The 45,238-nt window shown below is 45.3% G+C and carries 38 protein-coding genes (1 of these 38 running past the window's edge); 15 read left to right on the top strand and 23 right to left on the bottom strand.

Translation table 11 applies throughout. From position 1 onward, the window contains the following. The 7 genes from AC1DP6_RS24635 to trhA form a co-directional block, all read left to right on the top strand. Positions 1 to 203: the 3' portion of an RNA polymerase sigma factor gene (locus AC1DP6_RS24635; RefSeq protein ID WP_477057219.1), read on the top strand. 541 nt of this gene lie to the left of the window's left edge; 203 of the gene's 744 nt are visible here — the last part of the coding sequence; its start codon lies off the left edge, out of view; it ends in the stop codon at positions 201 to 203. Continuing rightward, a complete protein-coding gene (locus tag AC1DP6_RS24640; RefSeq protein ID WP_477057220.1) occupies positions 113 to 1,315 on the top strand; it encodes a FecR family protein in 1,203 nt (400 codons plus the stop codon). The genes AC1DP6_RS24635 and AC1DP6_RS24640 overlap by 91 nt, the downstream gene beginning before the upstream one ends. A 131-nt stretch (positions 1,316 to 1,446) precedes the next feature. Then, entirely contained in the window at positions 1,447 to 4,800 is a 3,354-nt protein-coding gene (locus AC1DP6_RS24645) for a TonB-dependent receptor (protein WP_477057221.1), read from the top strand. Positions 4,801 to 4,820: 20 nt separating this feature from the next. Beyond that, complete coding sequence (locus tag AC1DP6_RS24650; RefSeq protein WP_477057222.1) at positions 4,821 to 6,350, top strand: RagB/SusD family nutrient uptake outer membrane protein; 1,530 nt, start codon at positions 4,821 to 4,823, stop codon at positions 6,348 to 6,350. 37 nt (positions 6,351 to 6,387) lie between these two features. Further along, positions 6,388 to 7,821, top strand: a complete 1,434-nt coding sequence (locus AC1DP6_RS24655) for an aryl-sulfate sulfotransferase (protein ID WP_477057223.1) — start codon at positions 6,388 to 6,390, stop codon at positions 7,819 to 7,821. 21 nt (positions 7,822 to 7,842) lie between these two features. Further along, positions 7,843 to 8,838 (top strand): c-type cytochrome, encoded by a 996-nt coding sequence (locus AC1DP6_RS24660; RefSeq protein ID WP_477057224.1) that lies wholly within the window; start codon positions 7,843 to 7,845, stop codon positions 8,836 to 8,838. 253 nt (positions 8,839 to 9,091) lie between these two features. Continuing rightward, positions 9,092 to 9,736, top strand: coding sequence for a PAQR family membrane homeostasis protein TrhA (gene trhA, locus AC1DP6_RS24665; protein ID WP_441574548.1), 645 nt, complete (start codon positions 9,092 to 9,094; stop codon positions 9,734 to 9,736). Positions 9,737 to 9,751: 15 nt separating this feature from the next. Here the strand turns inward: trhA and AC1DP6_RS24670 are convergent, their stop codons facing one another. Beyond that, positions 9,752 to 10,636 carry an AraC family transcriptional regulator gene (locus AC1DP6_RS24670; protein WP_477057225.1) on the bottom strand — a complete coding sequence of 295 codons (885 nt, stop codon included), beginning with the start codon at positions 10,634 to 10,636 and terminating at the stop codon, positions 9,752 to 9,754. A gap of 101 nt (positions 10,637 to 10,737) precedes the next feature. Here AC1DP6_RS24670 and AC1DP6_RS24675 point away from each other — a divergent pair, with 101 nt between their 5' ends. Further along, on the top strand, positions 10,738 to 11,691 hold the full coding sequence (locus AC1DP6_RS24675) for an NADP-dependent oxidoreductase (RefSeq protein WP_477057226.1): 954 nt from the start codon (positions 10,738 to 10,740) through the stop codon (positions 11,689 to 11,691). 148 nt (positions 11,692 to 11,839) lie between these two features. Here AC1DP6_RS24675 and AC1DP6_RS24680 read toward each other — a convergent pair whose 3' ends face one another. Together AC1DP6_RS24680 and AC1DP6_RS24685 are read right to left on the bottom strand one after the other, a co-directional pair. Further along, positions 11,840 to 13,531, bottom strand: coding sequence for a sodium:solute symporter family transporter (locus AC1DP6_RS24680; RefSeq protein ID WP_477057227.1), 1,692 nt, complete (start codon positions 13,529 to 13,531; stop codon positions 11,840 to 11,842). 175 nt (positions 13,532 to 13,706) lie between these two features. Continuing rightward, positions 13,707 to 14,588: an inositol oxygenase family protein gene (locus tag AC1DP6_RS24685; RefSeq protein ID WP_441574552.1), complete on the bottom strand. Its 882-nt coding sequence runs from the start codon at positions 14,586 to 14,588 to the stop codon at positions 13,707 to 13,709. A 131-nt stretch (positions 14,589 to 14,719) separates the two neighbouring features. Here AC1DP6_RS24685 and AC1DP6_RS24690 point away from each other — a divergent pair, with 131 nt between their 5' ends. Beyond that, entirely contained in the window at positions 14,720 to 15,739 is a 1,020-nt protein-coding gene (locus AC1DP6_RS24690) for a LacI family DNA-binding transcriptional regulator (protein WP_477057228.1), read from the top strand. On the opposite strand, the gene AC1DP6_RS24695 is transcribed toward AC1DP6_RS24690, so the two are convergent. From AC1DP6_RS24695 to AC1DP6_RS24775, 17 genes are all read right to left on the bottom strand, one after another. Then, the gene (locus AC1DP6_RS24695) at positions 15,736 to 16,290 is read right to left on the bottom strand and encodes a DUF1415 domain-containing protein (RefSeq protein ID WP_477057229.1); all 555 of its coding nucleotides are present in this window, start codon (positions 16,288 to 16,290) and stop codon (positions 15,736 to 15,738) included. The two genes, AC1DP6_RS24690 and AC1DP6_RS24695, sit on opposite strands and share 4 nt — an antisense overlap. A gap of 20 nt (positions 16,291 to 16,310) precedes the next feature. Beyond that, positions 16,311 to 17,228 (bottom strand): class I SAM-dependent methyltransferase, encoded by a 918-nt coding sequence (locus tag AC1DP6_RS24700; RefSeq protein WP_477057230.1) that lies wholly within the window; start codon positions 17,226 to 17,228, stop codon positions 16,311 to 16,313. A 41-nt stretch (positions 17,229 to 17,269) separates the two neighbouring features. Then, complete coding sequence (locus AC1DP6_RS24705) at positions 17,270 to 18,868, bottom strand: IPT/TIG domain-containing protein (RefSeq protein WP_477057231.1); 1,599 nt, start codon at positions 18,866 to 18,868, stop codon at positions 17,270 to 17,272. An 18-nt stretch (positions 18,869 to 18,886) separates the two neighbouring features. Continuing rightward, positions 18,887 to 19,582 (bottom strand): fasciclin domain-containing protein, encoded by a 696-nt coding sequence (locus tag AC1DP6_RS24710; RefSeq protein ID WP_477057232.1) that lies wholly within the window; start codon positions 19,580 to 19,582, stop codon positions 18,887 to 18,889. A 17-nt stretch (positions 19,583 to 19,599) separates the two neighbouring features. Then, positions 19,600 to 21,063 carry a RagB/SusD family nutrient uptake outer membrane protein gene (locus AC1DP6_RS24715; RefSeq protein WP_477057233.1) on the bottom strand — a complete coding sequence of 488 codons (1,464 nt, stop codon included), beginning with the start codon at positions 21,061 to 21,063 and terminating at the stop codon, positions 19,600 to 19,602. Positions 21,064 to 21,084: 21 nt separating this feature from the next. Next, positions 21,085 to 24,324 carry a SusC/RagA family TonB-linked outer membrane protein gene (locus tag AC1DP6_RS24720; RefSeq protein ID WP_477057234.1) on the bottom strand — a complete coding sequence of 1,080 codons (3,240 nt, stop codon included), beginning with the start codon at positions 24,322 to 24,324 and terminating at the stop codon, positions 21,085 to 21,087. A gap of 40 nt (positions 24,325 to 24,364) precedes the next feature. After that, a complete protein-coding gene (locus AC1DP6_RS24725) occupies positions 24,365 to 25,399 on the bottom strand; it encodes a DUF5007 domain-containing protein (RefSeq protein ID WP_477057235.1) in 1,035 nt (344 codons plus the stop codon). 6 nt (positions 25,400 to 25,405) lie between these two features. After that, complete coding sequence (locus AC1DP6_RS24730; RefSeq protein WP_477057236.1) at positions 25,406 to 26,545, bottom strand: carbohydrate-binding protein; 1,140 nt, start codon at positions 26,543 to 26,545, stop codon at positions 25,406 to 25,408. Between the two features lie 12 nt (positions 26,546 to 26,557). Beyond that, the gene (locus tag AC1DP6_RS24735; protein ID WP_477057237.1) at positions 26,558 to 28,042 is read right to left on the bottom strand and encodes a RagB/SusD family nutrient uptake outer membrane protein; all 1,485 of its coding nucleotides are present in this window, start codon (positions 28,040 to 28,042) and stop codon (positions 26,558 to 26,560) included. Positions 28,043 to 28,059: 17 nt separating this feature from the next. Further along, positions 28,060 to 31,059 carry a SusC/RagA family TonB-linked outer membrane protein gene (locus AC1DP6_RS24740; RefSeq protein ID WP_477057238.1) on the bottom strand — a complete coding sequence of 1,000 codons (3,000 nt, stop codon included), beginning with the start codon at positions 31,057 to 31,059 and terminating at the stop codon, positions 28,060 to 28,062. A 743-nt stretch (positions 31,060 to 31,802) separates the two neighbouring features. After that, positions 31,803 to 32,765 (bottom strand): polyprenyl synthetase family protein, encoded by a 963-nt coding sequence (locus AC1DP6_RS24745; RefSeq protein WP_477057239.1) that lies wholly within the window; start codon positions 32,763 to 32,765, stop codon positions 31,803 to 31,805. Positions 32,766 to 32,893: 128 nt separating this feature from the next. Then, positions 32,894 to 33,325, bottom strand: a complete 432-nt coding sequence (locus AC1DP6_RS24750) for an HvfX family Cu-binding RiPP maturation protein (protein ID WP_477057240.1) — start codon at positions 33,323 to 33,325, stop codon at positions 32,894 to 32,896. A 3-nt stretch (positions 33,326 to 33,328) separates the two neighbouring features. After that, positions 33,329 to 34,078 carry an HvfC/BufC N-terminal domain-containing protein gene (locus AC1DP6_RS24755; RefSeq protein ID WP_477057241.1) on the bottom strand — a complete coding sequence of 250 codons (750 nt, stop codon included), beginning with the start codon at positions 34,076 to 34,078 and terminating at the stop codon, positions 33,329 to 33,331. Then, positions 34,062 to 34,889, bottom strand: coding sequence for an HvfB family MNIO-type RiPP peptide maturase (locus AC1DP6_RS24760; protein ID WP_477057242.1), 828 nt, complete (start codon positions 34,887 to 34,889; stop codon positions 34,062 to 34,064). The genes AC1DP6_RS24755 and AC1DP6_RS24760 overlap by 17 nt, the downstream gene beginning before the upstream one ends. Positions 34,890 to 34,974: 85 nt before the next feature. Continuing rightward, a complete protein-coding gene (locus tag AC1DP6_RS24765) occupies positions 34,975 to 35,301 on the bottom strand; it encodes a hypothetical protein (RefSeq protein WP_477025864.1) in 327 nt (108 codons plus the stop codon). An 88-nt stretch (positions 35,302 to 35,389) separates the two neighbouring features. Further along, positions 35,390 to 35,659 (bottom strand): hypothetical protein, encoded by a 270-nt coding sequence (locus AC1DP6_RS24770; RefSeq protein WP_477057243.1) that lies wholly within the window; start codon positions 35,657 to 35,659, stop codon positions 35,390 to 35,392. Between the two features lie 2 nt (positions 35,660 to 35,661). Further along, positions 35,662 to 36,276, bottom strand: coding sequence for a sigma-70 family RNA polymerase sigma factor (locus tag AC1DP6_RS24775; protein ID WP_477057244.1), 615 nt, complete (start codon positions 36,274 to 36,276; stop codon positions 35,662 to 35,664). Positions 36,277 to 36,473: 197 nt separating this feature from the next. Between AC1DP6_RS24775 and AC1DP6_RS24780 the strand changes: the two genes are divergently transcribed. Then, positions 36,474 to 37,193 (top strand): hypothetical protein, encoded by a 720-nt coding sequence (locus AC1DP6_RS24780; RefSeq protein ID WP_477025867.1) that lies wholly within the window; start codon positions 36,474 to 36,476, stop codon positions 37,191 to 37,193. A 6-nt stretch (positions 37,194 to 37,199) separates the two neighbouring features. Here AC1DP6_RS24780 and AC1DP6_RS24785 read toward each other — a convergent pair whose 3' ends face one another. Together AC1DP6_RS24785 and AC1DP6_RS24790 are read right to left on the bottom strand one after the other, a co-directional pair. After that, positions 37,200 to 38,063: a hypothetical protein gene (locus AC1DP6_RS24785; RefSeq protein WP_477057245.1), complete on the bottom strand. Its 864-nt coding sequence runs from the start codon at positions 38,061 to 38,063 to the stop codon at positions 37,200 to 37,202. A 132-nt stretch (positions 38,064 to 38,195) separates the two neighbouring features. Then, positions 38,196 to 39,179 carry a LuxE/PaaK family acyltransferase gene (locus tag AC1DP6_RS24790; protein ID WP_477057246.1) on the bottom strand — a complete coding sequence of 328 codons (984 nt, stop codon included), beginning with the start codon at positions 39,177 to 39,179 and terminating at the stop codon, positions 38,196 to 38,198. 149 nt (positions 39,180 to 39,328) lie between these two features. Here AC1DP6_RS24790 and AC1DP6_RS24795 point away from each other — a divergent pair, with 149 nt between their 5' ends. From AC1DP6_RS24795 to AC1DP6_RS24810, 4 genes are all read left to right on the top strand, one after another. After that, entirely contained in the window at positions 39,329 to 39,772 is a 444-nt protein-coding gene (locus tag AC1DP6_RS24795; RefSeq protein ID WP_477057247.1) for a hypothetical protein, read from the top strand. Positions 39,773 to 39,862: 90 nt separating this feature from the next. Further along, the gene (locus tag AC1DP6_RS24800) at positions 39,863 to 41,401 is read left to right on the top strand and encodes an acyl-CoA carboxylase subunit beta (RefSeq protein WP_477025871.1); all 1,539 of its coding nucleotides are present in this window, start codon (positions 39,863 to 39,865) and stop codon (positions 41,399 to 41,401) included. A gap of 128 nt (positions 41,402 to 41,529) precedes the next feature. Then, entirely contained in the window at positions 41,530 to 42,372 is an 843-nt protein-coding gene (locus AC1DP6_RS24805; protein ID WP_477057248.1) for a UbiA family prenyltransferase, read from the top strand. Between the two features lie 47 nt (positions 42,373 to 42,419). Continuing rightward, the gene (locus AC1DP6_RS24810; RefSeq protein ID WP_477057249.1) at positions 42,420 to 43,520 is read left to right on the top strand and encodes a M42 family metallopeptidase; all 1,101 of its coding nucleotides are present in this window, start codon (positions 42,420 to 42,422) and stop codon (positions 43,518 to 43,520) included. A gap of 72 nt (positions 43,521 to 43,592) precedes the next feature. On the opposite strand, the gene AC1DP6_RS24815 is transcribed toward AC1DP6_RS24810, so the two are convergent. Further along, positions 43,593 to 44,366: a hypothetical protein gene (locus AC1DP6_RS24815; RefSeq protein ID WP_477057250.1), complete on the bottom strand. Its 774-nt coding sequence runs from the start codon at positions 44,364 to 44,366 to the stop codon at positions 43,593 to 43,595. A 153-nt stretch (positions 44,367 to 44,519) separates the two neighbouring features. Here AC1DP6_RS24815 and AC1DP6_RS24820 point away from each other — a divergent pair. Next, a partial coding sequence (locus AC1DP6_RS24820; RefSeq protein ID WP_477057251.1) for a hypothetical protein occupies positions 44,520 to 45,238 on the top strand: 719 nt, incomplete at its 3' end.

The raw sequence follows: 45,238 nt of genomic DNA on the forward strand, positions 1-45,238 counted from the left end.
ACGGCCTGCTCCCGGTCTTCTTTTTATCCAGTATGATGCTGGACCCCAGCCCCGCTGAAAAAAAATTTTCACCTCCACCCACCCTACCTGTCGTTTCCGGGATAGTATATACATGTCCACAGAAAGAAACGAAGCTTATTACCAACAATTGCTCCTCCGATGGCAACAACGGATATGTACTCCAACGGAAGCCATTGAGCTGATGGACTATCTGCGGCAGGACATTTCCAACCGCACCCTGTTAAATGAATTACAGACCGCATTCCGGCAGGTTAAGCCAGAAAAAGCATTATCACCTGCCGATCCGGGCGAAAGGGTCAGGAAAGAGCTGCTAAAACACATACAGGCATCTCCCGTTATTCCTATCCACCAGCCCCGGAAAAATACCGGTAGATTCAAACTCGCGGCAGCAGCAGCGATCCTGGTTGGTATGGCTATTCCGGCAGGATATCTCCTGCTGCAGCAGCGACACATATCCCAACCAGCCATCCCTACGGTGGTACAAACGAAAACTACCACAAACAGCCACAAAGCGGTACTCACCCTGGCCAATGGAGAAAAAATTGTACTCGACCAGAAAGGCATGCAACAACTGGCACAACAGGGCAGCACTACCATCCGGACAAAAAACGGACAACTGGTATACGAAAAAACAAACGGCGAAGCCAGCGCCCCACTCTATAATACCCTCACCACCGCTGCTGGCGAAACCTATCCGCTGGTACTTGCCGATGGAAGCAAAATATGGCTCAATGCCTCATCATCCATCCGTTTCCCCGCCACATTTGCAGGCAACGAGCGCAAAATTGCACTCACCGGAGAAGCCTACTTTGAAATTGCCCACGATGCACATAAACCTTTCCGCATCCAGGTAAAACAAATCACAGTAGACGTACTGGGCACACACTTTAATATCAACTCCTACGCAGACGAAGCCACTATCAACACCACACTGCTGGAAGGAGCCGTAAAAATAAACAGTGACAAAGGCAGTATGCAACTGGCTCCGGGAGAACAGTCGCAGGTAAGCGCCAATGGAACTTTAAAACGGGTGGCCGGCATCAACACAGACGAAATTGTAGCCTGGAAAGAAGGCTACTTCCGGTTCGAGAGCGCAGACCTGACCACCGTATTGCGACAATTCTCCCATTGGTACGATCTGGAAATCGTATACGAAGGCAAAGTAAAACCAAGAAAATTCTTTGGTATGATCAGCCGCAGCAGCAGCCTGGTCAATGTATTGAAAATGTTGGATGCAAATAATATTTCATATAAAATAGAAGGAAAAAAACTGATTGTCAGAGGTGATGAATAAAATAGTGAACAACACCTCCGTTTCCGGGTGAATAGTCAAATCAACCAATAGCAGGCGGATAAGCCAACGTAGCACTGAATAAAGTCGATAGAACAACCAAATCATTTATCTAATCAAAACTCAGCACAAGTATGCAATCAAGCACTGTTGCCTGTACCCGGTATGATAGGAGCCGGCGTTCAACCAAACACCTAAAGGTCGGTAAACTACTGACCCTGCTTTGTCTCGCCACCGGTATGCAGGTGAACGCGGCAAAATCACAGAACCAGGTGGTAAACCTGTCGCTCAAAAATGCCACCGCCAAAGATGTATTCCGGGAAATCAACAAGCAAACAGGGCTCAACATCCTGGCGGATGAAGCCTTGCTGGAGAAAGGTGGCAAAGCTAACATCGAGGTAAAGAATATGCCTGTTGGCGATGCACTGAATATTTTTATGCGCAACCAGCCACTCTCCTACACCATTGAAGGCGGGGCGATTATCGTAAAAAACAAGCCAGCCACTCAGCCGGCCAGTACACCACCACCACCCATAGAAATTCATGGTACCGTAACCACCGCCAAAGGACAACCTTTACCTGGTGCTACTGTTACTGTAAAAGGCACCAGACATGGCGCTGTTACCAAAGCAGATGGTAGCTTCAGCATCTCCGCCAATCCGGGAGAAACACTGGAGTTCTCCATGGTAGGCTTTAAACCATGGTCCGTGAAAATAGATGGTAGCACCACCACTTTTAAGGTAGTACTGGAAGATGACGTATCCAACCTCACCGATGTAGTGGTGGTAGGGTATGGTACCACGAAGAAAAAAGACCTCACCGGTTCCGTCAGCTCCATTTCCAGCGATCAGATGAACAATGGTGGCGTTACCTCCAATGCCGCCCAGGCCATACAGGGTAGGGCTGCAGGTGTGCAGGTAAGYCAGTCGAACGCCGCTCCCGGCGGGCAAACCATCGTGCGCATCCGTGGTGGTAACTCCATCAAATCCACCAACGAACCGTTGTATGTAGTCGATGGTTTCCCTTCTGAAACAGGGAAGGATATCAACCCGAATGATATTGATGATATACAGATCCTGAAAGATGCTTCTTCTACTGCCATCTATGGCGCCCGTGGCGCCAACGGTGTAGTGATGATTACCACCAAAAGAGGCAAATCCGGCAGAGCAGCCATCCAGTATGATGGTTATTACGGTACCCAAAGGATCGTCAAAGAATATGATAAAATGACCGGCCTGGAAAACATGAAGGTCACCAATGCCAAAGCGATTGAAAAAGGACTCCCGGCCTACTATACAACTGAAGACCTGGCCAGCGGCCGTAATAACGATTGGTTTAAATTAGCCACCCGTCCGGGCATGGTACAAAGCCACAACCTGAGCGTAAGCGGTGGTACGGCAGAAGATCGTGTTTCCTTATCCGGCAGTTACTTTAAGCAGGAAGGCGCGCTGAAAAATACCAACTACGAAAGATATTCTGTTCGCCTCAATTATGACAGACAGTTTAGCAAACGTTTCAAAACCGGCGCCAGTGTATACGGCTCGCATGCATACACCAATTTCAAAACCTATGATGGTAACATTGTTCCCTCTAACGTGATGTATGGTGTATTAACTGCATCTCCTGCCATTCCGGTATACAATAACAACGGGACTTTTGCCCGGTTCAAGGGTAGAGACAATCCGCTGGCCTGGCTACTGGCGCCAACCAACGACCGGTACGAAAACAAAATGAATATCAACGCGTATGCCGACTATCAGATACTGGACGGACTTAACTTTCGCGTAAATGGAGGAACAGAATATACTACTACCAAAGAAGGCACTTACCTGCCCCGCGACCTGGTAGACGGTGAAAAAGTAGGTGGTAAAGCCAGCGTAAATGATCTGGCCTATACCCGTAATCTCGTGGAAGCTTATTTTACTTATAAAAAAGTATTCAACGGCATTCATTCCATCAACCTGGTAGCCGGTGCCTCTTATCAGTCAGATACCTATTCAAAACATTATTCACTGGTGCAGAAGTTCAGCACAGATGTGTTCCTCTATCATAACCTGGATGGAGGTACTGAGCGGTTATCCAGCAGTAGTCTGGACGTACCTTCCAAGATGGCTTCTGCTTACGGACGTTTAAACTATTCCCTGAAAGATAAATACCTCGCTACCTTTACCTTTCGTAGAGATGGATCCTCTAAATTTGGTGGTAACTACCGGTTCGGAAACTTTCCTTCCGGCTCCATTGCCTGGAGAGCCGGTGAAGAAGATTTCATTAAAAACCTGAATGTGTTTTCCAACCTGAAAATCAGGGGAGGTTATGGTCTTACCGGTAACGACAGAATCGGTGATTATATTTATATGCCCCTGTTTGGCCCCACTAATGTATCACTCGGACAAGGTAGTGACAGCTATGGAGGTACCGTTATCATCCGTTTGCCTAACGAAGATCTGCAATKGGAAAACACTGCCCAGCTTGACGTTGGAATAGATATGGGCTTTTTCAACAATCGCATATCTGCAACCGTAGACTATTACCGTAAAAAAACGAATAAGCTGATCTTTGACATGCCAATCGGCGACTGGAATGGCTTCGCCTCCCATACCGTTAATGCCGGTAGCATAGAAAACAAGGGTATAGAATTATCCATCACCACAGAGAATATCGTACACAGCGCATTTACCTGGAATACCACGCTGAATATTGCTTATAACAAACAAAACTGTCTGGACCTGGGTGGCCAGCCTTATGTCATTACACAAACAGCTAACCTTTATGGTGGACGTGGATTAGACTTCACTAAACTGGCACCAGGTCAGGAATTAAGTACTATCTACGGTTATGTATATGACGGCGTGATTAAAACCGGAGACGCACATACTGCACAGCCATCTTCCAAACCAGGCGACCCTAAATTCAAGGATATCAGTGGACCTGACGGTAAGCCAGATGGCGTGATCAACGCTTTTGACCGCACTTATCTCGGACATGCCAACCCGCACTACATCTATGGTATCAGCAACAATTTTGCCTACAAAGGTTTTGAATTAAATATATTCCTGCAGGGCGCGTTGGATTACAGCTTATACAATGCTACCAACCTCGTATTGGAATCTGGCCCGGGTAAAGCTGCACTGAACAGATGGACCACCACCAACGAAAACACGGATATACCAAGAGATGGTTATGCAATCGCTTATGGTGGCCTGATAAACTCCCGCTTTGTGGAAAACGCTTCTTACCTGCGTTGTAAGATGATTACACTCGGCTATAATGTCCCGGTAGCCAAAACCTTTTTGAAAAAATTGGCCGGTATTAAGGTATATGGCTCCGTACAAAACTTATTCACTATCACTAAATATACAGGATCTGACCCTGAGGTAAATACGAATCTGAACAGCAGCGGCAGCAATGCCAACCTTTCTTCCGGATTGGATTATACTGCTTTCCCGGCTTACCGCACTTTTACCATGGGGCTTAAATTAAATTTCTAAACCTGTAAATTCCGGAACAAATGAAATACGCATATATCGCATTAACCACCCTGCTGCTTGGCGCTACTTCGTGTAAGAAGATGGTGGAACCTAAAGTATACAGTAACCTCACAGCCGATAACGCATTTCTCACCCTGAGTGATGCCAAAGCTGCCGTTAATGGTGTTTACTCAAGACTCAAACAACCCAGTGGCAGATCAGATGCATGGATGTACTATGCAGGCTTCCAGGTAACCATCTCAGACCTCACCACCGATATCGGACATGCCAGCTCCGGCGGTGATGTGGGCCTGATGGCCGACTGTCAGTGGGCACCAGCGAATACCTATCTTGCCTTTGCCTGGCAACACCAGTACAAACTGGTAACAGATGCCAACATCTCTTTATACTATATCCCTAAAATGGCCAGCATCACAGCTGCACAAAAGGATCAGTTTACCGCAGAACTTCGCTTCCTGCGTGCGCTGGGCTATGTAGATCTTACGGATGCTTTTGGTCCGGTTATTATGGTAACAGAAGAAACTGTCGCTAAAAACACCACGCAACCAGACTACGAAGCACCCTTGCCAACCACACCTGTTGCCGACGTTAATAAACTCATCATCAGCGATCTCGAATTCGCTGCACAACACCTTCCGGTTAATTATGAAAGTAGCGACATTTACAGCACCAAAGATATTGGCCGTGCTACCAAAGGCGCAGCAATGTCTTTACTGTGCAAACTGTATATGCGTGAACATGAATGGCAAAAAGCGCTGGATCTTACTACAGAAATCATGAAGCTCGGATATGGATTATATCCTTCCTATGCCGGTTTATTTGCAGAGAAAAATAAATGGTGCCAGGAAAGCATCTTCAGCGCATTAGCAGATCCGCTGAACGATGCCGTGGAAATCATGAACCACTTTGGCCCTATCAACAATCCTGTTGTAACAGACAGATGGCAGTACTTTGCTATGACCTGGTATTTCTGGAACACCTTTGCTGCCAATGATGACCGCAAACAAATGTTCTATTACGACTATATGGGTACAGATGATCTGCACTACATGCAGGCCCCGGCCGGACAAACTACTCCACCCAAAGGCTTCTATTATATGCCGGATGTAGCTACCACTAAATTTGCAGATCCTAAAGGTTCTACTACCTATTACGATGGACACGTGTTCCCGATTCTTCGTTATGCAGATATCCTGCTGTGCAGAGCGGAAGCTTTGAATGAACTCAATGGCCCTACCGACGAATCCATTACGCTGATCAACCAGGTAAAAGCCCGCTCTCATGCCAACGCTTTAGGTGCCGCCAGCACTTTTAACAAAGCAAGCTTACGTGACGCTATCCTGCAGGAACGCGGCTGGGAATTCTTCTTTGAGTGCAAACGCAGACAGGACCTGATCCGCATGGATAAGTATCAAAGCACCGTAAATACGTATCTTACAGCAGTAGGAAAAGTACCTTCCATCAATATTGCTAAAGATAAATACTTCCCTTATCCACAGGCACAGGTAGATCTCAATAAGAGCCTCAGCAACAGTGACCGTCGTCAGTAACAGGGAAATGGTCTTTTTTAATTATTCAATATTGCAAATGAAAAGATTGAATAAAATACAACGTATGCTGCCATTGGTTTCAATGGCAGCTGCGTTTTTTTTGATGCAGGCCTGCAATAGCGGAGGGAACGACATCACTGAAATCACCCTTAATCCGCAGGGACAAAATGCCCTCAAAGTAAAAGTGGCCGTGCAATGCACCGACACCGTAGATGCTGCCGTGGAATACTGGCCCAAAGGAAAAGAACAGCAACGCACTACTACTCCACTGTCGAAACATCAGCTGCGGCATGCGATTGTACTCACTAACCTGCAGCCACTGCAAAGCTATGAGTACCGCGTATTAACCGGCCATGATAAAGATCTGTACGGCAGTAAGGTATACACCTTTAACACCACCGATGTTCCTGTGTGGATGAAAGATGTGTTCAACGTAGTATGTCCGGACAGCTCCGTTTTACCAGCGCCTTTCAGACAGGGCTATGTGATGGTGTCCCGTCGCGATGATCCCGGCGTATTGTTTTTATTAAATGCCAAAGGACATATCGCATGGTATCACCAGGTAAGTGGCACCGGTTTTAAAGTTGCCGGTTTTACCCAACAAAACACCCTGTTGTCTCTCTTAGGCGGCCCGGCTTACGAAACCAGCTATGGCGATGAAATACTCGAACTTTCTCTAACCGGCGACACCCTGGCCGACCTCAAAAAAGGAAGGGATTTTAAACCCACCATCCACCACGAAATTTTACTGAATAACAACAATGAATTTGTTACGCTTTTTGTGGAAGAAAGAATAACAGACCTCAGCAGCAAAGGAGGTAGTAAAACAGATACTGTCAAAGGAGATGGCATCCTGGTATTAGACAGACAAGGCAAAGAAGTATGGAAATGGACAGTATTTGATGCACTGAATCCGCTGGATGATAAAAATATCTTACAAGAGAAAAAAGACTGGATGCACGCCAACTGCGTCACATTCGATAAAGATGGTAACTACCTCATTTCTTTTTATAACAATGGACAAATCTGGAAGATAGATGCCCGCACCGGCAAACGCCTGTGGGCGTTCGGCAAAGGCGGCGATTTTGATATGCCGGCAGATGCCCTGTTTGATCAGGCGCATGCCGTTCATATTAATAAACATAATGAGCTGATGTTTTTCGACAATGGCGTCAGCAAAAAAATATCCCGGACACTGGCATTTAAAATAGATGAAAATGAAAAACAGGCACACCTTGTCATCGATACCAAATTGCCACCCGAAAATTATAATGAAAGAATGGGCAGCAGCTACCTGGTAGGTGACAGCGCCTTACTGCAATGCGCCACCAAACGCAATACCGTTATCCTGACCAATTTACAGGGCAGGTTCCTGTGGCTGATGAGAACAGGCATGTCTTCCTACCGGGCCTCATTTATTCCCGCAGAGAGACTGGCGCCTTATATCGCGCAACCTGGATACGCACATTAATGTCAACCAAAAAAACAACACATGCGCAACTTAATAGTGATTAGTCTGATAGGCATCGGTGGATTTGCGATGATTTCTTCCTGTGGCTCTCATGTGGAAGGCAAAACCACCACCGCCGCAGCCGTTACCTCCGCCGATAAATATATTACCATAGATACCACCCTTATTCCTCATGACGCCTTTGGCGAAGCAGTACGCTATGGCAGGGAACTGATGATGAACACGGCCCTGTATATAGGCCCGGATGGCAGCGCAGGAAAATACCTGGGCAACAAAATGAATTGTACCAATTGCCATCAGGACGCAGGTACCAAAGCATTTTCCTTCAACCTCATGTCCTCCCACGACAACTATCCCCAATACCGGGGCCGGGAAGGTAAAGTGCTCACACTGGCGGAAAGGGTCAACAACTGCGTGATGCGTCCACACAACGGTAAACCGCTGCCACTGGACAGCAAGGAAATGGTGGCTTTTTTGTCGTACTTCAAATGGATCAGCAGTTTTGTGCCAAAAGACAAACCATTTAAAGGAGCGAAAAATCTACATGTTACCTTTCCTGACATGGCGGCTAATCCGCAACATGGCCAACTGTTATACCAAGACAACTGCTCCCGCTGTCACGGTCCCAGTGGAGAAGGACAATGGAATGCAGATAAAAGCACGTATGTATATCCGCCACTCTGGGGCAGTACAGCCTATCAACCCGGTTCCAGTATGCACCGCGTGATCAAACAGGCAGAATGGCTGAAAAATAATATGCCTTATGATAAAGCAGTCCCCGGCAAACCTTTTCTTACTGATCAGGAAGCATTGGATATTGCCGCTTTCGTAAACAACGACCAGATTCACCCAAGACCCAATCCAAAAAGTTTTGACTATCCCCATGTAGCAGAAAAGGCAATCGACTATGACCATGGCCCGTTCGCAGATACCTTTTCTGTAGCGCAACATAAATACGGTCCTTTTCCACCCATTATCAGCTACTGGAAAGAGAAAGGTTGGAAAGCGATTTATTGAAACAGCTATTAGCCATTAGCTTTTAGCTTTTAGCTTTTAGCTTTTAGCTTTTAGAAAAATGCAGCGGAGTTAAACATATATTATGTTCTCCGCTGCATTTTGCTAAAAGCTAAAAGCTAAAAGCTAATGGCTAATAGCTGTATCGATAAACTCGATCTTCGGGTTGCGGAATATTGTCCTACTTTTGTAATGACAGTGGATGTGTAGAATTGAGCGCATCACAGCAAGACTTAACAGAAGAAAATTTGGACGAATGCCAGTCAGTAAGAATGAAAATGGATATACCCGCAAACAGGAAGTCGTAAATGGTCTGATACATGGGCTGGGCATTATATTTGGAGTGAGTGCGCTACCGATGCTGGCAGGTATTGCCGCTACGCATAATAATACGCCCGGTATAGTAGGCGCCTGTATATACACCTTCTGCTTTATATTACTTTTTACCAATTCCACCATCTATCATCTATCACAGGAAGTGGCTATTAAAAAGCTGTTCCTTGTATTTGACCATATCAGCATTTACTTTTTAATTGCCGGCACCTACACCCCTTTTTTGCTGGTATACATGAATAATGCCCTGGGAATTACCCTCTTATCGGTGTTATGGGGACTTACACTCTTTGGCGTACTCTTCAAAATATGGTTTACGGGGAAATATGATATTGTGTCTACCATCATCTATCTGGCCATGGGCTGGATTATGGTGGCCGGGGGCCGCCGTTTTTTTGAGAGTATCCCCCTCCCGGTGATGATCATGCTGGCTATTGGTGGAGGCTTATATACAATAGGCGTTATTTTCTATATCTGGGATAAATACACCTATACGCATGCTATCTGGCATTTCCTGGTACTGGCAGCAGCCATTTGTCACTATGTGGCGGTATTGCTGACTATGTAAAAAAACACAGAATTATCAGCCGCTCATACCCGGCTGATAATTCTGTTCCGCCCACATCTTTTTCCGGAAATCAGTAGGATTATACCCTGTATATTTTTTAAACGTTCTGTTTAAATGACTTTCGTCTGTAAAGCCCAGCTCCTCCACTATTTCACTCATCCGCATATCACTGTACTGTAAACGTGTTTCCACCAGCTTCAGCTTATAATTAGTCACGTAGCGCTGTATGCTTTCACCGGTTACCTTCTTCACATATTCACTGATATAATTTTGTGAGATGTTAAACTTCGCGGCCAGTTTCTCTGAGCGTAACTTTTCCGGATAGTATATATTCTGGTGTATGTAACTGAGGATTTCGTTCGAGACTTCACTGTTCACCACCGGTTTTTCCGGTTGCACCAGCGATACATTACGGGCTACGATGGTAATAATGGTATTGACCAGCTGCTGCACCACCTCATTACGCAGGGATTGCTCCTTAGGATACTCCAGGATCAACGCATTCACCAACGCCCTCACTATCGGCTTATCATCTGTATTACGCAAAATACAGCCCGGAAAATGATGATTATTCAGAAAGATATACTCCAGCTTCTTGGCCCAGTCACCCAGGTTGCTATGGCTGTTATCTGTGCGCTGTGCTTCCAGGTAAATGCCGTTAAAACGGATGAACAGAAAGGCGGTTCTGCTTTTTATCCTGGTATATTGAGTATCCTGGGGCATAAACAGGAAAAGGTTTTCCGGCTCATACTCAAAGCTGTGCTGGTTATTATGCAACATACCTGTACCTTTCAGGATATACACCAGTTCAAAAAAATTGTTCCGGTGCTGCCCCATAGGACAGGTTTCCTCCTCCACATACATGATGTCAAACGGCTTAAAAAGGTTTACTACTTCCATAACCTGATAATGTACAAAATGAACCCCTGTTTGTACAAGGGGATACCTGCAAATTTATTGGAATTTTGACTCATCAAATCACAAAAACAAATTTTTCAGATATGAAAGCAATCGTATTACAACAGAATGGCGGCGTGGAAAACCTGGTGATTAAAGACATTCCCGCTCCGGCTATAAAAGATAATGAGGTATTGGTACGCAATAAAGCGATCGGCATCAACCCGGTAGATAACTTCGTAAGAGGTAATGAAGCAGCGCTGCAGTCCATCCTGAAACCCACCGCAGGGGAAGACATCATCCTGGGCTGGGATATCTCCGGCGAAGTGGTGGCCACCGGTAAAGACGTAACCGACTTCAGCACGGGCGATGAAGTATTCGGTATGGTCAATTTTGGTGGTCATGGTAAAGCATATGCGGAATACGTAGCCGCACCTGCCAGCCATCTGGCGGCGAAGCCGGCCAATACCTCTCATGATCAGGCGGCTGCCGCCTCACTGGCGGCACTCACCGCCTGGCAGGCGCTGGTTACCTATGGCAAAATAAAGAAAGGCGATAAAGTCCTGATTCATGCTGCCGCCGGTGGCGTTGGTCACTATGCCGTACAAATAGCCAAACACTTCGGCGCCCATGTAATCGGTACTTCTGCTTCCGCTAAAAAAGAAGCCGTTCTAAGCTTTGGCGCCGATGAACACATCGATTACACCCAACAGGCATTCGAAGAGGTAGTTACCGACGCAGACATTGTAATCGACTCTCTGGGCATCCCCGGACACCTGGAACGCTCCCTGGCTGCCACTAAAAAAGGAGGCCGGCTGATTAGCCTGCTGGTATTCTTCGATGATGATTTAAAACAAAAAGCCGCCGACAAAGATGTATATATACACCGCCTGAACGTAATATCTAACGGCGATGACATCAAATCTATAGCAGCACTGCTGGCACAGGGCGCCCTGCACTCTGATATCTCCCATACTTTCCGCTTTGAAGAAATCGGACTGGCACATGAACAGATAGCTACCGGTAAAACACAAGGAAAAATTGTAGTAAGGTTGTAAGTACAGTATAAAAAAAATCGCTCCCAACATGCAAACTAATATGCATGTTGGGGGCGGTTTTTATACTCCCACCTGTCCAAAAAAAATAGCTGCTGCAAAAAGTGCAACAGCTATAATAACAAGTAGACAGTGAGTATATAAAAAATCTTTACCAGAACTTCACATAAATAACTGACAACAACAACAAAATTGTTACAATTAATATCACGGAAGACGGTTTCAGTTTAAACATTTCATAATCCAGCGCAAACGCTTTGGCACTCACTTTGGGCCCTGCGAGGCTAATCCCCACCATCACCAGCACAGTAGTCAGGAAAGACCATCCCAGACTAATAAAGAAAGGAATTTCATATTCTCCCTTTGCATTGTGGAAAGCAGTGTAGAGAATGGTTTCCGGACCAAATATCCGTACCGCCACCTGGTTAAAAAACAGCGAAGCCGCGAAACCCGTAATAATACCTGCAATCGCAGCAGTACCACTGGTTCTTTTCCAGAACATCCCCAAAATAAAAGTGGCAAATACGCCAGGACTAATAAAACTGGAATACTTCTGCACAAAAGTATAACCACCTGCACCGCCGATATCCAGCAGATCATTCCAGGTAAATATCACACCAATAATAATCGCAGCTACAATGGTGAGTCTTCCGATCCACACCAGTTGCTTTTCATCCGCCTGCGTGTTGATATATTTCTTGTAAACATCTAACGTAAAAATAGTGGAGATACTATTGGACTTCCCCGCCAGCGATGCTACAATGGCGGCCGTTAAGGCGGCAACCGCCAACCCTTTCAGGCCCGCGGGCAGTAAGGTAAGGATAGCAGCATAAGCACCATCCTTATGCCCGCCTTCCAGTTGTGGCAAATGTCCATGCTGATACAACACATAAGCCACTACTCCCGGCAGCATTACAATCACCGGCATCAGTATTTTGAGCAGGCCGGCAAATAAAATACCCGTGCGGGCAGTTTGCAGATCTGCACCCAGCGCACGTTGTGTGATATACTGATTACAACCCCAGTAATTCAGGTTGCTGATCCATTGCCCCGCGATATACATTCCAAATCCGGGCAATATCAGGTATTTATTGACATAATCCTGCGGCGCCGCTGCTGCAGGCTTCTTTAACATCATGTGAAAATGATCAGGTGCTTCCTGCATCAGGATATTAAATCCGGCCAGCACATCTTTTCCCATACCGAATTTTTCACTGACTACCGTTAATGCCATGTAAGTGGTAGCCAGTCCTCCTATTATCAATACGCCTACCTGTATTACATCGGTATAACCAATTACTTTCATACCGCCCAGGGTAATAATAACGGAGAAGATAGCCAATGCCACCATCACCTCATGAAAGTAAGCACCACCCAGCAGTCCGTTGATAGCCAGTGCCCCCAGGTAGAGGATAGAAGTTAAGTTTACAAATACATACAAAAACAACCAGAAGATGGACATGATTAACGCCACTGTTTCATTATACCGCGTTTTCAGAAACTGCGGCATGGTGTAGATCTTGTTTTTGATATACACCGGCATCAGGAACACCGCTACTATGATCAGGGCGGCGGCACCTACCCATTCATATACAGATACCGCAATGCCTACAAAGAAGCCATCACCGCTCATTCCTATAAACTGCTCCGCTGAAATATTAGACGCAATGATGGAAGCACCAATAGCCCACCAGGTGAGAGAACCTTCTGCCAGAAAAAAATTCTTGGAGGCACTTACAACCCCCTTTTTCTTTCTCTTATAAATCCAATAGCCATACGACGCAACAATCACAAAATACAATGCAAATACCAGGTAGTCTTTTAAGACAAGTTGATTACTCATAAGTGGATCGGGTTGATCAGCAGTTGTTTATTGACGTGGATATAAAAAATACCTGGATGGAATATAATCACTTTCCCGGGTGGAAAAAAATCAAAGAGGATTACCTGGATGGATGTCATGTGATTTAAACGCCTGCACCCATCCCCGATAATCCTCTGCCTACCTTATTCTCCGGTTAGAACTTTAAAGTAGTGGGCAAATATTTGGCAACCAGATCCTGGTAATAAGGTTTCAATACCTTCCAATCCGGCGGAACAGGACTCTTGGAATACAAATCATATGGATTGAACAGGTCTACCCATTTAAACATTTCCACATCATGTGCATCCATTAAATGGCCGTAGGCATGTTCTTTATGCTGCGGATAAAAGGAATGGTAACGCAGCATATACAAAGCTGGTTCCGGCAAATGATCCTTCATCATCTGATAAACATATTCATCATGGCCCCAGCTCAGGTGTACATTACGCAAACCGCAGTTAGGTTCATATACGCCGTATTTGGTGTTATAATCGGGGTTGTTGATATCCGGATTATTTTTGAAGAATTCAGGAAAAACGATCTTGTCGGAAAATGCACAACCTACCGGGAAAGTATCTCCTACCACTGCCCATTGCGGCTCTCCAAACAGGCACAATACTTTGCCCATGTCATGAAACAAACCTGTTAATACCATCCAGTCCGGATGACCATCAGCACGAATCGCTTCAGAGGTTTGCAGCAAATGCTGGAACTGATCCAGGTCTGTATCAGGATCGGAATCATCTACCAGTTGATTCAGGAAATCAAATGCATCCCATACCGACATTTCTCTTTTATTGAAAGAAAGAAATTCCTGTTCTTTCTGCTTTACAAATGCATAAGACTGGTAGGTATGATTCAACCGGTAAAATTCACGTACGGTATCCCTGGGTGGCGCATCATAATTACGGAATTCAGCTGTGCTTTTCTCCTTATTAATATTGGCAGGATCCGGATAGCGCTCGAGTAAATCATCTTCCCATTGATCCAGCGATTGAAGCGGTGCAGGATTAGGTTGTCCGTTAACGTTATCCATAATATCAGATTTTTAGAAAGTTCGTGGAAAAGAAGAATATATCCTGCTCTAAATATGCGATCTTTTTAAAAATCTTCCGCATAATAGAATAACTTTATTTACTTAACCGATTAAGTAACATAGGCTACCATATGGAAAATGTCACGATCAGGATGCTCGCGGAAAGGTTGCAGTTATCCACCGCTACTATCTCGAAAGCGTTGAGTAACAGTCATGAAATCAGCGAAGAAACCAAGCAGCGGGTGCTGGCACTGGCATCTGAGCTCAATTACGTGCCTAATCCTTATGCCAGCAGCCTGAGAAAAAAAGCCAGCAATACCATCGCAGTGGTGATTCCGGAAGTAGCCGACAGCTTTTTTGCAGAAGCGATTAACGGTATTGAATCGGTAGCCCAGGAAAAAGGATACCATGTGCTGATTTACCTCACGCATGAAAATTTCGGGAAAGAACAGGCTATTTTGAAAGACTTTCAAAGCGGGCGGGTAGATGGCGTGCTGATTTCCGTGACCACCGAAACAGCCGCCGCTCAACATGGACTCGAACAACTGGTAAAGGAAATACCCATCGTTTTCTTTGACCGGGTATGCGAAGCGGTAACTGCAGCCAAAATCACCACAGATGATGCTATCGCGGCCTATAAAGCCACCACGCACCTTATAGCAGGTGGATGTCGTCATATTGGCCTCTTATCTGCTTCCAGGCATCTTTCTATCAGCAACAGACGCGCAGAAGGCTTTCAGCAGGCGCTGGCCGACCATCAGCTTCCGCTGAACAGTGCCGCTATCACCTATTGCTCCAACGACCCCATTGCCACTCATCAACTCCTTAAAAAGGTGTTCCGGGAGCAACATTATGACGGTGTAATAGCTACTACTGAAAAACTGGCGACCGCTGTTTACGAGGTATGTGAAGCATTGCAACTGCGTATCCCCCAGGACCTGCAGGTTATAGGATTCTCAAATCTCAGCACCGCCAGATTCCTAAACCCCTCCCTCACCACCATATCCCAGCCAGCATTTGATATGGGCAAAGCCGCGGCAGCCTTACTATTCAAGGCGCTGAAAAGCAGCAGTTTTCCGCTGCAGGAACAACAACAGGTGATTCCATCTTCTTTAATAGCCAGAAATTCTACGATAGCAACAGGCGCCTAAAAACAACTATCTCGGAGCATTTTCATATAGGCGGTACCTTTTTCACGGGCAAAGTTGACGTTGCGCTCCGGGATCTGCTCCGGATGAGGATAATGCAACAACGCTTTTTCGATATCTTCTTCCCGCAAAATATGCAGCATGGGGTAAATAGAGCGGTTTGTATAATTGGCGGCATCCTGTGGAGCAGTGCCGGCAAACTGGTAAAGCGGATGAAATCCGGCTACCTGGTAAGTTCCTTCGTACTTCTTTTGGCGGATCAGCTTTTCAGCAGCCGTTACCAGCTCCAGGTAATCGCGGAATACCGGGAAGGCATCCGGTAAAATCAGTAACGTAGTAGCTATGTCCCGATCTTTGTCCAGCAGCAGGCATTCTTGCAGGAAATCGGCCTTGACAGTACTTAGCGTAGTGCCTTCACTCACTTCGTAACGTATACTATTACGCTTTACCTCTCTGCCTGCAAACGGACAGAAATTGCAACCTATCACCAGTTCCCTGATCCAGTTTTGTGTTTGTGCAATCACCTTTTCGATTTGTCCCGGATCGTATGCCATAGCGGCGAAGGTACGTATAACTATCTTTTGGTAATCACCGTATTCTTAAAGTGATCTCCTACGCTGTAATGTTCAATGAGGTATTTGTCTGCCGGCAGATAAGCCTCAATCATCGGTAATTGGGGCGCATAATGATAGCTGCCGCCGGGTTGGAGCGCTGCCAGGATATCCATATACCTGCGGGCATACCGCAGATATTCACTATTGCTACGCTGATGATGATGCAGAAAATGATTGGAGAAAGAAAGATTGGAAATAATGGTGCCCCAGTATCCCGTTTCCAGCGGATATTCCAGCCAGTCGGTAGCTACGAGGTAATCTTCTGTATGTTCAATAAACCGGTCTATGCCGGTAGCTGCAATGCCTTGTTCCTGTAAATGCCGCACCAGGTAAGCACGTTGTCCACAACCTATATCCAATACCGGTCCTTTCATGGTGGCCGGATCCAGACGCAATACTGATAGTTGCATAGCGGGAGAGTATTCCGCGCAAACAACACCCTGTACATGTTGCTGATTCACCCCGTTTAATTCCCGCACAAATGGATTGGTTTGCAATAACCACTGTGTTAAACGCTCCCCATGCAGTTCTTCCAGTCCGCCGAAATCGGTGCGTTTGCTTTTAAGGATACGGATAATATCATCCAGTAATGCCCGGTATACGGCTTTTAATGATTCACCGGCAGCACCGGAAACGTTCATATACTGGTTTACCGCGCAAAAGGCCAGTTGAGCCTGTTCCGTGAGATAATTAACCAAACCTGCTGTCAACCCATCCGTATTTAATTGTAAAATTTCTTTCGGGTAAGTTGCCAGCAGGTATTTGGTATAAGGCGTCCACGCCAGTGCAGCGCTTTTTCCGCCATAAAAAAGATTCAGATTTTTATGTTGCTGGTGTTGTGACGAAATACTCTTTATAATCTCCGGGAAAACTGACATGCATATACTTTAGCCGCCTAAAGGTACGCTGCTTTCAGGGATTAAGGGTAAGTAATCCGTACAATCCGGTTGGCTACCCGATAATCGTACCGGGTAAAACTTCCTGCTACCAGCATAGATTTTTCTCCCGCCTGCTGTACTATTTTCAGGATACCTCCGCTGTTGGCGCTGGGACTGAGTGTAATGCCTCCATTGCTGTTGAAAGTAGGATGAATAGAACCATCTGCGTTCAGCACAATGACATTGTTCCGTTCCAGGTCCCCAAACTTATTGAAGATACCGCTGAGAATAATTTGTCCACCCGGCATGAAACTGATATTGTAAATAAACCCGCTGGTGCCTTTGCCAACATTAAAAGTAGGGTCTACTACTCCGTTATCATTAATACGGGCTAAATGCGGCACAGGAATGCCGCCATAGTTATTAAAGCTGCCAGTCAACAGGATCTTCCCATCTGCCTGCCGTTCCATGTTATCAATACCCCGGTCTGCACCGGCGCCAACAATAAAAGAAGGGTCCAGTGAACCATCTGTATTCAGTCGTGCTATACGATTCACCGGCTGCCCGTTGTATTTGGTAAAGGTGCCGGCTATCAGCAGCTTGCCATCCGGTAACAGGATAGATTTATTGATAAATCCATTGGGGCCTTCATTGCCCATATGTTTCACCAGATCATAATTATAAGTACTGTCAATACCACCATCCGGTGTTAAACGCACCAGACCATTAATCTGTATGGAATCCAGGTGAACRGAATCCAGCCCTAATGAACTGGTCAGCATAAAGTTGGGTTGCACATAAAAACGAAAACCTCCTGTCAGTAAGATATTTCCATCTGCCTGTACATGCATATTATCAACCGACCCGGAAATACCACCTTTGAGTATAGATACCGCGAGATCCTTTCCGGAGGGCAGTGCTATTCTGTTTGCAGCCAGCGATCCGTTATTATTCAGCAGAGCGATGCTGTTAACATAACCTACTCCTTCATAATTGTTGAAGGATCCGGCTACCAGGTATTTGTTAGCTGTTCCCGGCAACATTACTGCTGTGCGCACCAGGGTATTGGTACCATTTTTATTATCCGGGCCAAAACTTCCATCCACGGTGCCATCATGATTCATCCTGGCCACCCGGTTCAACCCTCCTGGTTTACCGCTGCCGCCGTAGTTCGTAAAGTTCCCTACTATCAGGTACTTCCCGTTTTCTACCGGGATCATATCGGTGATAACATCGTTTGCGCCCACTCCGCTCGGATAGAGTGTATCCATTTCGAATACTCCCTGCACACGGAAAAACGGACCAAAAAAGTATTGCTGCTCTACCTGCGCCGCTACATTTCCGGTAGCTGCCTGTGCAGGCACTTTTACACGTACAGTCGTATCCGTTAGTGATATGATGGTAGCTTTTACCCCATTAAAAAGAATGGATAATTTATCCTTACTCTTTTCAAACCCTTTCCCGGCGATCACTACTTCATCTCCTACATGCCCCTTGACAGGATTGATACCATCCTTGTTAATATAAATGGCAGGCAAGACCGTTTCCTGGTAAGGATTTTTCCCGTTAGTATTCACGGCTTCCTTTTTACAGGCGCCCAAACCAGCCAGGAGTACTATTAAATAAATATATCTTTTCATAGAGAATGCGTTAATAGATTATTGATTCTGCAACACCTGTTCTGCCGTTCTTACAAAGTCACCCCGGAAACCAAATGTATGCTTGATATTCAGGGCATGTATTACGCCATTGGTGGGTTGAATATCCGAGGAAGCAACATTTACATACGGATTATTCCGGAAGGTGACAGGATCAAAGGTGATATCTGTCAGCAGYAGGATACGTGCTCCTACTGCTTCTACACCGTTATAATCCTGATACTGCAGCCCAATGTTCAGTATATAACCACCGGCCATTACATAATTAATTCCCGGATAGGCGTACCAGTTAGCAGGGTCCACCCGCGCAAACTGGTTGGCGGTATGTTTTCCTTTCATGATATACCGCAACAGGAAATCACGCCATACACTGCCCGGAATATCCGACAGCTGTGCACTATCTTCCACCATCCGATAGCGGAGTTCATTCAGGGCACGCAGCGCGTCTCCAATGCTCTGATCAGTAGGTGCAAAAAAAGTAACAGAATCATTTTGCAGCATCTCTTTCATTCCTGCTTTCTCTACTATTAAAGCAACAGTATCAAACAGGTAGGGATTCTTTACCAGGTAATCGTAGATGGTACCGTTATAATGAGGATCTGCCAAACCTCCGTCTATATAGTAATCCTTTTTACAGGCAGATATAAATAATCCTACCAACAACAGGATGCCGGCTAAGGGCAACAGCTTGCGCATAGTAAATATTTTAACAGTTATTGTATCCAATATTGATTTCTGGTCACCAGTGGGTTGTTCTTTACAGCATCACTCGATATAGGCCAGGTCCATGCACCCATATCCATCTGCTGCTGTGTCAGCGAGTTCTCTGTCACATTCTTATCCATAATTCTGCCGGTGCGGATCAGGTCATACCATAAATGCCCTTCTCCCATCATTTCTTTTTCTCTTTCTAAAAACACCGCATCCTGTAATGCTTTACCACCACTGCCGGTATAATATTTAGCCCCCGCTCTGTCCCGTACCAGGTTCAACATCTCGATAGATTCAGCAGGCTTATTCAGGTAAGCCAACGCTTCTGCTCTCAGCAAAATGATATCTGCATAACGGAAAAAAATGAGGTTGGCATCGTAGTCTCTTGTTTCAGGATCAGTGATCGCCGAAAATTTCAGGAACATCGGGGTCTGGTCTGTGTTGTAAGCATTATAAAACCACAGATCCAGTCTTTTGTCCGTTTCTCCCCTGGGATAGATCCGGTCCAGGTGTCTGATCATCGGAGTAATTTCGCTTCTGCCTCCAATTTTATCATGGATATAAGGTTCGTGCAGGGTCCACTGACAAATCAGCGAGTGAAACTTACCGCCATAGTTGGCATCCAGCGACAGTTCAAAAATGCCTTCTTCTGAACGCCCTTTGAATATGGCCAGGAAGGTTTCTTTGGTATAAGGCAACAACTTATACACATTCAGGTCCATTATCTCCTTTCCCAACGCAGCAGTTTGTTCCCAGTACTTATGTTCATTCGCTTTATCAAATCCGGCTGCCCACATATTGATATGCGCCATTAAAGCCAACGCAGCGCCCTTGGTACCTCTCACGGCCCTGTTGGTAGGATCATCATAGGCAATTGGCAAATCCTCTTTACACGCTTCCAGGTCTTTTAAACAAAAATCCAGCACCGTCAGCATTTTTTCCCGGGGTAACAGTTTCGTACTGTACGCGTCTATCTGTAATGGAACGTCTCCATATAACCTTACGATGTAGAAATAAGTAAATGCACGGATAAACCTGGCTTCAGCGGTAAGTGCTTTTTTATCTCTGCTGCCGAAGTTAGGATCCTCCATTCCGGGAATCCTGTCTATACACAGGTTTGCCAGGGCGATCGCCTGGTAAAATTCTTTCCAGTTCCGCGGATTTTCGGCGCCATCACCATTTCCGGTATTCAGCATCTGATTCTGACCAAGCGCCTTCAGATTGCTTTTCCCAAACCAGTTCCAGTTACCCGCTCTGAAATCACCTGTATTATATAAGATGCTGCTTGTAAATTTATTCAACAAAATACCATAAGCACCATTGATCGCACTTTCTGCATCCTGCTTTGTTTTCCAGAAGTCTTTCCCGGAAAGTGTATCCAGTGGCTTTACTTCCAGAAATCTTTTACAGGCACCTGCGCCTGCCAGCAGACAAATCAGGATTCCTATTTTATACCATTTGTTCATCTGAAAATAATTTAAACGTGATTAAAATTGAGCGCCTATACCAAATGTGAAACTACTGGCAGCAGGATATCCATTGATATCATCCCTTCCCAGTGAAGTAACGGTTTCCGGATTAGGACCGGAATATTTGGAGAAGATGGCTACGTTGTAGGCGGTGAAGTATGCACGCAACACACGAAGCTTTAACCGCTTCATGAAATCAAAGTCGCGGAACTGATACGCCATCGTAATCTGGTTGATCTTAAAATAAGAACCATCTTCCATCACCAGGCTTTGATTCAGGCGGTTAGGCCTCACTAACAAATCATGATCAAAAGAGCCTACGATCGCCGGACGGGAAGCTACATCGCCAGGCCGTTTCCAGTAATTCAGCTGGCTGATATCGTACAGGTTTACCGGTCCTTCTGCTACCCCGGTAATGGATTGGGCATCCGGGTATTGTAACCGGTATATCCTGGCGGCAATAGCATTATTCAAAATGCTGCGATTCAGCAGATAAGTGCAAAATACGCTCAATGATAAATTACGGTAGCTGAAGGTATTGTTGAAACCACCTGTTATAGAAGGTTCAGGATTACCCATAATCATATAGTCTGCATCGCTCAATGCATAATCTCCGTTCAAATCCCTCCAGATAGGATCACCCGCCTGAAAAAACTGGGACCCCGGCCCTGCATTGGCTTTATAACGTACGCCCCTGATAGGATCTACGGGTACATCAGAGGTGTTCCTATACACCCCGTCTGTCTGGAATAAGTAGTTACTCTGCGGATTTCTACCCACTTTCAGCGCGATAGACTGGTAATTCCTATCATCGATATTCAGATAGAACTGTGATCCACCCGGTAACTCTGTGAGTACTCCGTTATTATAAGCTCCATTGATACTGACGGTCCACTGCAGGCCTTTTGGATTGAGATGTACGATCGGACGTCCTGTAATAGACAGCTCATGGCCATAGTTTACAATGGCGCCACCATTTACCTGCATCTTATTATAACCGGTAGAATTAGGTAAAAAAGCATCCCTTACAAGGTTGTAGTTGTTCTTGTAATAAGTGTCGTAAATGATTTCAATGCGACCCCTAAATAAACCCAGGTCTACCCCAAAGTTGAATTGTGATGATTTTTCCGGCTCCATGGAAGGATTCGCCAACACATCAAATTCCGGTATCGTAGAGTTACTGTTGTTATAACCAGGCACACTTTTATATACACCCAGCGAATTAAGAATAGTAGCAGTAGGCCGGCTGTTAACACCATAGGTGGTACGGATAGATCCATAATCCAGCCAGTTAAGCCGGCGCATCAGGTTTTCTTTATTGAAATTCCAGCGGAAACCAACAGAAGGATTTTTGGTATAGGGATTATTAATACCCGCCGCAGAACTTCCATCCAGGCGGTAAGCCAGATCCACACTATATTTGGTGCGGAAGTTATAAGACAGGAAACCAGCCCAGGAAGCAGCATGATACACATAAGATACCGGTGTACCATTTACATTCACTTCATTGGCATTGTTCCATACGTTACCTGGATAAAAACGGGGAGAATAACCGCGGGGGCCCCAGTAGTAATCATTAGGACCATTACGCACATCTCTCACATGCTGATCATCTGATTTAATATTTATTTCACTGAAAACGCTGGCGTAAATGTTATTACCTTTTTCCAGGTCCTTTTTGTTGGAGCTGTAGCTATAGTTCACACCATTTCGGGTATTCAGCTCATCATGTCTGCCTACAAAACCATATAAGCGGGTCGCATTATTGTTGGAAAACGACATCTTAAACTGGTCCCTGGTATCGGTATAGTAATCATATGAAGTAGTGGAGTTGATCCGCAGGTTGTTGATAATTTCATAATCGATATCCACAAAGCCTCTGAAGTTAACGGTGTTATTATCGTCCACGTTGTTCTCATAACCATCCAGCTGAGGATTACCCACAAACTTGGAAGGACCGGGCAATAACGAAGTGGTAAAAGAACTACCTGCACCATTGTCGGTGAGACCACCGCCATTACCACGTTGCTTTTGTCCCAGCGCGCTGAATAACTGTGCGCCAATACGCAGTTTTTTACTGGGCTGCATATTCAGTTGCATATTCAGGCTATACTTATTAAAACCGGTGTTTTTCAATACCCCCTGGTTCATCTGGTAGGCAAAGTTGGCCTTATAGTTCATCTTGATATTACCACCACTCACCTGCACGTTATTGTTGGTATTCATCGTGGTCTGATAAAATAAGCCCTGCCAGTCAGTGGAATTATTAAAGAAAGCATTCAAACTGTCTGTCAGGAACAGTGCATCCAGGTCAGACAAGCGGTCCCGCGCTTCCTGTATATCCCGGGAGTTAGCCAGGATAGAGTTAATACGGTACCTCCGCTCTTCATTACCACCAATGGTGGGCCTTAACTTAGGCGGGAAATTAACGAAGATGCTGCTGTTGACATCAATGATAGGTGTAGGTGAATTACCACGCTTGGTGGTCACTACAATTACACCGTTTGCTCCCCTGGAACCATACAAGGCGGTCGCCTGTGCATCTTTCATCACTTCAATAGACTGTACGTCTTCCGGAGGAATCAGCGCCAGTGGCCCGGTAGCAGCTCCCGGCTGTAACATGGATTGTGATATGCCTCCATCAAAATCTACCGGCACATTGTCTATCACCAACAGCGGGTTATTACTGGCCAGGTAAGCCTGGTCTCCACTTCCACTTACATTCAGCTGAGATACACCTCTAACGGACATGGTACCACGAAAACCCGGTGCACCTGAGTTATTCTGAATATTTAACCCTGCTACTTTACCCTGCAATAATTCCTGGATATTAGATACCGGTACATCCTGCAGATCTTTACCGGAAATTACCGCTACCGAACCGGAAACAGTTTCTTTGGTACGCTTCTGATAACCTACTACCACGGCCTCTTTCAGGGATTTATTCTCCGGCGAAAGTGTAACATTCAATACAGTTACCTTTCCGATCTTCATCGTTTCAAAACGATAACCGATATACCGGAACTGAATGGTTTTGTCTGGTTCTACTTTAATCGTAAACTGCCCTGTTGGATCTGTTACCCCCAAACCTTTATTATTTTTTATATCAATGATAGTAACCCCCGGAATTCCCTCTTTCGAAGCGGCATCCGTTACCCTACCTTTGATGGTAACTGCCTCCTGGGCATATACCGTATAGCTGGCTCCTGTAAGTAGCAGGAAAAAAATCACCAGCAATATTGAGTACCGTTTATTCATGGCACGGAAATTTTAATGTTTTCAGAATACAGTTACCTGGTTAATCATTGGCAAACTTGGGATTCACTTTAAACTTAAAGATGACCTCCCAGCTGCCTGCCTCAAAGATGGTGAACGTCAGTCCCAGTGCGGCCTGGGTACGCTGACCATATGAAACCCTTTCATAGAGAAAACCAATAGCGGCTTGTTCATTGATACCTACATCCGCCAGCACCGGGAAGGGATTGGTGATATCCCAGGTAACTACGGTACTATCCTGCGTCATTTTCCGGTTAAATGCAAAAGGAACCATTTGCTGGATGGTATTACTTCTGTAAACAAGACTATCCCATTTGGTAATATTAAAAGCGGGTAGCCTGATCGCCGCGGAATCTGCATCAAAAAACTTAATAGAGAGTGAATTCTTTGCGGTGCCTGTTTTCCGGAAATAAACCGTGACATTATCCGATGTAATAAAATTATTCTGCTTGTCCTGCACACCAATCACAGTAGGATGAATCACCCCACCCTTGTCCAGAGGTTTGCGTAGCCCTGTAAAATCATCGAATTCATAGGGTTCATAAGGGCGTGGCCGTGCAAGCTGCAACTTTCTTTTCTGAAACGTTTTTTGCCCGCCGTTGTTCTTCACAAAAATGTCGAAGGTATAAGTACCGGGCTTCAACTTCGAGGTATCAGTAGCCCAGAATACCAGGTCTCCGGAATTAGGTTTGATATCCAATACCGGTCTTTTCACAGGTATCCGCTTGGCATTAATTTCTTCCACACTTTTCTCTGTGCCGCTATAATAAGTCTTCCATTGCCAGGTATCTATCTCTTCTCTTAATGCGGGTACAGGCTGACCATTGGGGCCGGCAATATTCTGTAGCTCAAACGTAAGGGGCTGAGTGGAGTAATCCGGATTAAACTTGCCATAGAACACGTTGGTGCGGCCAAAATTTGCAGCATAGAGATCACCATCGAAACTGGCATTGTTACTGAAATGTTCTTTTTCTTTCGGCAACAAACTTTTATAACAGCTGGTTGCCATCATTGTCAGCAGGCCAATAATTGCATATTTATATACTTGCGGGTTCATGGCTGATTAATTTATTTTAGTGAAAATAACACGGTGCAGATTCAGGTTAGCCTTCTTCATCACCACTTTCATCAGGTGCTTACCCTGTGGTAAATCGGCGGTGCCAAATGCACCCTGCCAGTTTTGCCAGCCACCTGTTCCCTGTATGGGAATTTCATTTGATACGGTTACACCATCTATCGAGAGATAAATAATACCGCCACCGTTTCCGGCTATTCTCAGTTCTACTTTATATTTTCCAGCTTCTTTAATATTCACGGTATATCTTACCCAGTCGCCATCACTGGTCCAGCCTATGTTGTAGCCGCCACCGGGACTTACCTGGTTATCTCCTTCAGAACAGTTTTCTGTACCTGGTGCATCCGGACGATAAGCATGATTACCATTACCGTTATTGTAATGGAATGCCACCTCTTTAGGACCTTCGTCATAGTCTGCCGCATTTACAATACCCGGTATTTCAATCGGGTAGCCGAGGTAAGGGCCCTGAATAGGTTCCAGTGATTTAGGATAGGCCTTGCCAACAAAAGAAGTAAACCCAAAAACATGTCTGCTTTCCAGGATATGCATCAGCCCATTTTTTGTTTTGATATCCACGTTCTGCGTCAGAACAATAGACCAGTCCTTGATGAACCGGGAATCATTACGGTCGCTGAACTGTATCACTTCCGTACCACCGCCCACAGCGCCGGAAGCATTGGTGCGACTCATCTTCCCATTCATGCCGTGTTTGTACAGCGATACGAGGTCGGCGCCATCTGCATAACGTAATGAATCAGCATCTACGATGCCCTGCAGAATATACCGGCGTAAAAGACTATCCCATACCTTTAATGGAATGCTGTCCATGGTCCAGTTACCAGGGTCTCCCAAACGTATCCGTGCGAAATTCACATTACGCATGGCCGTTTCAATGCTGTTATCCTGTGGTATAAAAAAAGTGACCTTATCATTTTTTAATGTTTCTGTAAGATGTACGCTGTCTATGATCCTTAACAGGGTGTCATATAAGGTGCCCTGTGCCTTGAGGAAATCATAAGTACTTACGCCCACTTCGGATACAGGTTTCGCATTGCGATAGTCCTGCATCCCTTTTTTGCAGGCAAAACACCCGGTGAGCGCCAGCAGTAATAGCATTTTTTTCATGGCAGTGATTTATTATTTCCAGAAACTATTTTGAATCAGGGATGGATTGTTGGACAACGCCTCCTGTGATATGGGCCAGTAGGCAGCACCTTTATCTACGTCCGCCTGTGTAAGCTTGCTGTATTGAGGAATACGCTTAAAATGTACAAGGTCATACCAGTACCAGCCTTCTCCCATCAGTTCCCGGCGGCGTTCCAGCAAAATAGCATCCAGCAGCGCTTCTCCGCTGGTAGCTGCATTCACATTTTTGAGCGCCCTGCTGTTACGTATCCGGTTTAAATCCTTCTGTGCCTCATCCGTCATTCCCAACCGGGCTTTCGCTTCTGCACGTAACAGGAATAGTTCTTCATAACGGAATACAATAATACAGGAGGCGTACATTTTCAATACAGGATTGGTCACACTGCTGTTGATCTGCTTCATCTTAAAGAAGATAGGATAGGTATCTTCCAGCTTGGTAAAAAAGTAAGCAGGACGTTGTTCATGCGGCTCTGCGTAAATCTTTAACACCGTATCTCTCGGAACATATATTTCAGACTCCCGCTTAGGTATATAAGGATCCCGTAATGTCCAGTCTTCCAGTTGTCCGGTAGAAGAAATTTCCGCATGGTCAAAGTTCATATCTACCTGGAAAATGTTACAGTCAAAACGCCCACGGAAAGCACCATCCAGCCTGGTAAGCTCTCCCACGCTTACAAAATTGTAGCCGCTGCTGGAAGTAGTGTTAACTACGATATCCGCATATTCCAGCGCTTTATCGTATTTACCCTGCCAGGAATAAATATGTGCCAGCAACGTATAGGCCATTCCTTTAGTAATCGTAATGGACTTATGGTGCGATTCTCCCTGGCCACGGTAGTCCCCCTGCTGTTCCGGTGACTTTCCATCATACCTCCAGGGCAAACCATCGATACAGGTTTTAGCTTCTGCGGCCGCATAGTCCAGTACTTTCTGCCAGTTTTCCCTTGCAATATTCTTAGTACTGCCATCCGCTACTTTGGTTACCAGTGGCACATCTCCCCAGATCCTGACAATATAGTAGTAGAGAAAAGCACGGATATAAATGGCTTGCGAAATATCCAGCTTCAGATCGTTCTGTGAATAACGATAGTCTGATACCGTTACCTGTGGCAATTTGGCGATAGTAAGATTACATTGCGCAATAGCTGCATAAAATCTACGCCAGTCACGCCATTGCGACATAGTGGAAAAAGTAGCGTTCAGATTACTTTCTACCACGGCTTTGAGATCACCGCGTTTGGTAGACTGAAAGTCTCCTCCCCGCAAGTCCCCATATACCCAGTGCGCATTTTCATTGCACATGGCTGCTCTCATTAAAGCATAACAGGCAGATAATCCAGCACGGGCATCATTCTTTGTCTGCCACATATTTTCTTCTGATAAGGCACGATGTCCGGGAACGTCCAGCATCTTTTTACAGGACAGTATACCTACCGCCAGGAACAGCATGATCCCGGCAACAGCAATATTTTTCATGATCTTGTTTTTTAACATCAGAATTGAAAATTAAAGCCCAGTGTAAATGTGCGCGGAGCAGCCCAGTTGTAGTAGCCTTCGTCATAGCCGAAATAGCTGACTGCTTCCGGATCACCACCTTTGTACTTCGTCCAGGTAAGCAGATTGTTACCGGTACCATATACACGCAAATGATCTACACCCGCTTTTTTCATCCAGGCAGTATGCAGGTTGTAGGCCACGGTTAACGCACGCAGCTTTACATAAGAGCCATCTTCCAGGAATAAGGTCTGGTTAGGCTGATACGCATACACGGCACTCCAGGGATTATATTGCGGAATTTTACTGTAATCACCTTCTACTTTAGACCACCAGCTGATTTCTTTGATGGCTTTCGGATCATCAATACCTTCGCGGTTGGCAAAATCAAAACGATCGGCTAATACCTGGTTGATCACTTTACCGCCAAATGCATAATTCAGTAATACATTTACTTCCCATTCGCCATAGTGAAAAGTATTACTAAAACCACCCTGTGCGGCCGGAACCATCCTTCCTTTCATCACCCTGTCTTTATCATTGATATCAAAATTACCATCCAGGTCTTTCCATTTGGGGTCTCCCTTCCGTAGTGTTACGCCCAGATACGACTGCTTCTTACCGGTAGCAGGATTGGTAGGTACTTCTGCATCTGAATTATAAATGCCTTCATTGATCAGCAGCCAGTAGCGATCAACTGGTTTGCCTACTAAAAAGCGGCGGTTACTGATTACCAGGTCGGTCAGGCCACCTGGTAAGGCGACCAATTTATTCTGGTTGGTATACATGTTGATGCCTGTGGTCCATTGGAACTTTTTACCCCGCACCACATCTGCCTCGATAGACAACTCGTAGCCGTAGTTGCGGATATCCATGCCATTCTTAACGATCCCGGTGTATCCTTCTTCCTCCAGCGTAGGAATTTTCAGCACCAGGTTCTTGTCTGTTTTGGAATATACATCCAGCGAAGCCCGTAGGCGGTCATGAAATAAACCGATGTCGATGCCTCCATTCAGTTGCTCTACTACCGGCCAGGAAGTGCCCGGTACCACATAGCCCGTAGCATACGCCGCATTGATTGCCGGGAAGGCGTTATAGGTAGACATATTAGGTACGCCTGTCCATCCGGCATCCACATTATACACCGGTCCTGCCTTGTACAATTCATCCATCATCAAACGACCTACACGCCCCCAGCTGGCCCGTACATTCAGGTTACTAAGCCAGGAAGATCCTTTGGCAAAATCTTCATTGGTCACTCTCCACGAAGCGGATAAAGTAGGCGATACCAGCCAGCGGTTGTTGGCATCCAGGTAGGAAGTACCATCTCTTCTCACATACAGAGACACAAAATATTTGCTGTCATAATTATATCCTACGTTGGTATAGAAAGAAGCCAGACGCGACTGCGTAAAGTCTTTCGTATTAAACATCAGCCGGAAATTGCCAAAACGACCAGGCTTGTTGTTATCATCTCCCGGTTGATATATTTTCACATAATCACTGGATCCTTTGTAGGCACGCCCATAATCATAGCGCCATTTATCCCATTGGCCATATTGCCCCAACGTCACGTCCAGGTGATGTTTACCGGAAAAAGTATTTTCGTAATGCAGGGAATTATCCAATACCAGGCGCTTATTCAATCCATCAAAATTGGATACATAACTATTCCCTTCACCTAATGCGGTTGGTACAAAGAAGTCGCGGAAGTTTTGTCCGTAGTCGATCGCGAAACGCGTGTTCCAGGTAAAGTGCGACAGGAAGCTGTACTTCACATTGGCGATGATGCGGGCGGAGTTATTTTTATTCCGGTTGATCGTATTTTCCAGGTCGGTATAATATTGCTGGAGATAAGCTTTGTTGGGAGAAAGAGGCGCATCGTAGTTAAACAGGTAATCTTCGTCACCTGCCCTGTCACGGATAAATTCATTCCGTTTACGGTTCAGGTTAGCGATGGCCACATAGGTGGTAAATACCAGGTTCTTTATCGGCTGGATATTGATACCAAAATTTACATCATAGCGTTTGATCCCGGTTTTATCATAAACACCCTGTTGGGAAGATTGTCCTATACTGAAACGGAAATTAGCATACGGTGTACCACCGCTAACGGCAGCCTGTATGCCATCAGTAAATCCATTTCTTAAGAAAAGATCATCCCAGTTGGCAGGTCCGAAATAACGCCCCTGGGAAGAATCGGCCAGGTAACGTGGAAAGTTCCGCCACTGTGTTTCGTCTGCATACTTTTGATAAAACGGCAGACGGAAATCACTCTCATACTTTCCATTCACCGCATCTACCGAAGGACGTAAGGACAAACCGGCATAAGCATTCAAAGATACTTTCATCGGTCCTACACGGGGCGCTTTGGTAACAATATTAATGACGCCGTTGGCCGCATTGGGTCCGTATTTGGCGCTGGCACCAAAATCCTTCAACACTTCAATGCTTTCAATATCGTTGATATCCAGGAAAGACAACAGGTTGGTTTCCGTGCCCATCCGGTTAAAGTCGAAACGCTGTATATCATACGCAAAAGCGTGGTCCATGATCAGTGGTACACCATCTACCACATAAGTGGGTTGTGCATAAAAGATATCACGGTTACTCAGCAACAGAGAAGAGGTACCGCGTATAAATACGCTGTTGCGTTTTCCGGGTTCAGCAGATGGCGTTCGTATATCCACTCCCGTTACTCTGCCAATCAGCATCTGATCGATACTGGTATAAGGCATCTTTTTTACTTCCATAATATTTACGGAAGAAACAGCGCCGTTCCTGCTGGTTTTCAAAAAGAGTTCATTGTTGGGAAGATATCCCGAGGTGTCTCTTCTTGTAGACACTACTTTTGAAAAAGCCAGTGAATCAGCATTTAAGCCGAGTGTGTCCTTGGCTTTTTTAAACAGCATACTCTGCGCCTGTGTATTGGTAGATACCAGGCACACCGCTGCAAAAAAATAAATACCCCGGTGCAGGAAAAAGTAAATGTATTTCATACATGCAATATTTAGGAATGAGAATCCCATGGCGTAAAGAAGCTTTACACCGGCAATCATTTTTTTTTGACACTTACAGGCATAGCAAGGCCTGTTCCCTTTCAGGAAATATCATTTATCGTTAAGTCTGGGAGAACGCCATGGTGGCAGATGGGCAATAGGCTAACCCGCAATATGCTGCGAACAGCATAAGCATAACTTTACCATATCTGACAACTGCTAAAACATAACGTACCGGAGGCTTTTAGGGGCAGCGCGCTTCCCTAACAGGTTGCAATGAACGATGAGTCATGGAAAAAGATTAATGAACGTGAAATTTTTAAATCGATCTGTACTCCTTTGGTTTTCAATAATTGCTAATACCAATACACAGCGGGGAAACTACATTAAACACAGGGTCACACCGTCTATCAGTACTATCAACGCTCTTTAAATTCTGGTTGTTTATTTAACGCTACAAGCCAAATGTAATTAGCTAAAAGGATTTTTCATAGTTTTTTGTTAATTATTTTTAAAATTTAATTCCGGAAGCTTTTTTCATTGCTGATTACACCGCTTTAATTTCCATCATTCTTTTTTCGAATTCCTCATTCACTACAATAGATTTATTCTTCACACGGGTTTTAATCTATTAGAGGTATCTGCCAGTTGCTGGTTGCTTCCTTTTTTTATGCGCGGCAAAACGAACCACGCGCTAACCATTCATTCAAACATAATAAGTACCAAAGCAAAAACGGGGCAAATTAATAGGCTCTGTCGGTGGTATACCGCACTAACTCTTCCAGGGCGGCACGGATAGGAGAAGGAGGAAAAGTATATAAAAGGCCGAAAGCTTCATCGCGGTAAGCCATCATTTTTTCAGTAGCATATTGCAACCCTCCGGAATGATTGACCGCCTCCACCACAAAATTTACCTTGTCTTTATCGGTATGCTGGTGCTTTACAATATGGAGTATCTTTTTCTTTAGCACGGGGTCGGCGTGATGGACGGTATATATCAGGGGCAGTGTTACTTTCTTCTCTTTAATATCATTACCGGTGGGTTTGCCCACATCTTCCTTGCCATAATCAAAGAGGTCGTCCTTTAATTGGAAGGCCATGCCTACTTTTTGTCCGAAATCGTGGAGTAACTGCACGGTTGCCGGATCGTCTGAGGTGGAAGATGCGCCCGCAGCACAGGCGGCAGCCAGGAAAGAGGCCGTTTTAGCGTTGATCAGGTCATAATAGTCCGATTCTTCAAAGCTCAGTTTATTCGCTTTGGTCATCTGCAATAACTCCCCTTCAATCATTTGCTGTATGGCGGCAGAATAGATTTTCAGCAGGCCGGGGTCATTATTATCGAGCGCCAGGAGTATACCTTTGGTAAACAACTGGTCTCCCACCATCACGGATACACGATTTTTCCAGAGTGCGTTGACAGAAAAGGCGCTGCGACGCTTCATAGCATCATCTACCATATCATCATGCACCAGAGAGGCAGTATGCAGCATCTCTACCAGCAGGGCAGCCCGATAGCTGCCATCATTAATATCACCGCATAAACGGGCACAGAGTAACACGAACATGGGCCGCATCTGCTTACCTTTATGGGCAGCAATGTCGGTCATGATCCTGTTCAGCAACAGTACATCGCTTTGCATGGCATTATTGAATATTTCCTCAAACCGCTGTAATTCGCTTCCTATCGTTTCCCTGGCTAACTGCATTGTAATTGATCAACTATGAACGGGGCCGAAATTACTACATCTGCGCGAAAATCCCTTAGCGGCTATCTTATATCTGCATCAAAAGTGCTATAAACAGGGTATTTATTCTTTTTTGGATGGCCGGCCACTCACTTTATTTTCCTTTCCAGGAAAAAATCAATTCCTATCCTCCCCCCACCAAATACAAAAAGGGTAAACAACATGACGATATAATAAAGAGGAATTTCAAAGCCATTATCACCGGCGGCAAAGCCGTTACTCCAGTGTACCGTAGCAATAGCTACTATCATGCTAAAAATAAGTGGTAAGGTAATATAACGAACAAACCATCCAAGGGTTAAGAGTATAACACCCGCTACTTCTGTGATACCCACCAGGTACGCACTGACATAGGGCAGGGGAATATGTAGTGTACCAAACCAATCGCCGATACCATGTATATCACTCCATTTCATTTTCGCAGGCAGGTAAAAGCCATAAGCCAGTACCAACCGCATCAACAATAGCGGTATATCCTTTAATGCCGATAAACGGCGGGCCAAAACAGCGTAGGTGCGCATATGTTATATTTGAAATCCCAGCACAAAATGTTGCTGCTGCATATGTTTCAAAAAGTTCAACGTATCATATTCCAGTGTATCTGTATCCGTTATATTCAGCTGCGGTGCATAATCCAGTATATCCCTCACCGTTATCCCCATCACCAGTTGCTCTGTTAAAAAGGCCAGCCAGGGCGATACATCCGTGAATTCCACATTCCCGGTTTCCGGATGCCGGTACAGCAACACAAAGTAAATACCTTTATTTGCCAGTAGTTCTTTCGGCTTCGCCATCAGGTGTACCGGATACTGGAACGATAACAGCCGGTGCTCCGGATTCAATACCAACGGTGTTTCCAGCCAATCGCCGGTGAGCGCAAAGGGAGCCGCAGGCATATCTTCCATGTTGTATACTTCCATTTCTGCCCATTCAAATGCCAGCAGGTCATTCAGGTAAGGCAGCTGGTAGGCTTCTTCCCAGTTATGTTCTACAGCGTAGGTGTAAAACTCCAGTGGAATTTTCCATACCTGGTAAGACTGGCACGCATGATGGGAAAAGAAATCCTTTACCATCCCTTTCCACTTCCGCACAGGGATATTCTTAAACGCAATCGGGAAAGCGCTTTCCATGGTATCATTGATCATATTGAATACCATGCGGCGATAGTGTTTCAGCCGTTCAGGCGCTACGCCGGGCAGCGTTACTTTTTCTCCTGTTCTGCAATAGGCAGAAAAAGTCTGCTGTATATGATAGGTGTCAGGCAACAAGTTCATTTTGCAATTTCCATTGTTTGTGACAAATACTTTTCAGTCTTGATAATTCTCCCTGCAGTTCTGCCATTTCCGGTATATTAAAGTCTCTTTCCAGTAATACCGGTACGGGCTGCAGGTGCTGTAAAGTCCATTCAAAAAGATCATACACCGGATCTATAATAGGTTCTCCATGTGTATCAATAATCAGATCCGGCGCTACCTGTTCATGGCCGGCCATATGAATGTAAGCGACTTTGTCCAGCGGCAGTTGTTGAATAAATGCTTTGGCATCGTACTGATGATTGAAAGCATTCACATAAATATTATTGACGTCCAGCAATAGCTGACAGCCGGACTGCTTTACTACTTCTTTAATAAAATCCACTTCACTCATTTCTGCAGCCACAGGTGTATAATAGGATACTATTTCCATCACCAGTGGACGTTGCAGGTATTCCTGTACTTGCTGTATACGGCTGGCAATATGCTTCACTGCATCCATTCTGAATGGAATGGGTAACAGGTCATACATATGCGCATTATCACATTTGGAATAACTCAGGTGTTCTGAATATAACTGTACTTTATATTCGTTGAGAAAGGCTTTGATGTACTTTAAAAATTCTTTATCCAGTTCTTCCGGACTGCCTATTGACAGGGAAAGACCGTGACATAAGACCGGATATTTTTCCACCACTCGGTGTAATATCTTCTTCCAGTAACCACCTATGTTCATCCAGTTTTCAGGTGCAAACTCAATAAAGTCGGGCCTGATATGTTCACCGCTGATCATTTCTTCGGCAAACTCTCTGCGAAAACCAACACCTACCATGATCGTACTATTTAATTGGTGTGAAGGTAAAAATAGTGAAAGGCCGGCTTACGTACCCTACCGGCCTTTTCAGCTATTCAAATAATTACTGGCCGGATTTGGTAGAATCGCTTTTTGGCTTACCACCTTTCTTGCCACCTTTTTTATTACCACATTTGCCTTCACCACATTTACCCTGACCACATTTACCATCTTTTGCTTTACCAGCAGAAGCGCTGTCTTTCTTTGCGCCACAAGCCAGTTCAATAGTATTGGCAGCATTGCCGGAAGTGCCGGTTAAAGCATTTCTTACAGCAGCACCGGAACCCAGGTTAGTATAGCTAACTGGTTTTGCAGATACCTGCAGAGCAGCCAGACCTAAGATGGCACTGGCAACGAGAGAACCTGAAAATAATACTTTGTTGTTTTTCATGTTTTGAAGATTTAAAAACTGAGTGAAAAAATTTATGTGTTTGATAGTATAGACGTGGTGATTAAAAAATCCTTACAGGTACTTCAAATTATTTTTTCATTTCTTCTACAATCATGTTTTCCCATTTGAGTTTCAACGATTCATCGGGGAGTATATCCGTTTGCGTTATAAATCCCTCGATGTGCTTATCTATAGCCTGGCTTTGCTTCGCGTACCGCCGGCAATAAATGCAGTATAAAAGATGTATTTTTAAACCTATTCTTTGTAGTAATGTCAATGATTGCTGTTGTAATTGCTTTTCCACCAGCATGGTAGCTTCTTTACAGCAAGGCGGCCATGTATGTTTATGTTGTCTCATTGTCAATTACTGAACCAGTTTTTTTCAAGGCAAGCTCTCAGCTGCAATTTTGCCCGGTGAATAATTACCCAGTAATTAGACGCAGTAATAGATAAATCCTTACAAATGTCTGCCGATTCTTTTTCTTCGAGGTACTTCAGATTAAACACTTTTCTGCCGATATCGTTCAATTTACCCATGCAGGCGCGTAGTATACTGTAAAAATCTGTCTGCTCCTGTTTGCTGCCTATTTCCGATATCCAGGCTTTAGGGGCCGTTTCTTTGCGCCAGTGTCCTTTTTCATTAAAAAAGAAATGATGGGGATCACTATCACCGGTTTTCTCTTCATCTATACTTATCGTAATTGCGGCCTTATTGGATTTCCGGAAGTGATCTGCTATTTTATTTTTAAGAATGGCCATCAGCCAGGTTTTCTCGCTGCTCTCGCCCCGGAATTGCTCCTTCGCCTGCAGCGCACTAAGGAAAGTTTCCTGAACCAGGTCTTGTGCCAGCCCGTTGTCCGATACTTTAATTACCGCAAATCTATATAATTCATCTGCGTATAACTTCACCCATGCGGTAGGATTACAGGTTATCATAGATTGTTGTACAGTTGAGTCAGCAGCTTCTTCCCTCATAAACTTGTTTTGCATATATTGCTGTAGAAGCTTACGGAAAATTAGCTTTTTTAGATTTCTCCCCACCCCAAAAAAATGTTAAAGGCGGATGACCGGCAGTTAACGATTGGTAAATGGCAGCAGAGGGGGTAGCCACTATTCAGCATTTTGTACTATTTTTGGCCCGTACCCAATGAAATATGAATTAAACTCGGCCCATGAAAAATGAAATGTCGCCTGTAACGTCCGTTTACTTTATTACATTATTAAAGGCATATTTACGTGGTACTAAAACAAGACAGGAGGTCATAGAAGAGCTACGAGGCGTTACGCCAATGCACGACAAAGCGGAAGATTCCCACACTGAAGTCAGCAGCCTGCTGTTCAAGACGGCCAGTGAAATGAATGAAAATTATTACCAGGACATCGTAACCGCCATTTCCAATGCCACTGATACTACCCCCAGCCGGGAAGGTGTAATACATCAGCTGGAAGCTATGCTGACTGGCTTTATTACGCCCAAACAGCTATTCGAATGGGCTACCTGGCATAACGAACCCGACGCGGAAGACGGCGCCGGCTTTTTTAGTGATATAGCAGTAGATTATTTCTGTACACAACTGCTGCCTGCTTCTTTTGACGAACTGGCTATTGCACAATACAAACAGGCCCTGAAAATATTCCAATCCGGCACGCATAACAGCCTGAAAGATAAAGTAGCACTGGTACTGTTGTCTGAAAAAGAAAGACAACGCTTCTTATTTTACCTGGGCGACTATATACAGGGGCATACTTCACCGGAACAACTGGACGTATACCTGCTGCACAAATTTGGAATGGACCATCACTCCTTTCCTTATATGTCTTCCCTCTCTGCCATTATGCATGAACCCGGTAAACTGCCGGCCCTGCTGCACATGGCGGCAATGGATGCCTGATCACGATTACTTTATCACATCCATTATGCGAACGGCCCGGTTTTCACCACTTACAATATCAGTAGTGTAGGTGATCACCTTATCTCCGTTGCTGTATTCCAATAGCATTTCCAGCGGCATCGCTACCGGCGGATAACTACCCGCTATCAACATTGATTCAATCTGATCCTTATAATAATCCGGCATAAATGCATAACCGGGAAACAGCGTATGTGGCTGTAAGGGTACCCATACGCGTGCTCCTACCAGCGCATGACTGGTTACTTTTACCTGGCTGGAATCTGTTTGCACATTATTAGCCTGGTATTCTTCACAGGCTACTCCCGCAATTACTTTCTTAGCCCCCGTTTTCACCAGCTGGTTTAAATAGCCGGTTTCTCCCGGATAAATAGGTTCCATGGTCGTCAGGTCCAGCTTCTCTTTGGTGCCGCTGCCTGTTTTGTGAATAGCCGTGATACTGAGTTGTGATCCTTTTGCAAAATCTGCGTAAAACTGGTAACGCGCCCCTGTACTTCTGCTCAACAAATGTATCGCCATCCGGGGCGCAGCGCTGCTGTAATAAATTACAATCTGCTCTCCCCCGTTGATAACTTGTTGATTGCCTTGCCAGGCCTCCATTTCCTGGTACACCGCAATGTCAAATTCAAATACGGAATCTATTGTTACCTGCTCATCTCCCCCAATGATCAGGGACGGATTATCACTGGCAGGTTTCGTGTTGCTCAACTCATATGGACCTTCTTCCTGGGAAGAATCAGCCCTGGCGGTAGTAAGACTCCGGACTTTGTCCTTCATCTTTTTCAGGAACTGCGCTTGTATAACGGTGCTGCATAGGATCAGCCACCCGAGCAGGAATACCCGCTTATTCATAGGGATAGTTTTACCTACCCAATATACAGTAAATTATCTTAATATATTAAAACCCATAAAGTGAAAAGCAAAAAGCTATTGTTGCGGGTCTTTGACCTGACCATCCACTACAATAGCTTTTGCTTTCAGCTATCAGCTTACCATCAAACTACAGCCTCTCAGTGCAGAATTATCCAGCCGGCCTAATACCTCAAAACGGCCATCGGCATGCATTCTGCCGATGTCTTCTGTCGCAATGAAAGCACAGGAGTATATATTGGCCAGATCGATGACATTCATCACGCCGGCGCCTTTGCCGGCGGTAAGCTGGAAAGGATCATTCTCATCCCGCAACAATACCTTCATCCAGGGTGGGGTTTCAAACATGCCATCCCCTTTGGAATAAGCCTGCGATAACAACTCCGTCATACCATATTCCGCATGAATAGCGGAAGCACCCAGTCTTTCCTTCAGGAAATGATGCACTTCCTGCCTGGTCCATTCTTCCCGGCGCCCTTTCATGCCACCGGTTTCCATCACAATGGTGTGTTTCAGTTGCAGGGTATACTGCTCGGCAAAGTCGAGCAACCCGAAAGTAACGCCTATCAGTAACACCTTCTGCCCACGGGCTTCCAACGCCTGTAAATGGTGAAACAACTTATCATGCTCATAAAGATAAAAGCCACTTTCCTTATGCCCGCTGCGCTCCACCATCTCCTGCACCATCCGCACCAGGGAAGAATGCTGCCGCTCCAGGTAGGAAGGCAGTAATCCAAGAACGACATAATCACTCACCGGTCCATAAAACTGCTCGAAGGCGGTCATGAAGCTTTGGGTATAAATCGCTGATTCCTTTACCAGGTGACGGCTGTTCACCGTTTGGGTAGTACCGCTGCTCTCAAACACCAGTTCCGGCTCAAAAGTGCCGCATACGACCGTATGGGATTTAAAAAATTGTATAGGCAGATAGGGAATTTCCAGGATACTTTTCACCGAAACAGGTGATATATGCAGGGCATCCGTATAGGCCCGGTACAGGTCATTTTCCCGGTACTGGTACCTGAAAAGCTCCAGGGCTGCGGGCTCCAACCCACTTTCCTGCAATGAAAAAATATATTCCGGTGATACCGCGGTCATGTAAATCTGGCTTTAAAATCATACAAAGTTAGGGAGAAGAATAAATCTAGCCGCAGTAAGTAACAATTGTCATAAAAAAACGTTTTTAAGAAGATGTATAGTGATGACTGAATATTTGTATATTTCCTAAATTAATGTAGGTTTGTTTTATGAAGAAAATTCTGTTTTTGTTCCTGCTGGCTGGTTTGTTGTACGCCTGTAAAAAGGATAACATAGGTTCCAAACCTATTCTCACATTCAAAGGATATACAGCAGACAGTGTCACAGAAAGAACTGATGTCATGTACGTACTCATGAATGTGGCAGATGGAGATGGGGATATTGAAGACACCCTGTGGATTGCACCTATTATTGACAGTCAGGCGCCGGATACCCTATTTCTTACCAAACCGATGCCTACTATTGGTGCTAACAAGGGGAACAGCGTAAAAGCAGAAATACAAATAAAGATGGAATCTGTAGACCTCAGAGCTGGCAACAAACCAACCAGCCCTAATGACAGCATCCATTTTGAAGTATTCATCAAAGATAATGCGGGTCATTTTAGTGATACTATTTTTACGCCTAAAATAGCATATCGGGTAATACGATAATAGCTAAATACCTTACATTTACAACATACCAAGGATTCCTTTTACTAAAGGAATCCTTTTATTTTTAGCTTTACCATTCATTTTTAGCACATGGATAAAATAGAAGAATTACAGGCAAAAATGGCCGAGGCAATGTTGGGCGGTGGTGATGTACGTATTGCTTCCCAACATAAAAAAGGTAAGCTGACCGCCCGTGAAAGGTTGCAGCTCCTGATGGATGAAGGGTCTTTCGAAGAACTGGATATGCTGGTCACTAACCGTAACCGCGGTCTTACCGCCGATCAGGAGCAGTTCCTCGGCGATGGTGTGGTAACAGGCTACGGCACTATCAACGGCAGACTGACCTACGTTTTCTCTCAGGACTTCACCGTATATGGCGGTAGCTTATCAGAACCACATGCCCGCAAAATATGTAAGGTCATGGATCTTGCCATGCAAAACGGCGCTCCCATCATTGGACTGAACGATAGTGGCGGTGCCCGCATACAGGAAGGCGTGGTAAGTCTGGGTGGCTATGCCGATATCTTCTATCGTAATACCAGGGCTTCCGGCGTTATTCCACAGATCTCTGCGATCATGGGCCCCTGCGCAGGCGGCGCGGTATATTCCCCTGCCATCACCGATTTTATCCTGATGGTAGAGCAAACATCCTACATGTTTGTAACCGGACCTAACGTAGTAAAAACCGTTACGCACGAAGAAGTAACGTCAGAAGAACTGGGTGGTGCTCAAACACATGCTGCCAAAAGCGGTGTTACCCACTTCGCCTGCAGCAACGAAATAGAATGTATTCAATATCTCAAACAGCTGTTGAGCTATGTGCCCCAGAACTGTGAAGAAACCGCACCCGTATATGCTTACGAGCCTGGCAACGAAATCAGGGAAGCACTGAACACGCTGATACCGGCTCACCCCAACCAGCCGTATGACATGAAAGAAGCGATTGCCGAAATCACCGATAAGGACAGCTTCTTCGAAGTACATAAAAATTTTGCAGAAAATATGATCGTGGGCTTTGCCCGCATTGCCGGCAGAAGTATTGGAATAGTAGCCAATCAACCTGCTCACCTCGCAGGCGTACTGGATATCCACGCTTCTGTGAAAGGCGCACGTTTCACCCGCTTCTGTGATGCATTTAATATTCCTTTGCTGGTACTCGTAGATGTACCTGGCTTCCTGCCCGGCACCGACCAGGAATGGAATGGCATCATCACCAACGGCGCAAAACTGCTGTATGCACTTAGTGAAGCCACCGTTCCCAAGCTCACCGTTACTACCCGCAAAGCCTATGGTGGTGCATATTGTGTGATGAACTCCAAACATATTGGCGCTGATATGAACTACGCTTTCCCTCAGGCGGAAATAGCTGTGATGGGTGCAAAAGGCGCAGTGGAAATCATCTTCAAAAAAGAAATTGATGCAGCACCAGACCCGGAAGCCCGCATGAATGAACTGGTAGCCGACTACCAGGAAAGATTCGCCAATCCTTATCTGGCAGCGGAAAAGGGATATATCGATGAAGTCATTTCTCCGGATCAGACACGTATCAAACTGATCAAAGCTTTCAAGATGCTCGAAAATAAAGTAGTAAATATGCCGAGAAAAAAACACGGCAATATACCTTTGTAGCGGTTAGCTGTTAGCTATTAACTTTTAGCTTTTAGCAAATGCAGCGAAGACCAAATAACATCCTCTTCGCTGCATTTGCTAAAAGCTAAAAGCTAAAAGCTAATAGCTAACAGCTAAAAGTTAAACTCATGTTCCGAAGCGCTTTCAATTTCATACTTTTCACTTCGATCTATATTTCGTTGTGTGCACTGCTGATGATCTGGCAAACCAATCAACTGCTGGGGCTTCAATATGATCAAAACACGTTCTATCTCTTTGTTTTCTTTTCTACTATCTGCAGCTATAACTTTCACTGGTACCTGACACCTGGCTCCTTTTCTGCCACTTCTGAACGAATCCACTGGAATGACCGGTACCGTACCGGACTGCTCCTCCTTTGTGGTATTGGTATCATCGGTTCCGGATGGTTCTTCTGGCAATTGCGCGAACACTGGCTGGTACTTTGTGGCAGCGCTATACTTACCTTTTTATATTCGGCGCCTAAAGTGCCTCACCCGGCCTTTCGCTGGCTCAGCAAAATTGCCATTGGCAAAACCTTGTTCCTCACCTTTGTATGGACCTACGTAACTACCCTGCTGCCTGCACTGGTGGCTGGAAAATATGCTGCTACACCGCTGATACTCCTTACCCTGCATCGTTTTTTCCTGATTTATGCGATCTGTATTTTGTTTGATTACCGCGACCTGGAATCAGATAAAAAAGAAGGCATCCGCAGCCTGATTACAATGCTGGATCTCAAAAACCTAAACCGTCTTTACTACTTTTCCTTGCTGATAGCAGCTGTCAGCGCAGGATTGATGGGCCCATTCACCACACTCACGGCGGTCATCTCCCTGATGATTCCGGTCATTATTACCGCGCTGCTGACGCGCAAAGCACAGCATAGCCATTCAGATTACCTGTTTTACTTTGTGCTGGATGGATGTATGGCATTATCTGCAGCCCTGTATTGGTTAGCTGTTAGCCTGTAACTAACTGCTTTTTCCCTACCTTTGTCCGATCAAAATTTCCACAAAACATGTCCAAAAAGCAGAAATCAATATTCAACAAGGAATCATTGACATTCCTGGAAACTTACCTGAACAACCCATCTCCTACTGGTTTTGAGAAAGAAGGACAAAAGCTTTGGCTGAAATATCTGGCACCTTATATTGATGAGCACTTTGTAGATCCATACGGTTCTGCAGTAGGCGTTATCAATCCCAAGGCGGAATTCAAGGTAGTTATCGAGGCCCACGCCGATGAGATTTCCTGGTTTGTAAACTATATTTCGCCGGAAGGCCTGATCTATGTAATCCGCAATGGTGGCTCCGATCAACAAATAGCGCCTTCCATGCGTGTAAATATTCATACCGAAAAAGGTGTCGTTAAAGCTGTATTTGGCTGGCCCGCTATTCATACCCGCATCCGCAGCGGCGATGGTAAAGAACCACAACCTAAAGTTGAAAATATTTTCCTGGATTGTGGCGCCCGTTCGCGTAAAGAAGTAGAAGAGCTGGGCATTCACGTAGGTTGCGTATGCACGTTTGCAGATGGCTTCCAGGAACTGAACTACGATTATTATATCTGTCGTGCGATCGATAACCGCATCGGTGGTTTTATGATTGCAGAAGTAGCCAGAATGCTGAAAGAAAAGAAACAGCAGCTGCCTTTCGGTTTATACATTGTAAATGCAGTACAGGAAGAAGTAGGATTACGTGGCGCAGAGATGATTGCCAAGCGCATTAAGCCCAATGTAGCCATCATTACAGATGTTACACACGACACCACCACTCCGATGATCAATAAAAATATTGAAGGAGAAATTAAATGCGGTAGTGGTCCCAGCATCACTTATGGTCCGGCAGTACACAACATCCTGCGTGACCTCATCATTAAAACAGCTAAGAAAAACGATATCCCTCACCAGTTGCATGCCGTAAGCCGCAGCACCGGTACGGATACGGATGCTTTTGCCTACAGCAATGATGGCACCCCTTCTGCCCTGATCAGTTTACCATTACGCTATATGCACACCACAGTAGAAATGGTGAAGAAAGATGATATTGAAAATACAATTCACCTGATCTATCAGACCTTACTGAACATTACACCTAAGACTAATTTCCAGTACCTGTAGTACCGGATGATGAAAATATAAAAAAGCAGTGGAGATAATTCTCCACTGCTTTTTTTATAGTCAGATGTAAAATTAGTTCTTAAAGAAATCTGCTGCCCTGGTTACTTTTTCAACCCAGGCACCGGATGCTGCCTGCAGCACATACTCACTCAATCCTACCCTGCTCATACCTGGTGCCCAGTCATAGGTATACCCCATCCTGGTCCATGGATAATGCGCATCTGTGGCGGATGTTAGCGGCCGATAGTAAGCATAAATAATGTAGTTGTTAAACCAGGTAGCATACGTAGGCGGCACAGTGCTCTGCAACACCGCAGTAGCGCTTTTCGTATTAATGGCAGGATTACCTGCCGGACGGTATAAACGCTCCGCCTTCACCCACATGGTGGCTATATGGGTATTTGTTTTAGAATTTACCGGTGGCAATCCTAACAACTGGCATACCCGCATAATGGTATCCGAGGTCGCTGTAAGAGATGGACCTACCTTGTTTTTCATCTGTTTAGGTATAAACAGCCAGGATTCGCCCCATACATTGGTAATAGAATCGCCTTCAGGATAACTGGAAGGGAAGCGCATAAAAGTAGCCAGCAATACATACGACTGGCCATTAATGGTTTTCCATTGCAGGTCCGCATTATCTGCTGTAATAGGCCATAAGGCATTCGACATTTCACTACTGTCTGCTACCATCGCGTCAGATACGGCTTGTGCGTATAACTGATCCATTGTTTGAACAGGTGGCGGGGTTACCGGGTCGTCATCATTTTTATTACAACTGGTAAATGCAACAGACGCCATAAGCATCATTGCGGGCAGCATGCTGCCGGAGAGGAAATGTTTCATAGAAATGGTTTTCTGGGTGCTGGTTATTTAATTCGAGTCCCGCAATTAAGTGTATTTCAATGAAATATACAAATTTGAAAATGAACTGCTGCCAGCGCCCGCAAACAGGTTCTCCGGATTATGTTATATTTATAGTAATCAAAATAATCTCCCATGGCAAAACAAATGTCTGTCATTCCCTTTACGGGAAAACTCGGCCCTCTCATTGGGTATAAGCGCAATGGCAACTACTTCCTGCGCAGCATGCCTGAAAACGTGCAGCAAACGGCTGCTACCCGCCGCGCATCCCGGCGCTTTGGCATCGCCAGCAGGAAAGGCGCTTTTATCCGGCATACTTTATACGGCCACCTGGATATCCATTGTGACGGCGGCCACATCAATCGCCTGAACAGGGTACTCATTGCTGCCGGCGATCATCACGAGGCCATCACAGGCTTCCGCTTCAATCAACATACCGGCGTAGATCGTTTCTTTCCGGTGGCTCCCCGGCTTCTGAGCAACGGAATATTAAATATTCCCGCACAAACCATCGCCGGGTATAAAGGTATGGCTGCACTGGAAGTAAAAGTGATCGCAACGCGCATTGATTTTATATCACGTCAGGTGGCGGGTAGCGAAACGGTTACACTAATGATAGACCCCAATACCACTTTCCAGGAAACAAATGTTTCGCTGGAGGTGCCCGGGGAGGGCTCACTGGTAGTAGTCTTCCAGGTAAGAGCGATGTACAAAGATGGCCCATCGGGCAACAAAAAATACATGGCCGCCGATATTATTGCGGTGGCAGCCCCGCAAGCACCCAAATATGCTCATAAACGTACTTACCCAAAGCGGACGAAATTGCTTCCCAAACTTATCTATACACACGCATA

The sequence above is a fragment of the Chitinophaga sp. 01L420 genome (assembly GCF_056399985.1).

Bases quoted from the DNA above. Each gene is read 5' to 3' on its own strand.
- AC1DP6_RS24640 (WP_477057220.1), top strand. From the start codon at position 113: ATGTCCACAGAAAGAAACGAAGCTTATTACCAACAATTGCTCCTCCGA.
- AC1DP6_RS24650 (WP_477057222.1), top strand. From the start codon at position 4,821: ATGAAATACGCATATATCGCATTAACCACCCTGCTGCTTGGCGCTACT.
- AC1DP6_RS24655 (WP_477057223.1), top strand. From the start codon at position 6,388: ATGAAAAGATTGAATAAAATACAACGTATGCTGCCATTGGTTTCAATG.
- AC1DP6_RS24660 (WP_477057224.1), top strand. From the start codon at position 7,843: ATGCGCAACTTAATAGTGATTAGTCTGATAGGCATCGGTGGATTTGCG.
- trhA (WP_441574548.1), top strand. From the start codon at position 9,092: ATGCCAGTCAGTAAGAATGAAAATGGATATACCCGCAAACAGGAAGTC.
- AC1DP6_RS24670 (WP_477057225.1), bottom strand. From the start codon at position 10,636: ATGGAAGTAGTAAACCTTTTTAAGCCGTTTGACATCATGTATGTGGAG.
- AC1DP6_RS24675 (WP_477057226.1), top strand. From the start codon at position 10,738: ATGAAAGCAATCGTATTACAACAGAATGGCGGCGTGGAAAACCTGGTG.
- AC1DP6_RS24680 (WP_477057227.1), bottom strand. From the start codon at position 13,531: ATGAGTAATCAACTTGTCTTAAAAGACTACCTGGTATTTGCATTGTAT.
- AC1DP6_RS24685 (WP_441574552.1), bottom strand. From the start codon at position 14,588: ATGGATAACGTTAACGGACAACCTAATCCTGCACCGCTTCAATCGCTG.
- AC1DP6_RS24690 (WP_477057228.1), top strand. From the start codon at position 14,720: ATGGAAAATGTCACGATCAGGATGCTCGCGGAAAGGTTGCAGTTATCC.
- AC1DP6_RS24695 (WP_477057229.1), bottom strand. From the start codon at position 16,290: ATGGCATACGATCCGGGACAAATCGAAAAGGTGATTGCACAAACACAA.
- AC1DP6_RS24700 (WP_477057230.1), bottom strand. From the start codon at position 17,228: ATGTCAGTTTTCCCGGAGATTATAAAGAGTATTTCGTCACAACACCAG.
- AC1DP6_RS24715 (WP_477057233.1), bottom strand. From the start codon at position 21,063: ATGAACAAATGGTATAAAATAGGAATCCTGATTTGTCTGCTGGCAGGC.
- AC1DP6_RS24720 (WP_477057234.1), bottom strand. From the start codon at position 24,324: ATGAATAAACGGTACTCAATATTGCTGGTGATTTTTTTCCTGCTACTT.
- AC1DP6_RS24725 (WP_477057235.1), bottom strand. From the start codon at position 25,399: ATGAACCCGCAAGTATATAAATATGCAATTATTGGCCTGCTGACAATG.
- AC1DP6_RS24730 (WP_477057236.1), bottom strand. From the start codon at position 26,545: ATGAAAAAAATGCTATTACTGCTGGCGCTCACCGGGTGTTTTGCCTGC.
- AC1DP6_RS24735 (WP_477057237.1), bottom strand. From the start codon at position 28,042: ATGAAAAATATTGCTGTTGCCGGGATCATGCTGTTCCTGGCGGTAGGT.
- AC1DP6_RS24740 (WP_477057238.1), bottom strand. From the start codon at position 31,059: ATGAAATACATTTACTTTTTCCTGCACCGGGGTATTTATTTTTTTGCA.
- AC1DP6_RS24745 (WP_477057239.1), bottom strand. From the start codon at position 32,765: ATGCAGTTAGCCAGGGAAACGATAGGAAGCGAATTACAGCGGTTTGAG.
- AC1DP6_RS24750 (WP_477057240.1), bottom strand. From the start codon at position 33,325: ATGCGCACCTACGCTGTTTTGGCCCGCCGTTTATCGGCATTAAAGGAT.
- AC1DP6_RS24755 (WP_477057241.1), bottom strand. From the start codon at position 34,078: ATGAACTTGTTGCCTGACACCTATCATATACAGCAGACTTTTTCTGCC.
- AC1DP6_RS24760 (WP_477057242.1), bottom strand. From the start codon at position 34,889: ATGGTAGGTGTTGGTTTTCGCAGAGAGTTTGCCGAAGAAATGATCAGC.
- AC1DP6_RS24765 (WP_477025864.1), bottom strand. From the start codon at position 35,301: ATGAAAAACAACAAAGTATTATTTTCAGGTTCTCTCGTTGCCAGTGCC.
- AC1DP6_RS24770 (WP_477057243.1), bottom strand. From the start codon at position 35,659: ATGAGACAACATAAACATACATGGCCGCCTTGCTGTAAAGAAGCTACC.
- AC1DP6_RS24775 (WP_477057244.1), bottom strand. From the start codon at position 36,276: ATGAGGGAAGAAGCTGCTGACTCAACTGTACAACAATCTATGATAACC.
- AC1DP6_RS24780 (WP_477025867.1), top strand. From the start codon at position 36,474: ATGAAAAATGAAATGTCGCCTGTAACGTCCGTTTACTTTATTACATTA.
- AC1DP6_RS24785 (WP_477057245.1), bottom strand. From the start codon at position 38,063: ATGAATAAGCGGGTATTCCTGCTCGGGTGGCTGATCCTATGCAGCACC.
- AC1DP6_RS24790 (WP_477057246.1), bottom strand. From the start codon at position 39,179: ATGACCGCGGTATCACCGGAATATATTTTTTCATTGCAGGAAAGTGGG.
- AC1DP6_RS24795 (WP_477057247.1), top strand. From the start codon at position 39,329: ATGAAGAAAATTCTGTTTTTGTTCCTGCTGGCTGGTTTGTTGTACGCC.
- AC1DP6_RS24800 (WP_477025871.1), top strand. From the start codon at position 39,863: ATGGATAAAATAGAAGAATTACAGGCAAAAATGGCCGAGGCAATGTTG.
- AC1DP6_RS24805 (WP_477057248.1), top strand. From the start codon at position 41,530: ATGTTCCGAAGCGCTTTCAATTTCATACTTTTCACTTCGATCTATATT.
- AC1DP6_RS24810 (WP_477057249.1), top strand. From the start codon at position 42,420: ATGTCCAAAAAGCAGAAATCAATATTCAACAAGGAATCATTGACATTC.
- AC1DP6_RS24815 (WP_477057250.1), bottom strand. From the start codon at position 44,366: ATGAAACATTTCCTCTCCGGCAGCATGCTGCCCGCAATGATGCTTATG.